The organism is Psychrobacter sp. 1Y4 (assembly GCF_051847555.1).
The window spans coordinates 1-57,064 of sequence record NZ_JBPYDE010000009.1 but is presented as its reverse complement, the minus strand read 5'-3'; the positions used below and the strand labels follow the sequence as shown (position 1 = coordinate 57,064).

The following is a 57,064-nucleotide window of genomic DNA, read 5'->3' as shown; positions in this document are numbered from 1 at the left end:
CATTAAAATGCCGTCTACTCATACTGTGCTAGCGGCAGCAACTGGTTTTTTTGCTCATACGTGTGGAGTAACGCTATGATTCAGGTTGAGTCAATGCTGGAAGTTGCAGACAATAGCGGTGCAAGGCGAGTTCAGTGCATTAAAGTACTGGGTGGATCTCATCGTCGTTATGCATCAGTTGGCGACATTATTAAAGTAACGGTTAAAGAAGCCATTCCTCGTGGTCGTGTTAAAAAAGGCGACGTGATGAATGCAGTAGTTGTACGTACCAAAAAAGGCGTTCGTCGTCCTGATGGTTCAGTTCTACGTTTTGATGACAATGCTGCGGTATTGTTGAACCAAAACAAAGCACCGATTGCAACTCGTATTTTTGGACCGGTAACTCGTGAACTACGTGGTGATCAGTTTATGAAAATTGTATCACTAGCACCAGAAGTATTGTGAGGTAATCCATGTCAAAATTACGTAAAGGCGATACAGTTATCGTGATTGCTGGGAAAGATAAAGGCAAGCAAGGTACTGTACAAGCTGTAAAAAACGATCGTATTAAAGTAGAAGGCATTAACATTGTCACTAAACATCAGAAGCCAAATCAGGCGACTGGCGTTGAAGGTGGCATCGTTAAGCAAGAAGCTTTTTTGCATATTTCAAATGTCGCAATTTTAAATGCGCAAACCCAAAAAGCAGACCGTATTACTTATCAATTCGGCGAAGACGGCAAAAAACAACGCGTCTATCGTTCGAATGGTGAAGTAGTGGCGACTGCGTAAGACACTAAGGGTGTAATGGTAATGGCAAGATTAAAATCTTTATATAACGATAAACTAAAGCAGCAAATCAAAGAAGAGCTTGGTTTAGACAATGTGATGCAAGTGCCTAAAATCACTAAAGTCACACTTAATATGGGCGTTGGTGGCGCATCTCAGGACAAGAAATTGCTTGAAGGTGCTGTCGCTGATATGACTGCAATTGCTGGTCAAAAGCCTGTTGTCACCAAAGCGCGTAAATCAGTTGCTGGCTTTAAAATTCGTGAAGAATGGCCGATTGGCTGTAAAGTAACGCTACGCGGTGAGCAAATGTACGAATTTTTAGATCGTCTGATTGCCATTGCAATTCCTCGTATTCGCGATTTCCGTGGTTTTTCACCTAAAGCCTTTGACGGACGTGGTAACTACTCACTGGGTATTAAAGAACAAATCGTATTCCCAGAAGTAGACTTTGATAAGATTGATCGTATTCGTGGTATGGATGTGACTATCACTACGTCAGCTGGTACTGATGAAGAAGGTCGTGCGTTACTTAAAGCATTCGGCTTCCCATTTAAATAAGGTAAAGACGTTATGGCAAAAAAGAGCATGATTAACCGCGAATTAAAGCGCGAAAAAATGGTTGCTAAATATGCTGAAAAGCGTATTAAGTTAAAAGAAACCATCAGTGATATGACTGCAAGCGACGAAGAACGTATGGATGCGATGTTAGAGCTACAAGCTTTACCGCGCAATTCATCACCAGTTCGTCTGCGCAATCGTTGTGCTATCACCGGTCGTCCTCATGGCTACTTCCGTAAGTTTGGCTTATCACGTAATATGTTACGTGAGCGAGTCATGCAAGGCGATGTGCCTGGTGTTCGTAAAGCAAGCTGGTAAGGGGTAATTACATGAGTATGCAAGATACCGTTGGAGATATGCTAACCCGTATCCGTAACGCACAAATGGCTAATAAAGTATCCGTAGCGATGCCAAGCTCAAAACTACGTAAATCGATTGCTGATTTATTGGTTAATGAAGGTTATGTAGCGAGTGCTGTTGTTACTGAAGAAGACAACAACAAAGCGACACTTACTATTGAACTAAAATACTTCGAAGGCCGCGCTGTCATCGAAACTATTCAACGTTATAGTCGTCCTGGTTTGCGCCAGCATCGCGGCAAAGACGCTATCCCTACTGTTAAGCAAGGTATGGGTGTTGCTATCGTATCAACCAGCCAAGGTATCATGAGCGATCGTGCTGCTCGCGCTGCTGGTATTGGTGGCGAAATCGTTGCGTTTGTTGCATAAAACAACGTGATGAGAAGTCCTACTTGAATCCTATTTGGTTTGATTATCTTGTTAAAGATGATCTAAACCAAGAATAAGTTAGATATCCGAAAATTTTACAAAAATTGGATGATGTTTAGCTGGATCAATTATGCTAAACTAGCAGGCTTTTTAGTCTGTTAGTTTTTTCGCTAATATAAGTTTTAATTTTTCAAGGAATATTCCTATGTCTCGTGTGGCTAAAGCCCCAGTGACGCTACCTAGCGGTGTAAGCGTTACTTTGAACGATCGGCAGGTCGAAGTTAAAGGCAAGAATGGCTCCATGTCTTTACGCCTGCATGAATTGGTCGAGCTGAACCAGGAAGATGATAATATCATTCTCTCACCTACAGTCGATTCAAAAGAAGCTATGATGCATACTGGTACTATGCGCGCCTTACTTAACAATTATGTTATAGGTGTCAATGAAGGGTTCGAGAAACGCCTTCAACTGATCGGTGTCGGTTATCGTGCACAAGCGTCTGGTAGCAAAGTAACCCTTAATGTTGGTTACTCGCATCCAGTAGAATACACGTTACCTGAAGGTGTATCAGCTGAAACCCCAACGCAAACTGAAATTGTTTTGAAATCAAACAATAAGCAGCAGCTTGGTCAAGCAGCCGCCAACATCCGTGGTTTCCGCCCACCAGAGCCTTACAAAGGTAAAGGTATTCGTTATAGCGACGAGCATGTGGTTCGTAAAGAAGCTAAGAAAAAATAAGGTGAGTTGAAATGTTTGATAAAAAAGCAGCTCGTCTGCGTCGAGCTAAAAAAACCCGCGCGCATATCCGTTTTTTAGGCGTTCATCGTCTAACGGTTAACCGCACGCCGAAGCACATATATGCCCAGATTATCTCTCCTAACGGTGGTGAAGTGATTGCTCAGGCATCTACCTTGGACGGCAGTTTGCGCTCGGGCGCAACTGGTAACGCTGATGCAGCGACGTCTGTAGGCCAAATGATCGCAGAACGCGCAAAAGCAGCTGGTATTACTAAAGTTGCCTTTGACCGTAGTGGTTTTAAATATCATGGTCGAGTGAAAGCTTTAGCTGAAGCAGCTCGCGAAAATGGATTGGAGTTTTAATCATGGCGAGAAATGATAAAAATGAACAGACCGATGGTCTAGTAGAACGTTTGGTAACTGTTGATCGCGTTGCAAAAGTTGTTAAAGGTGGTCGTATTTTCTCATTTACTGCATTAACTGTAGTGGGTGATGGTAATGGTCGCGTTGGTTTTGGTCGTGGTAAAGCACGTGAAGTACCGGCTGCCATTCAAAAAGCGCTAGAAGCTGCTAAACGTAATATGATTACTGTTGAGCTTAATGAAGCGACTTTGTATCATCCGATTAAAGCACGTCATGGTGCAAGTAAAGTTTATATGCAGCCTGCATCTGAAGGTACTGGCGTAATCGCTGGTGGTGCAATGCGTGCAGTACTAGAAGTTGCGGGTGTCAAAGATGTTTTGACCAAATGTTATGGTTCTACCAATACTGCTAACGTTGTTCGTGCAACGTTTAACGGTTTACGTGATATGTCAACTCCAGAAAAGATGGCAGCAAAACGTGGTAAATCTGTAGACGAAATCTTGGGTTAACTTAAACTAGGTGAGTTACGATGAAAAAAATGAAAGTCACTCAATTTAAATCGGGTGCCCATCGCCTAAAGAGCCACAAAGCGAGCTTGAAAGGATTGGGTTTACGCCGTATTAACCATACTGTTGAAGTAGAAGATACTCCTTCAACTCGTGGTATGGTCAATCGCGTCAACTACATGGTAAAAGTGGAGGAAGCGTAATGGGACTTAGATTAAATGAATTATCACCTGGTGTTGGTGCAAAGAAAACTGCCCAACGTCGAGGTCGTGGTATCGGTTCAGGTCTTGGTAAGACTGGTGGTCGCGGTGTAAAAGGACAAAAATCACGTTCAGGTTCTAGCATTCGCTCAGGATTTGAAGGTGGTCAGATGCCTTTGTATCGCCGTCTACCAAAATTTGGTTTTACCAGTAAAATGGCAATGACGACTGCTGAAGTCCGTTTGTCTGAACTGAATAAAATCGAAGGTGATGTAGTTAGCCTAGAAACTCTTAAGGCTGCTAACCTTATTCGTCGCGATATGAAGCGTGCTCGTATCATGCTATCAGGCGAAGTTACTAAAGCTTATACCTTTAAAGGTATCAAAGTAACTAAAGGCGCTAAGCAAGCAATCGAAGCTGCTGGTGGTAGCATCGAGGAGTAGTAACGTGTCAAAACAATCAATGTCATCGTCTGGTATACCGCTTAATCCATTTGCTTTCATACGTAAATATGATGAGCTTTGGACACGCTTATTATTCTTAATCGGCGCATTGATTGTTTATCGTTTAGGGTCGCATATTCCAGTACCGGGTATTAATCCGGTTAATTTAGCTGATCTATTCTCGCGTAACGAAAACACCATATTAAGCATGTTTAATATGTTCTCGGGTGGTGCGCTTGAACGTATGTCTATTATGGCACTTGGTATTATGCCATACATTTCGGCGTCAATTATTGTACAGATGATGTCTGCTGTAGTGCCATCGCTTGAAGCGCTTAAGAAAGAAGGTGAAGCAGGACGACGTAAGCTAAATAAGTATACCCGCCAAGGAACACTTGCTTTAGCTTTAGTACAGTCGTTGGGAATGTGTGCTGGCTTAATCAGTCAAAATTTAACATTATCTACTGGTCTTACCTTTTATATTCCTGCAGTTACTTCGTTAGTAGCAGGCGCTATGTTTTTAATGTGGCTCGGTGAGCAGATTACAGAACGTGGTGTAGGTAACGGTATCTCAATGTTGATTTTTGCGAGTATTGTTGCCGGAACTCCTGGAATGATTTCGCAGTCTATTGAACAGGTCAATCAAGGCCAAATGAACTTGATTGTGCTATTTATTTTTGTAGTACTAGGGGTCGCGGTTACTGCTGGTATCGTTTATATCGAACGAGCTCAGCGCCGAGTACCTGTGAACTATGCTCAAAAGCAGCAGCAAGGCCGCAAAATTTATGCTCAGCAGCAATCACATTTGCCACTGAAAATAAACATGGCAGGTGTTATTCCTGCTATTTTTGCTAGCTCATTATTGTTGTTTCCAGCCAGTTTAGGACAGTGGGTAGGTCATTCGACTGATCCTACCTTCACTCAGAAAATTCTACAAAATATGGCATTGGTATTGTCTCCAGGACAACCTTTATATTTAGTTCTTTTCGGTGCGATGATTATATTCTTCTGTTATTTTTATACAGCATTAGTATTTAGTCCACGCGAAGTTGCAGAAAACCTTAAACGTAGTGGTGCGTATATTCCAGGTATTCGACCAGGACAGCAAACACAGCGTTACCTCGATCATGTATTAAATCGATTAACTTTTATCGGTGCGATATACATGACGGTTATTTGTTTAATGCCAATGGTCATCCAATCATCATTTGGAGTACCATTTAATCTTGGCGGTACATCGTTACTGATTATGGTGGTTGTAGTTATGGATTTCATATCGCAAATTCAAGCGCATTTGATGACCCATCAATATCATGATCAGACGTTAATTCAGTCGCCTACTCAATCTTAAAGAGTAGTGTGATATTTCAAGGAGCATGCTATGAAAGTTCAAGCATCAGTTAAAAAGATTTGTGGTAGCTGTAAGGTTGTACGCCGTAAAGGTCGTGTCCATATCATTTGCACAGCAGAACCACGCCACAAGCAGCGTCAAGGTTAATAGATAGTAGTATAGGTGAACATACCTTAACTATAAACAAAATTAATACTTGAATTATAACGGCGGATGCGATATCATCCGCCACTTGCCGTAGTTTATGCTAACTCATTTATTAACCTAATTTATAAATAAACTTGTTATCAAGTTAAAATGTTAATAGTGGCGTAAAAGAATTAGTATTAACAGCAATAAATCTGAGAAATGATGTTTATTTACGAATAAAGCTCGTTTTTCTTTAATGGAGAGAAATCAATGGCTCGTATTGCCGGTGTAAACATTCCGGATAATAAGCATGCTGTTATTTCACTAACTTATATCTTTGGTGTAGGTCGTACCACTGCTCAGAAAATCTTAGAAGCAGTTGGCATTGCCCCTACTACTAAAGTTAATCAGTTAGATGATACACAGTTAGATGCTATCCGTGCACAAGTTGCAAATTACACGACTGAAGGTGATCTTCGTCGTGAAGTGTCAATGAATATCAAGCGTTTGGTAGATCTTGGTTGTTACCGTGGCATTCGCCATCGTCGTAACTTACCTGTTCGCGGTCAAAATACCAAGAACAACGCTCGTACTCGTAAGGGTCCGACACGCCCTCTCAAAAGATAATTAACTTAGGAAGCTAAAAGATGGCTAAAGACACTCGTAGTCGCAAAAAAGTGACTCGTCGTTCAGTATCGGAGGGCGTAGCCCATATCCATGCGTCTTTTAATAACACCATTGTTACGATTACCGATCGTCAAGGTAATGCATTGGCTTGGGCCACTTCAGGTGGACAAGGCTTCCGTGGTTCACGTAAATCTACACCATTTGCAGCGCAGGTTGCAGCTGAAGTCGCTGGTAAAGCGGCTCAAGAATATGGTGTTAAGAATATCGATGTTTTGGTCAAAGGACCAGGACCGGGTCGTGAGTCTGCGGTAAGAGCACTAGGTGCATTGGGCTATAAAGTTAACAGCATCTCTGATGTAACCCCAATCCCACACAATGGTTGCCGTGCGCCGAAAAAGCGCCGCGTCTAATATTAAAGACGAAGCTTTTTATTATAAGAGCTTATAGGAGACATAACAATGGCCCGCTATATTGGACCAAAACTCAAATTATCACGTCGTGAAGGTACAGACTTAGGCCTTAAGTCTGGTGTTAAACCATACGATGTAAAAACAAAGAAAGCTGGACGTCCACCAGGTCAACACGGTGTAAGCCGTAATAAGACTTCAGAATATGCTTTACAGCTGCGTGAAAAGCAGAAAGTTAAACGTATTTATGGTGTATTAGAGCGTCAGTTTGCTAATTACTATAAAGAAGCTGCACGTAAGCGTGGTGCTACTGGTGAAAACCTACTAGCTATGCTAGAAAGTCGTTTAGACAACGTAGTATATCGCATGGGCTTTGGCTCAACTCGCGCTGAAGCACGTCAGCTAGTCAGTCACCGTACTGTTATGGTAAAAAAAGCTGGTCGTGATGAGTTTGTTCGTGTGAACATTCCGTCAATTCAGCTTCAAGATGGTGATGTCATCGCTATCCAAGAGAAGTCTCGCGAACAGTTGCGTATCAAAAACGCTATCGAGTTAGCGACACAACGTGGCATTCCAGAATGGCTAGATGTTGATCACAGTAAATTACAAGGTACTTTTAAACAAGCACCTGATCGCATTGATCTACCTGCTGAAATCAACGAAAGCTTGATCGTTGAGCTATACTCTAAGTAAATGACGTAACGCTCAGCATCATAATAATGATGTTGAGCAGTCAACGTTAATTAAACCAGTTTAATAAATCGAGGTGACATCATGATGCTAAATGCAACTGAGTTTCTAACGCCGAATGCCATTAATGTGGATACGGTTAATGAAACGATTGCGAAAGTCACGCTCGAACCGTTAGAACGTGGCTTTGGGCATACTCTAGGTAATGCTCTGCGTCGCATCTTATTATCTTCATTACCTGGCGCTGCAGTCATTGAAGCTGAGATTGATGGTGTTGACCATGAATACTCAACGCTTGAAGGACTACAAGAAGACGTGCTTGATTTGCTTTTGAACTTGAAGGGCTTAGCAATTACGCTTCATGACCAAAATGAAGTATTCTTGACCTTGGATAAACAAGGTCCAGGCACTATTACTGCTGCAGACATCGCACTACCGCATAACGTAGACATTATCAATCCAGAGTTGGTGTTGGGTACGTTGAGTGATCGTGGTCATCTTAAGATGCGTTTGCGTGTAGTAATGGGTCGTGGATATGAGCCAGCAAATCAGCGCCGTGAAGATGGTGATACTAAAGCAATTGGACGCTTGAAGCTTGATGCAAGCTTTAGTCCTGTGCTACGTGTTGCTTATCAAGTTGAGAACGCTCGCGTAGAGCAGCGTACTGATCTTGATCGTCTTATCGTTGAGCTTGAAACCAATGGCACTATAGATCCAGAAGAAGCAATTCGTAAAGCAGCTACTATTTTACAACAACAGATTTCTATCTTCGTTGATCTAGAAGCTGAAGAAGCGCCTGAGCCTGTGAAAGAAAAAGAAGAGGTTGATCCAGTGCTTTTACGCCCTGTGGATGATCTTGAACTAACGGTTCGCTCAGCCAACTGCTTGAAAGCTGAAAACATTTACTATATCGGTGATTTGGTACAACGTTCAGAGACTGAACTATTAAAAACCCCAAATCTTGGTAAGAAGTCATTAACAGAAATCAAAGACGTACTAGCGTCTAAAGATTTAGAGCTTGGTATGCGTCTAGACAACTGGCCGCCAGCTGATTTACGTGTTGATGATCGCTTTTCTTATCGTAGCCGTTAAACTTTAAGGATATTTGACTATGCGCCATCGTAAGAGTGGAGTCAAGCTGGGTCGTACCGGCAGTCATCGTAAGGCAATGTTTCAGAACATGACTAACTCATTATTTGAGCATGAACTGATTAAAACAACTTTACCAAAAGCAAAAGAATTACGCCGCGTCGCTGAACCATTAATCACTATGGCTAAAGAAGACAGCGTTGCTAATCGCCGTTTAGCATTTAGCCGTATGCGTAGCAAAGCTATGGTAGGCAAACTATTTGGTACGTTAGGTCCTCGTTATCAGACGCGTCCAGGTGGCTATTTGCGTATTGTAAAATGCGGTTACCGTGATGGTGACAATGCACCAATGGCTTATGTAGAATTGGTTGATCGTGACTAATTTTATATGCTGATTAAATTTATAAAAAAGGCTCCAATTGAATTGGAGCCTTTTTTACATCTGTAGATTAGTTAACTATCGTATTAGCTGGTTAAAGTAACAATGACTCGACATCGGCAGCGCCTTGTCTAATAATTTCAGGCTGGCTGCTAGTCATGTCAACGATAGTTGTTAGCTTAGTAGTTTTAATACCTGCATTAATAAGTGCATCAATTTGATTACCTAGCAGCTCTTCAATCTCAAAAGGATCATCTAAGATATCGTCGCGATCAGGTAAGATTAGCGAGCTAGTCAGGATGGGTTCATCCATCGCTTCTAATAACGCTTGAGCAATAGGATTGCTAGGCACTCGAATACCAATGGTTTTTTTCTTAGCATGCGCTAATTTCTTTGGCACATCTTTGGTAGCATTTAAGATGAAAGTAATTGGGGCCGGTGTATGTGCTTTTAGTTGTTTAAATTGTATGTTATCCACCGTCGCATAATTCGCGATTTCGCTCAGATCACGGCAAAGTAAGGTAAATTGATGCTTATCATCAAGTTCGCGTATCATTTTTAACTTTTCTAGCGCGTCTCTTGCTCCTAAGCGACAACCAAAAGCATAACTAGTATCAGTTGGATAGATAATTAATTGATCTTTTCGCAATAGGTCAGCAGCTTGTTCAATAAGGCGTGGCTGCGGATTATCAGGATGAATGTAGAATATTTCCATAGTGGTTCCTTATTTTATAATTATTAATTTTTAGTTGAGAAAACTTTTTCATTAATTAATTAAACATGGTTCAATCGCTAAATATATCAGAATATTTATTCTAATGATAAAGTAGGTTGATATCCTTAACAATAGTACTTAAGTTATCAGTATAGCTTAAAGCGGATATAGGTTTAATGACAAGGCGTTACCAACCGTAGAAAAACGTTAATAAGTAGGGAGGCTAAGTAAGTCACATTAAGTGCTGATTTCAGATGAAGACGTCTTACAAACGCTAAGTAATGCAGCTAATAAAGTCTTAGCATCACGTGGTAAAGTATGAGGTTCGGCGACGTACTCTTTAGCTTGCACATATACATCATAAGCAAATGTACTCCCACTGGTATCAAAGTCAGCAGATAGGTTGTCTTGTGAGACTTGAAACTGTCGCCCACAAGCTAAAGTAAATAAACACTCCAATGCTTGAGGTTTTATTTCTACACGCTCAAATGCTTGTTGCTGAGCAGCTGATCTACCATCTGGGGCATACCAGTAGCCAAAGTCAGATAGACGTCTACGAGCTTCACCAGCCACGCACCAATGACTAATCTCGTGCAAGGCGCTTGCAAAAAACCCATGAGCGAACTCAATACGTGCAAGTTGTTCTCCTTGGATAGGAAAATACTCTGGTTCTTGTTTACCACGTACCAGCTCTACTTTTTGTTCTAAGAACAAAGTGTTGAATAATGAAATTAGCCAATTAGTAAGGTTATATTCAGAGTCTTTAAAAGTATCTGGCGAGCTTATAAAGGTATTATTATCTATTTGATAGCCAGCGTTCATACTAGTTAGCAACTGCCATTTTTGCTGTGAACTTATCAAATAACTTGTAAGCTTATTTCGATAAGTGTTTTCATCAGTTAAATTCTCTAGTGCCATCAGTTTATTTAAAAGAGTGATAGAATCAGCAGTAGTCAATACTGTAGAAAAATCAATGTGTTTAGACTGAGTATTCATAGATAAGCAGATTTATTAAATAAGTAAAAATATATTTTTGAAAAATTTTTTTAATTGGTATCAAAAATCGTAACATACTAGCGCTAGCGTCATATTGGGCTTTCCGTTAGTATGTCATGCAATATTATACACCGTTTTGAACCACGAGGCGCCATATGTCAAGTACTTCAAAGAATCCTGAATCTATTCAAAGTCATGAAAATAGCACAGTTACATCTGCAAATATGCCAGAGCAAATCTCTTTAGATAAATGGGCAGATAGCGGGTTTGATTGGCAGGGTGAGGTTGCGCCTGCAAGGTTTGAACGTTTAGCTAAACTTTTAACAGATGAGCGTGAACAACCAAAATTGAGCTTGGATGCTAATTTATACCGTCATAATAATGTTTTACATTTCGCTTTTAAATTGACAGGAAAAATATGGTTGACCTGTCAGCGTTGTTTACAACCTGTTGAAACTGATCTTACAGATAACTACGACATTGCTTTGCTTGATGATGAAGATCAAGTACGTTTGATTGATAATGAGCAAGACTATTTACTGCTAGATGAGATTATTACTGAGCAAACGTCAGAGCGTTTTTTACCTTTTAAAAAATTGATAGAAGATGAGATTTTATTAAAGACACCATTGGCACCAAAACATGACGATTGTGAAATGGTGGTTGAACAGTTTGGTGATATACCTGAAGAAGAAGAGAGTGAAAACCCTTTTGCAGCGCTAGCTGCGCTAAAAGGTAAATTATAGTAATTATTATATAAGAACATCAGGTAGTATAAAGCACCAACCATATTAACTAAGTTATCTTGATTATTTTCTTATCAACAATATTTTTATCGTCTTTATGTACAAGAGTGAAAGTCAGTACTTTATTATTTGTCTAAACATGCGTATAATGTCCGGTTTATTGCATTCTGGCAACGTACTATATGTGATTAAAGATTAACCAAATTATCCATAGATTTTATATTTAGTTAGTGTTTGATGCATATCGTAAAATATTTGATGATGCGTAAGACTTAGGTTGTTGTGATTATATAGCCTCTGTCAGTATCGATTAAAGCTGAATTCTAAGCTTGTCCCTTTAAGTATAGGAGCTATATCATGGCTGTTCAAAAGAGTCGTAAAAGCCGTTCTCGTCGTGACATGCGCCGTTCACACCACCATATGAGCGTGGCTGAGCTAAGCGTAGATGCGACCACTGGTGAAAAACATCGTCGTCATCATATGACTAAAGATGGTTTTTATCGTGGCCGTCAATTGTTTAAAGTTAGTCAAGAAGCTTAAATCATTGTCTGTTTGGTAGTTGATATACGGTGGTGGTAATATTTCCAACTATTTACTGCTACTTAGTACATACATTATCAAACAATATGTATTGAGCTTACAAAAACCAAGTTATTTTGCTATCGCATATAGGGTAGCTGGATAGCTTGGTTTTTTATTATGCGTGATTTTTGAGTCTATGCCCGTTAGCAAGCGCTTATAACGATGGTTTGATAGCCATAAAAGTTTCGTTGATAGTATTTTTAATGATTCATTCAGTTTGTTTTATTGTGATTTCATGACTCGCTATAATAATTATGCAGAGCAGTGTATAGTTTGTAATAATTCGCTGTGATAAGCGACATATTAGAATTTTATTTTATAATTATCCTCAGTCTATTTTAAGAATATTTTCAATTACTTAAGGAATATTGGCTATGGCATCTGCACCTGATACAGTAACAACCTCAACCCATCGTATTGCAGTAATCTTTCCTGGACAAGGAGCACAGGCAGTCAATATGACTGCTGAGCTTGCAGAAATATACCCACAAATACAAGATACTTTTGCTGAAGCTAGCAAGGCTTTAGGCGAAGATTTATGGGCAATATGTCAAAATGAAGAACAATTAAATCAGACTCAGTATACTCAGCCTGCACTATTAACAGCGAGTATTGCTATCTGGCGCATCCTGCAAGATAAGCTAAATAAAGCACCTCTTTATTTAGCAGGTCATTCGTTAGGTGAGTATAGTGCTCTTTGTGCTGCCGGTGTTATATCGTTAACTGATGCTGTGCAACTGGTACATAAGCGTGGCAAACTGATGCAGGAGGCTGTAGCTGATATTGATACAGCAATGGCAGCAGTATTGGGGCTTGAGGATAATCGTGTTGAAACGTTATGCGAGCAAGCGACTGAACATGTTGATGGTGCTGTTGTGGGTGCTGCTAATTTTAACAGTCCCGGTCAAGTTGTCATATCTGGTAATGCCGCTGGAGTAACAGCTGTGATTGATAAGGTACAAAATACGGGTAAAAAAGCGATTCCTCTAAAGGTTAGTGTGCCATCACACTGTGCATTGATGGAGCCAGCGAGCCAAACGTTGGCAGAAGAGTTGGCTGCTATTAAATTTGATCAAGCCAATATTCCTGTTATCCAAAATCGTCATGCTCGTATTGAGACTAGCGTTCAAAGTATCAAACAAGCGTTAACAGAGCAACTTAGCGAGCCTGTATTATGGTCAAAGACCATGCAAGAGCTGGCAGACAAACAAATAAATATATTAATTGAGTGCGGTAGTGGTAACGTGCTAAGTAATTTGGCCAAGCGTCAAACGCAGCCAATTGCAAGTTATCCAATAGACAAGCCTGCTCGTATGGAAAAACTGATGGAGGTATTATCATGAGTCGAACGATTGTATTAGTTAGTGGAGCAAGTCGCGGTATTGGTAAAGCAGTTGCTAAACGTTTTGCGAAAGAAGGACATTTTGTCATTGGCACAGCGACTACAGAAAAAGGTGCTGCTCTTATCGACGATTATTTGCATGATTCCGGTGGTATTGGTCGGGTTCTAGATGTCCGTGATGGCGCACAAATCGATAAATTGTTTGAAGAGATCGAAAGTGTGTATGGCGCTGTACAGGTATTAGTAAATAACGCAGGTATTACTCAAGATGGTTTGCTAATGCGTATGAAAGACGAAGATTGGGACAGTGTGATTGATACCAATTTAACGTCAGTTTATCGTATGAGTAAACGTGCAGTGCGCGGTATGATGAAAGCTCGTCGTGGGCGTATTATTAATATCAGTTCAGTGGTTGCAAAGATGGGTAATGCTGGACAATCCAATTATGCGGCGACGAAAGCGGGCGTAGAGGGCTTTAGTCGTACTTTGGCGCGTGAGATTGGCTCTCGTCAAGTAACGATCAACTGTGTGGCTCCTGGGCTGATTGAAACTGATATGACGGATGAGCTTGACGAACGCTTGCTAAACTCTATGTTGGACGCTGTGCCTATTGGACGTTTAGGACAGCCAGAAGATATTGCCGCAGCAACATTATTCTTAGCTAGTGATGAAGCGAGTTATATTACGGGCGCCGTTATACCTGTTAACGGCGGCATGTATATGTAATGTGATAAATAGGACAAAAGCGTCATTTACACTCATATAATAAAAACCTGCGTGAACGAGTGTAAACTGTATTTAATGGTGTTATAATGACGCATATTTTTATGTTTCAGACCTATATCATAAAGGGTTTCATAAAACATTAAATAAATCGAAATGGGTAAAACTGTGTTAGAGTCTTATCTCTGAGATAAAATACCGTATTCGATAAGACATTATCAGCTCAAAAAATAGCTAGATGATAGTTTTTAAAATTAATAGATAAAGGAGCAGTTTATATGAGTAATGATACTGAGTTAAGAGTAAAATCTGCAGTAGCAGAGCAGTTAGGCATGAACGTTGAAGATATCAGCAACGATGCTTCTTTCATGGAAGATCTAGGTGCAGATTCATTAGACTTGGTTGAACTTGTGATGTCTTTTGAAAGTGATTTTGGTATTACTATTCCTGACGAAGATTCAGCAGAATTGACTACTGTACAAAAAGCAATCGATTACGTCCAAGCTCAACTATAAGCTACTGCTGCTTTATAGTCTATTTATAATATGACTACAGCAAATTTTGCTAAACCGTTTATCTTTATTGATAAGCGGTTTTTTTAAACCTTTAAAAAGTTAACAGTCATGGTTCTTTTGTAATATAAGCAATTTTTCTTACATCATTAGCATTTATATTGTTTAAACAACACCAGTAATATTATTAACACAATCTACCTGTAAGTAACATTATCCAACATACTTTTACTATCTCTCGCTTTTTTGCCTTTCTGGCTTTGTTATACTGACTGGAATGACAGCAATCAAAATCAGTCTGTTATGAATTATAATTCTAGAATATGAAAGACAACCAACAATAAAATTTCAAGGAGTAAATATATGGGTATGTTCAGTTTTGCAAAAGATATTGGTGATAAAATTTTCAATCGTGATGATGATAAGCACGATGCAAAATCAGAGACTAAAGCAGATGCTAATACGCCAGTGAAAAATACAGAACCTTCTGCTCAGTCGGTTGCTAATATCTTGTTGCGCCGTATTCAGCAGCAAAATCTCAATATTGACAATCTAAAAGTTAAATATAACGGTTCAACTGATACTGCTGAAATCAGTGGTGATGCTAAAACGCAAGCAGATCGTGAAAAAGCTATCATCGCTATTGGTAACGTACAAAACGTAGCAAAAGTTATTGATAACATCGATATTGAAGAAGATGCTCCTGAATCTACCATGTATACTGTGAAGTCTGGCGATAGCTTGTCTAAGATTGCTGAGGAAGTATATGGTTCATCTGGTGACTATATGAAAATATTCGAAGCTAATAAGCCTATGTTATCTGATCCAGACAAAATATACCCAGGTCAAGTTTTGCGTATTCCTAAGCCGTAATTGTTAAGTTATAATTCAAACAAATAAAACGCCTCTTGTATTAAGAGGCGTTTTTTATTTTCGTTTGTTTATTAATATTCTGCTACTTGTTACTACTTTTTAGTTTTTCCTCTTGCTCTGCTATAGCCCAATAGATATGCTCATCAAGCATCTCGCTACATCCTAGTCTGTACTGTAGATGATCGATGACATCTAAACTAGGATTCGCGTTACCCAGTCCAATAGCAATGTTACGTAAAAAACTAATATATCCTGTTCGCCTAATTGGGCTACCTTTCGTGTATTCTAAAAAGTCAGATTCTTGCCACTGCCACAGCTCAATTAAACCGATATTATCAAAATGATGTCTAGGGGCAAAGTCGTCTACTGATGTCAGATTGGCATAACGGTTCCAGGGACAGATAAGCTGGCAGTCATCACAGCCAAATACTCGATTGCCTATGGCCCGGCGGTACTTTATGTCAATTGCGCCTTTGTGTTCGATGGTTAGATATGAGATGCAAGCAGCTGCATTGAGCTTATAAGGTGCGACAATCGCTTGCGTAGGACAGATATCAATACATGCGCTACAACTGCCACAATGCGCGTCAACGGGCTTATCATCGGGTAGGTTAAGACTAATAAACAACTCACCCAATACAAAAAACGAGCCTGCAGATTTATTCAGTAGTAAGGTATGCTTGCCTGTCCAACCAAGACCGACTGCATCGGCTATTGGTCGCTCAAAAATAGGGGCAGAATCACTAAATGGTCGAAAGATAAAATCTGACTCAGCTCCAATGTTTAAATGTTGCCATTCGGGGAGTTTATTTTCAATACTAAGTGCCAACTGCTTTAAGCGGTTACGCATTGTTTTATGATAATCACGCCCTCGCGCATAGCGTGCAATAATGCCTTGATTGGGATAATCATTATCGCTAACAGTGCGCGGCACAGGTGCCTGGGTTAGATAATCCATACGAACGCTGATAATGGTTTGTGCACCTGCAACAAGCTTAGCAGGGTGCGCTCTTAAATCATGATTGTTATGCATAAACTGCAACTGTCCTTCATACCCTTTATCTAACCACTGCTGTAGCTGCTCAATTTGTTGAGCAAATAAAGGATGATGGACGGATAAGAACCCACAGTCAGCGAACCCTAAAGCTTGGGCCTCAGACTTAATCCATTGTTTTACCTCTACTGCAGTAGCAAATACAGGAGTATTGGTAACTTCAATACCACCGCTCGTTTGCTGATTAGAGGAATGCACTGAATGCTGTTTGATGGACGATTTATTGTTCATATTAGAGGGTACTAGTTTGTGAATTTATACATCGATAGTGATGTTGTAGCGGCTATGATAGGCCAGTTTATTGCCAATGCAATCATAAAAATTAAATATTGGGTGGTTAGTATTAATACATAAAGCTAGATATGTTTTTGTTATATTTATAACCTAGCAGTTTATAAACTCATAAAATAAGAAAAAGGAATATTATGCAATCATCAATACAATCAGCAGCACAGTGCCCGTACTCGTCATTGCCTATCGCTTTATACGCTAGCGAACAAGTTTATGCTATAGAACAAGCATGGTTTGCACAAGGATACAATAGCTTTGGTTTGATGCAACAAGCTGCTTGGCAAATGGCACAACGTATTATACCGTTTTATGAACGAGTCAAGGCGCAAACGAAGCGCTACGCCAGACATCATCATTATATGACTCGTCAGCCTAGTGCGTGTGTTTGGGTAGGGCAAGGTAATAATGGCGGAGATGGTTGGTTAATTGCTCATTATCTACAGCAAGCGGGCTGGCAAGTACAAGTGATAACAGTCGGCGTAGAAATGGATAATCGGGCAGATAACAGTCAAAAGAGCCAAGAAACAGTCAACGATGCAACAAAGGCTCAGCGTAAGGCTTTAAGCATGAACTGTCCTTACCAACGCTTTGAGGATATGCAATGTTATCAAAATAAAAATGATCAATTGGATATGGCCTTGCAGGCTGATATCTATATCGATGCATTATTTGGTATTGGTTTAGATCGTGCGCCAAAAGGTTTGTATGAACAAGCAATTATAACATTTAATAACGCTGCTCAGCAGATTGGCGCTTTAGTAGTCGCTGTTGATATTCCAAGTGGTCTTGTCGCTTCTACTGGTCAAGTATTTGAAAAATTAGCCATACAGGCAGACATTACCTTATGTCTAATTGCGCGTAAGTTTGGTCTGCATACCAAAGATGGTATGGATTTTAGTGGAGAAGTAATTGATATACCGTTGATACCTTATGCATCTATTGAACCTATTGCAGTATTGCTTAAAGATGCCCAACATCTAACGCCGCGTCGTCATAACAGTTATAAAGGTAGTTATGGTCATGTTTTAGTGGTTGGAGGCAATCGTCTTGATGGCTCTCAAGGCATGGGCGGTGCAGCGATTCTGACTTCCTCTAGCGCGATGGCCACTGGCGCTGGCAAGATAACTGTTGCCTGTCATCAAGCATTTCATGGTGCATTATTGAGCTCATTACCTGACGCAATGACGATTGACTTGCATGATCAAGAGAGCGTTGAGCGTTTAATTAAAAGTGCAAGCGTCGTTGCTATCGGCATGGGGCTTGGCCGCGATGAAAAAGCAAAAATACTATTCACCCGTTACCTGAAAGCTGCAATAGCGCACAACAGATCGTTAATCATTGATGCCGATGGTCTTTATCATTTGGCAGCGTTACAAAGGGATAAAAATGAGCTAATTACTCAATTGCGAGAATATAGTAAGACGCACAATGTTTGCTTGACCCCGCATAGTGGCGAAGCTGCTAAATTGTTAGATAAAAAGATTAGTGCGATAGAAAATGACAGATCGTCAGCCATACATCAATGCGCTAATATCTATGGTGGCAATTGGGTATTAAAGGGCGCAGGCTCACTTATTTTAGCTCAAGGACAGTTATATGTTTGCGGTGTTGGGAATGCTGGCATGGCAACAGCTGGTATGGGTGATATATTATCTGGCGTCGTTGCAGGATTATTGGCTCAACAAGATTTAGATGACGAGCAGAATAACCCGTGTCAAGCGGTAGTGATTCATGCATTAGCAGGCGATATGTTGGTCCATCAAAGCTCATATGATGCTACGACATATGATCGCATAAGTAGCAATCAGTTATTGATTGGGCAGCGCGGCTTACAAGCACAAGATATGCCAGCAGCCATACGTCATATTATGCAAAAGCTGACTTGCTAAGTCTATTTAAGTCAACTTAAAAAATACCGCGTCACTGAGATAAAATTTTTGCATCATTAAGATTTATAGGTACAGCAAGCAAAGAATTGTACTAGCCACGCACTATAATGCTATATATTCATCTCGTTTAGTATCGACTATAGTATGACTGCACCGAAAGCGTTTTTGGTACGGGGCTATAATAACTACTAAAGATATATTTAAGTCTGTGTACCTTGACAATACTGTCCAATCGCTTGTTGTACACGCTCTCGCTTAAGTTCAATCTCGCGGCCATCTAGATACTGGCGTTTACCGTTTGCATCCATCTCATATATACGGCCACCGACATTTAAATTGGTTAAATTGTTACGTAACGATTGACAGCGCTGGGCGTTTGCCTGCGCTTCTTGATCTTTAATACGCGCCTCAAGTTGCGCGACTCGTTGCTGTTCTGCATTTGGCGTATCATTGCTTTGATTGGCATCCGTTTTACCTGCCATCTGTCCTGCATCAGATTGTCTACCATCACTGCGGAACTCAATTACCTCGATATTCCGTGCATTTTGCGGTGCATGTTGACTATATTTGACCTCACCATGCGTACCAAGAGACTTGTAAACTTGGATAGCATGACTTGCACTCATAGGCAGGGCAAATACACAAGTGGTGATAACACCAACCAATAGTTTGTTGACTGTATGAATCATGGGTGAATATGCCATGCTAGCAATCCTTTTGATGAATAAAAGCATTCATGTATAAGCGTAAATGAATTATTGTATAACTTACAATGAGCATACAATGTATGTCGATTCTAACAAAAAATAATGACAAATGTATATTATTTAATAACTAATAGTTAAGGATGGGTTTCACAAGTTTTTCTTGACAATAGGACTTAAACCGTCGAATATAAGGTTAGTTGATTGGTCAGTGAGCGGCTTTTATGATATTGCCGTAGCACTTGGGGATAATTACTGGTTACTGCTTATCAGCAGTCTCTGCAGTTTTATGCTCTTTGTGACAGTAGCACAGTGTAGTAAAAATCATGACTGTCATAGTCTTTATTTTTAACTGTACTTACTGTCTCCGGACTCATCGGTCTACAATGACTAAGATAAACTTATTATTTTAAATGCTAAAAGTTAACTGCTGTATATATACCCTATGATATTGTCATGTGTAATACAAAGTGCAGCCGTCTTATCGGTATGTTACTTTTATTAAGATCACTTATGTTGTCATTGGTTTGGATATTCAACGGTTTAATATTCTTACATTTCTTACCAATAATAAGCTTCTATTAAAAATGCTTTAATCTGCATTTCGTCACGTATATCGATAAACTCCTATCAAAAACCGACCATATAAATTGCTATGTTTGGCTAACTTGCTGTCTTATTGTACAGTTATGTTCTGACATAGTGATCACATATTATTGATAAGGTGATGACAGTGACGCAAACCACGCAAAGTCCAAACATGACCGGCCATACTCAAACGGGTAATGCCGCCAAACACTTCGACGAAAAACAACAACGTATTGCTGAGGGTAGCGCTCAGCCTGTGATGCTATCTGGTGCAGAAATGTTGGTGCAATCACTAACAGATGAAGGGGTCGAATATATTTTTGGCTACCCAGGTGGTGCAGTTTTACATATATACGATGCGCTGTTTCAACAGGACAATATTGAACATATCTTAGTCCGTCATGAGCAAGCAGCAGGTCATATGGCAGATGCTTATTCGCGGACAACTGGCAATACTGGCGTTGTGTTAGCGACATCAGGGCCTGGTGCTACGAATACAGTGACTGCTATTGCCACAGCGTTTATGGACTCAGTGCCGATGGTCGTGATTTCAGGTCAAGTACCAAGCAGTTTAATCGGTGAAGATGCCTTCCAAGAAACGGATATGGTTGGTGTTTCAAGGCCGATCGTTAAACATAGCTTTCAAGTTCGTCATGCCAGCGAAATACCTTCAATCGTCAAGAAAGCTTTTTATATCGCTCAGTCAGGGCGTCCAGGTCCTGTCGTTATTGATGTGCCCAAAGACATGACTGCCCCTAGCGAAAAGTACGCTTACCAATATCCAAAGGATGTGTTCATAAGATCTTATCAGCCATCTGTTAAGGGTCATAGCGGTCAGATAAAAAGAGCTGTTGAGACTTTACTTGCTGCAAAGCGTCCCGTTGTTTATGCAGGTGGCGGCGTTATTTGGAGTAAGGCTCATGAAGAGTTAAAGGATATTGCTCATCGCTTGAACTTGCCTGTGACCAACACTTTGATGGGTCTTGGTACCTTCCCTGGTTCTGATCGTCAGTTCTTAGGAATGCTTGGTATGCATGGTACTTATGAGGCCAATATGACTATGCATCATGCAGATGTCATTTTAGCAGTTGGGGCACGTTTTGATGACCGCGTAACCAACAACGTCAAGAAGTTTTGTCCAAATGCGACAATCATCCATATAGATATTGATCCGGCGTCTATCTCAAAAACTATCTTTGCGCATATTCCTATCGTTGGTGATGTAAAGTCTGTACTTAGCGATATGTTATCTATTATTGGGGAAGATAAAGAGTTAGAACAACATGCATTATTAGATTGGTGGTCGCAGATCAACGAATGGCGCAAGCGTCATGGTCTACGTTATGACACTGATACTAAAAATGGTATCAAGCCGCAAAATGTGGTACAGACTTTGTGCAAAATCACCGAAGGTAATGCAATTATCACCAGTGATGTCGGTCAGCATCAAATGTTTGCTGCGCTTTATTACACCTATAATGAGCCACGTCAATGGCTTAACTCAGGGGGTCTGGGTACTATGGGCGTTGGTTTGCCATATGCCATGGCAGCAAAGCTTGTAAGACCAGAGCGCGATGTCGTCTGTATTACAGGTGAGGGCTCAATTCAGATGAACATTCAAGAGCTATCAACGTGTCTGCAGTATGATCTACCAGTTAAGATTTTAAACCTTAATAACGCGCAGTTGGGTATGGTTAAGCAGTGGCAGGATATGTTGTATGAGGGTCGTCATGCTCATTCTTATATGAATTCATTACCTGACTTCGTTAAATTGGCCGAAAGTTATGGTCATGTTGGTATCAAAATTACTGACCCTGAAAAAATGGAAGAGCAATTGGCTGAAGCAATGGCCATGAAAGACAAGCTTGTATTCATCGATGTCTATGTCGATCGTAACGAGCATGTATATCCGATGCAAGTCGCAGGTCAAACAATGCGTGATATGTGGTTATCAAAAGGGGAGCGTACCTAATGCAACAACATCTGATTTCGGTATTAATAGAAAACGAAGCGGGATCGTTGTCGCGGTTGGTTGGCTTGTTTTCTCAACGTGGGTACAATATTGAGACTCTAAACGTTGCACCAACAGAAGATCCATCCATTTCACGCTTGACAGTAACGACGATTACTTCACCAGAAAAAATAGAGCAAATTACCAAGCAGTTGCATAAGCTGGTTGAAGTAATTAAAGTATTGAATCTATCTGAAAATGTACACGTTGAACGTGAGCTCATGCTGATTAAGGTTCGTGCCACTGGTAGTGTGCGTGAAGAAATTAAACGCAGCGCTGACATATTCCGTGCTCAAATCGTCGATGTGAATGCAAACCTATATACCATCCAAATCGTGGGTGATACCGCTAAGCTTGATGGGTTTATTGATACTATCGGTCGTGAGCGTGTGCTTGAAGTGGTGCGTTCAGGTGTCATTGGTATTGCCCGCGGCGAGAAAACCTTAAGCGTCTAATATTACTCTGTTTTAAATCATTTTATTACTAGGCTTATATTGTTTACTATTTTAAAAAATAATTATGATATAAGTATTTACAACCCATGGCTTCCCATAATTGAGGAAAAGGACTCTACCTATGAACGTTTTTTATGATAAAGATTGTGATCTATCCATCATCCAAGGCAAAAAAGTGGCTATTATTGGTTATGGCTCACAAGGACATGCCCATGCTTTGAACTTACAAGAATCTGGGGTAGACGTAACAGTTGGTCTACGTGCCAATTCTGGTTCGTGGAGAAAGGCTGAAAACGCTGGTCTAAAAGTCTCTGAAGTAGAAGAGGCAGTAAAGGCCGCAGACGTTATCATGATTTTGACACCAGATGAGTTTCAAAAGCAGCTTTATAATGATGTGATTGAGCCAAATATCAAAGAAGGCGCCACGCTTGCTTTTGCCCATGGTTTCGCCATTCACTACAACCAAGTGGTACCGCGTAGCGATCTTGATGTCATCATGGTCGCACCAAAAGCACCAGGTCATACGGTACGTTCTGAGTTCGTTAAAGGTGGCGGCATCCCTGATCTTATCGCTATTTACCAAGATGCATCGGGTCAAGCCAAGCAGTTGGCACTATCTTATGCCGCTGGTGTTGGTGGCGGGCGCTCAGGTATTATCGAAACAACCTTTAAAGATGAGACTGAAACTGACTTGTTTGGTGAGCAAGCAGTATTATGTGGCGGTGCTGTTGAACTGGTCAAAATGGGCTTTGAAACCCTGACAGAAGCCGGTTACGCGCCAGAAATGGCTTATTTTGAGTGCTTACATGAACTTAAGCTTATCGTCGACCTCATGTATGAAGGCGGTATCGCTGACATGAACTATTCGATCAGTAACAACGCAGAGTATGGCGAGTATGTGACTGGTACTGAAGTTATTAATGAGCAATCACGCGAAGCCATGCGTAATGCGTTAAAACGTATCCAGTCTGGTGAATACGCCAAAATGTTCATCTCTGAAGGTGCCACCAACTATCCGTCTATGACGGCCCGTCGTCGTAACAACGCTGAGCACGAGATTGAAAAGACAGGTGCTAAGCTACGTGGTATGATGCCTTGGATTGGTGGTAATAAAATCATCGACAAAGACAAGAACTAAATAGTTATCTGCTAAGCTATTATTAAAACCCATGTTATCGATAGATAGCATGGGTTTTTTGACCTCATATCATCGTCATAGGAGCATTAAAATTACTACTTTTGATTAGAGTAAGCAAACAAGTACTGCAATTAAAATAAAAGGTTGTCCTACTAATTTTGGAAGTAATAAAAAATAGCGCTTGAAAACTTACAATCAACACCCAATGTAAACAACCGATATACCACTTATGCAAAAGTTAATGTTTATAAAACAATAAGCTTGGATCTAAGGGTCTTTGAGCGTTTTTCTTTATTTTTATTTATACTATAGGTTATATGCTGTGCAAATATCTTTTCCAGACTGGCTAACGCCGCAATTCGCATATATTTTTTTCAGCGCTGTCGTTGCCGTTCTGATTTGGATAGAAGGGGAGATGCTTAAACGTAGCAGCGGTAAGCTGCCAAAATCTCTGTTCTTTCAATTTAGCTCATTATTAGACACTTCATGGTTTTTCGTTTCTGTAGTCATGATATATGTGATTGATTTATCACCATTGGCAACGACTGTGCCAGCAGCATATGGTCTTTATACAGTCTTTGGTTGGATCTATGGAACACGTTTACTTAAACTTCGCGGTATTCCAGACTCTCCTGAGGATTTGGTAATACCTTCTAAGTATATTGCTTATAGTCAATCATTCGCTTTAATATTCTTTGGGTTGTGTTTATTTATCTTAGCACTTCCTTGGTTGCCCATATTTGAGTCTTAAGTGTGTTATTAAACTGGCTATATTTGGTTACACAAGTTTACTAAATGAACAACTATACCTTTACAAAAACTCGCAATTTAACATCCTGACCACAATAAAAGCTGCTATACTAAACCTGTACTTAGGGAGTTGTAGACGAAAATAGTCACATATCGTTAAGATATAACGCTGGTTTTAGTCTTAGTATTTGCTTAAAATTCAACTAAGTATTTGTCAATTAATCGGTGAAGACAAAAGTCTCATCAACAGTTAAAGAGTTAGGAAAATTTATGTCAGATAAAGTTGAAGGCACTGTAAAGTGGTTTAATGAAGCTAAAGGTTTTGGTTTTATCGCTCAAGACAACGGCGGACAAGACGTATTCGCTCACTACAGCGCTATCCAAGGTAACGGTTTTAAAACTCTAGCCGAAGGTCAAAAAGTGTCTTTCATCTTAGGTGATGGTAAGAAAGGACCACAAGCTGAGCAAATCGAAGCACTTTAATCTTATTGATGTTAAGTTTGATCAATACTTTTCATTTTTAAAGATAAAATAAAAGCTGAGATTAGTTTGTTGTATAACAACAAAAATATTGTTTAGACTCTATAAAAAAGCAACCTCTAATCAGGTTGCTTTTTTTATTGAAAAAATAACTTTGTAGACAAACTATTGAGTAATAATTAACAAACGATTGATTATAAATAAGAAGGTGCAGTAAGGTGATAATATGAAATGGGAAAACTGGTTTTCGATTGATTGGCAACAGGTAGTTGGCATCTCTTTATCCGCAGTAGGCTTTTATATTGGCCTTATGATGTTCACACGCTTGATGGGACTACGTAGCTTCTCCAAGCTATCGAGTCACGATTTTGCCATGACTGTAGCCATTGGTAGTATCCTGGCATCGACAGTATTATCTGACACGCCATCATTACTCCAAGGATTGTGTGCAGTTGGTGCATTATTTGTCATTCAAGGTTTGGTCTCGATGATAAGACGAAAAATCAAACCTTTAAAAGCACTGATAGATAATCAACCTATAATCTTAATGGCGCATGGTGAATATTTTTGGGACAACTTAAAAGAAGCTAACTTGAGCACTAGTGATGTCCAACAGGTATTACGTAAAAATAGTATTAAATCAAAATCAGAGGTTTTTGTCGTGATCATGGAAACAACTGGTGATATGAGCGTCATTAAAAATAACGATGTAACACCAGATTGGTCATTATTTAATGATATACGTGACAGCGAGCTGCTAATTGACGCTACTAAAAATTCTATGAAAAAAGATACTTTGAACAAAGCATAGTTAAATATGTAATAATAAATTTTGAACGATAAAATCATGAATATATTATGTCATCTGACATGTTTTATATAAATAGTGACAAATTTATGACGCATTATTCACGGCGTTGTCTTGACCTTACTAAGATGCTCACGCAAGATAGTTAGGTCTAATAAGTCAAGCTCAACAGATAATCGTTGACAAACGTAGCTACAAGATTTAAGTAATATTTTGCATCAAGTAAATCAATAGTTTTTGATTTATATTTTCAATTCATAACATTAATAAACGAGGAACGTATGAAAGCATTAGTCGCGGTCAAGCGTGTCATTGATTACAACGTAAAAGTTCGTGTAAAAGCTGATAACTCTGGTGTGGATTTATCGAATACCAAAATGTCTATCAACCCGTTTGATGAGATTGCAGTTGAAGAAGCGGTTCGTCTAAAAGAAGCTGGCGTCATTGACGAGATCATCGTCGCTTCTATTGGACCAAAAGAAGCACAAGAGCAAATTCGTGCAGCGTTAGCATTGGGCGCGGATCGTGGAGTCTTAGTCAAAACTGATGATAAACCATATCCGCTACAAGTCGCTAAAATTCTAAAAAGCATTGCTGAACAAGAAAGCACGGATATTATTTTGTTAGGTAAGCAAGCGATTGATGATGACAATAATCAGACAGGCCAGATGCTTGCAGCCTTAATGGGTATTGGTCAAGGTACGTTTGCTTCTGAAGTAAAAGTCGAAGGTGATAGCGTAAATGTGACTCGTGAAGTTGATGGTGGCTTACAGACAGTGGCGCTATCTCTACCTGCAGTGATTACAACTGATTTACGTTTAAACGAACCACGCTATGCAAAACTGCCAAATATCATGAAAGCTAAGAAAAAGCCTCTTGATGAGAAAACGCCAGCAGATTTTAGTGTTGAGATGACGTCTAAGCAAGAAATCGTTAAAGTTATGCCACCTGCTGAGCGTAAAGCTGGTATTACGGTAGCCTCAGTTGATGAGTTGGTCGATAAGCTAAAAAATGAAGCGAAAGTAATCTAAGACTTCGCTGACGCATTTATAGAGTGTTAGTACTGTAAATGCCGTATTTAAAAGCTATCTGACGACATGAACAAATAAATAAAGGACAAAAAAATGGCAATTTTGGTATATGCAGAACACGACAATGCCAGTCTAAAAAAGGCGACTCTAAGTACTATTGCAGCTGCTAAGCAAATGGGTGATGATATTCATGTATTGGTTGCTGGCAGTGGTAATCAAGCGGCGGCTGACGAAGCAGCAAAAGCTGAAGGCGTAAGCAAAGTGCTATTGGCAGATAACGCAGCTTACGAACATCAAATGGCAGAAAATATATCGTTATTGGTTGCAGATATTGCTGCAGACTATAGCCATATTATTGCACCAGCAACGACCACTGGCAAAAACTTTATGCCACGTACAGCAGCTTTACTGGATGTCAGTATGTTGTCAGAGATTTCTGCTGTTATAGATGCTCAAACTTTTGAGCGTCCTATTTACGCTGGTAATGCGACTGCTACGGTCAAGACGACGGAAAATAAAATCGTATTGACCGTACGTACAACGGCTTTTGATCCAGTGGCTGCTGAAGGCGGTTCTGCTACTGTTGAGACAATCGATAATGTACAAGATGCTGGCAAAGCAAGCTTTGTCAATGAAGAAATGGCCGCTTCTGATCGCCCTGAGTTGACATCGGCCTCAATCGTTGTATCAGGCGGACGTGCCTTAGCGAATGGTGAGAACTTCACCAAATATATCGAGCCATTAGCAGATAAGCTAGGCGCTGCGGTTGGTGCATCGCGTGCTGCGGTTGATGCAGGTTATGTCCCCAACGATATGCAGGTCGGTCAAACGGGTAAAATTGTCGCGCCAGATTTATATATCGCGGCTGGTATCTCAGGTGCTATCCAGCATTTGGCAGGTATGAAGGATTCAAAAGTTATTGTCGCCATTAACAATGACCCAGAATCTCCAATCGCAAGTGTTGCCGATTACTTCTTAGAAGCTGATCTATTTGACGCGATACCTGAGCTCACTAGTAAGGTCTAAGTTCGATAGATGATCTATAAAAGACAATCTAAAAATCCCGCTATCATCGATAGCGGGATTTTTTTAAGTTTAAACACCAAGCTAATATAACTATTCTATATTAACTGTATATGAGTTTAACTATAACGGCGCTGACGTAGCGTTTCATAAAGACAGAGCGAACCTGCGACCGCAACGTTAAGGCTCTCTTGTCCATTGGGCTGCGGTAAGGCGATAGGAGTTGCACATTGCATTAGCTCATCACAGACGCCTTGACCTTCATGGCCCATGATCCAAGCAGTCGGAGCGGTAAGGTTATGTTCGTAAATCAAAGTATCAGTATGTGAGCTGGTTGCCAATAAAGGGGTTTTTACACACTTTAGGATATTTTGAACACTCAAACCTTCATAAATAGTGAGCGCAAACTGCGCGCCCATTCCCGCCCGTAATGTCTTGGGTGACCATGTTTGGGCCGTGCCGCTAGTACAGAGTACTGTTTCTATCCCAACTGCGGCTGCGGTACGTAGTAGCGTACCGACGTTACCACTATCTTGTACATCATTTAAAATCAAGCAGTCGTAATCTATCACCGTTAAGCTTGGCACAGGTACGTTTATGACTCCCATAATATCGATACCTGTACCGAGACTTCGAATGCCCTCATAAAGTGCATCGGACAACGTCAAAACACCTGTGTGGGTAGGCAGACGTGTCAGAACTTGCTGAACCTCAGGATGCTGGTGAGCTGATTGTGCGAGTAGTATTTGAACAAATGGATAATCACTGCGTAGAGCTGCGTCAATAAGATGCACACCTTCAAGTACAGTCTGCCCTTGTTTTTTACGTTGACGAGCTTGAGACAACAGCGCTTTTACGAGTTTTACTGAAGGGTTTTTATCTGAAGTTATCAGCTCGGTAGAGTCTATTGACATAATTGACCGCTTAAAAAAGGTAAAGTTAACAACATTAAGAACAAGCCAGTCCAAAATACTTTTTAATATAGGACTGGTCATGCTTGGTGGATAGGATTACATTATAAATAAGTAATGATAATGCGTACTATTTATTGTCATACTTGATATGTAAGTCTTTGATATAGTCAACCTCGTTTTTACTACCAAGGACGACAGGGACTCGCTGGTGGATGTCGGTTGGGGATATATCTAAAATACGATTGGTGGCGTCAGTCGCACTGCCGCCTGCGCGTTCGATGAGTAAACTCATAGGATTGGCTTCGTACATTAAACGTAACTTGCCAGCTTTGTTTGGATACTTTGTATCAAAAGGATACGTGAATAACCCACCGCGGCATAGTATACGATGCACATCGCCAACCATAGCGGCTACCCAGCGCATATTAAAATCACGACCACGTACGCCTGTATCACCAGCGGTTAGCTCATCAATATACTGCTGCATAGGAGCACGCCAATAACGATAGTTTGAGCTGTTAATAGCATATTCATTAGTATCTGCGTCGATCTGTACATTGTCTTTTACTAGTATGTAGTCGTTACTATCTGGATCTAAGCTAAACATCACTACATTATCCGCTACCGTCAGTGCCAGCATGGTCGATGTGCCATATAGTAGGTAACCTGCTGCCAGCTGTGCGTTGCCCGCTTGTAAAAAGTCGCTATTTTCACTCGTTTGGCCCTGGCGCTGGTAGGGGAGTATAGAGAAAATAGTGCCTACCGCCATATTGATATCGATGTTTGATGAGCCATCAAGTGGGTCAAATAATACGAGTAAGTTACCATCTGCATTGGCAGGGGTTGCATCATCTAGCTCTTCTGACGCCACACCTGCACAGTGTTTGTTTTGTGCTAAAGCATCTAATAATAAATCATTGGCCAATACATCCAGTTTTTTTTGTTCTTCACCTTGGACATTTTGATTGCCTGCTTCGCCCAAAATGTCTGCTAACGCTCCTTTTCTGAGCAGTTGTGAAATGGTTTTACCAACTTCTGTGACAGTAGTGATAACATCGCTTACGGCAGAGTCAGTTTTTTGTGCTTTTAAATATTGGGCTAAAGTCGTCATAGTAGTTCCTAATAAATGGAAGAAGTCGTCTAAGATAAAAAATCATAAGGTTTAGAAATACGCTAGATTAAGCTTATGACTTAGAATATGTTCAGCTAAAACTTTGGTTGAATAAGTAAATATGCAAATAGCAGGCACGTTATCTTTGTCCTGCATGCAAAATCAGCTACACTATGTCTATTATTATTGATAATTTAGTCAGACTTGCTGCTTATTATCGTAGATAGTGGGTTATTTATGAAAGCGAGTAAGATGACATAGGCTACTGCGATAAAGTGTAGCAAATAAGTGCCAAAATGTCCTCGTGTCTGTACACATGGTCATAGTCGTGAACGAAAAAATCGTTATGATTGACTTGATATAAACCCATAATAAAGACTTGCCATTATGCCAACTTCCAAAAAAAACACACCTACAAATACTGTATCACCATCCAAATACGCCACATTTGACCATGATACTGTCCATCAGAGACTCAACACTTCCCTTAGTCGTCCACAGTTAAACCAAGATGGAAGTTTGCGTCACTTTTTGGGCGTAGAAGGGCTAAATAAATCACAACTACAAGCCATCATTGCTAAAGCTGAAACTTTCTTTGATGAAAATGGTCAACTAATCAATCGGCCTGAGCTTGAAGGCTGCACAGTCATGAATCTGTTTTTTGAGCCTTCGACCCGTACCCGCACTACTTTTGAGGTGGCAGAAAAGCGTCTTGGAGCCAATGTGCTAAACATTGATATTGCGCGCTCTAGTACAAAAAAAGGCGAAAGTCTACGCGATACTCTATGGAATTTGCAGGCAATGACAGCTGATATTTTTGTAGTCAGGCATTCTGCATCAGGGGCTGCGCATTTTATGGCGACTGAGGTGACACCAGATATCGCTATTATCAATGGCGGTGATGGCTGGCATGCGCACCCGACCCAAGGGATGCTAGATATGCTGACCATTCATCGCGCCGCGCCGCGCCCGTTTGAGGCGCTATCAGTTGCTATCATCGGTGATATTAAGCATTCAAGAGTCGCGCGCTCCGATATCAATGCGCTGCAAACTTTAGGTGTCAAAGATATTCGCGTCTGCGCGCCACGTACGCTATTACCTAAGGGAATTGAGCGTTACGGTGTGCGTGTGTATGAAAATATGAATGAGTGCGTCACAGACTGTGATGTCATCATGGGATTAAGAATACAAAATGAGCGCATTGGCTCGCCGCTACTGGCCTCATCAAGTGAATATTACAAACATTATGGTATTACGCCTGAACGGGTAGCGCTAGCAAAACCTGACGCTCTAATTATGCACCCAGGTCCGATGAATCGAGGTATTGAGATTGCCTCAAGTGTAGCCGATGGTCCACAGTCTGTTATTTTAGAGCAAGTAAGTAATGGTGTAGCGATTCGTATGGCTGTGTTATCACTTGCCATGGAAGGCCAACGCGCTCATCAAACAGCAAGAAACTCATAAAAGACACCTAACCAATGACGTTAACAGCTGATATTTTGTAATGTAAACTTTAGACGTTTGATGAATCGATTCTATTTATTTAATTATTGATATGGTAACAAGCTCATGACTGACCCCATTACTACTGATGCACAGATGATAAATTTACTTCCTAACGTCTTTAAGAAATCGTTACCGAATGAGACGATGAATAAACTTACAAACCTTGAGACTGGTCGTGAGACTTGGTTATTACCTCCATTAGTAGACTTGTGCGCACGCCTACGCGAACCCGGACAGCAGCAACATGGGACATTATCCTCTGAAGGTCGAGCTGCCCGTGGCAATGGTTTTTTGCATGTAGTGATTCCACCTGATACCAACCCTATCTTAGAAAATGGCTCACTACTCAAAGGTTTGCGTGAACGTGCACTTGAAGATGGTGGTATTTATTTGCATGTACTTGGCGCATTGACAGCAGGTCTAGAAGGGACGCGTCCCTCTAATATCGCAGGTCTTAAAAAAGGAGGCTGTATTGCTGTTTCCAACGCGCGCAGGCCTTTTGATAATGATTTGGTATTGTTACGGACGTTAGAATATGCCGCAACCTTTGGTATGAAAGTGTTTTTTTATCCTGATGAGCCAAGTTTATCCGGCAATGGGGTTGCACACGAAGGCTACATTGCTTCTTATCACGGTCTGCAAGGTATTCCTTGGATCGCTGAGACCGTCGCCCTGTCTACCCAGTTATTGATGGTAGAGGAGACGGGTATTGCAGCTCATTTTAGTCAATTGTCCTGTAAGTCTTCAGTAGAGCTGATGCGCTGGGCAAAAGACAAAGGACTGCCAGTAACGTGTGATGTGGCGATGCATCAGCTATATTTGACAGATGACAATCTAGAAGGCTTTAATGCCCAAGCTTATGTATTACCGCCATTACGTAGTAACACTGATCAACAAGCACTGCTACGTGGCCTCAAAGATGGGACTATCGATGCCATTTGCAGTCATCATGAACCCCTAAATTCTACAGCCAAAAAAGCACCTTTCGCTGAGAGTACACCTGGTATCTCAAATTTCGACACCTTTATGGCTTTAGCCTGTCAATTAGTACGGGATAAGGTATTAACAGTAGAGCAGCTAGTAGATAAGATTTGCATCAACCCTGCGCAAATTGCTGGAATAAGTACCAAATATGAGAGCTTGGGCGGTGCAATCTTAGTCGATCCTAATCTTGAGTGGCAGGTGACAGTAGATACCATGTTATCGAACGGCAAAAACACCCCGTTTTTTAACCAGCATCTGCAAGGCCGAGTCGTGGAGACCTTCTTTGGTTAATTCGTCCCAGCATAATGACAATTCACGACCTTCTATAGCAAGTGAAAGTCATCAGTTATTAGGTGATGACGATAGTTTGTCGAACAAAGCGACCAAAGACAGCGAATCTAGCGAATCGATTAAAGCGGTTGCAGTATACGAGATTGTCAAAGGGGCGGGCGCGCTGATAGGGGCTTTTGCGTTATGGCTTTGGCATACTAATCTTGAGCGCTGGCTGGCCCAAGCATCGGATTCATGGCAACAACGCTTTGGCAGCCTGTTGTCACCACAAATTGACAGTATCGTCCAAATTGCCCAGCAAGCAAGTAAAAACTGGTCACTTTTTTTGTTGTTTATCTTTGCTTATGTCAGTCTGCGTTTTATTGAAGCTTATGGGTTATGGCAAGATAAAACATGGGCGTACTGGTTTAGCGTTATCGGTTATGGAATATTCATTCCTATTGAGATTTACTACTTAATAGTGAGCCCATTTGATTGGTTCAAACTGGGAATCTTACTACTAAATATTATTATTGTCGTTGTGGTCTATCGTAATATGAAACGTAAAGGTTTGATATAACCTTGATAGCAAACCTTATCATAGAGCAGCTGTGCTGTTGAGAGATTGGCACTAGGAAACCAGTATGACGTCATGGCTATATATCTCGCTGACTACTTCGATAGTTATATAGCGTTAATTGTATGGTTTAGATAAGCTGATTAGCTAAATTAATCGCTATTTATGCATAACAGGCTGAATCCTCTTAGCGACTTTACCAATGCTTAACCCTTGTACCAAGATAGAGAAGACGACGACAGCATAGGTAAGCGCCAGTAAAATGTCACGCTCCATCCCTGAGGGTAGCTGTAGTACTAAAGCCACCGAAATGCCGCCGCGTAACCCGCCCCAGGTCAATACTTTCCATGCCCCCTCAGGCAGTTGTAGCTGTCGACTAAAGGTTTTAGTAGTCATGCCGACGACGATAAGGCGAGCAAGTAAGGCAATCATGATACTCAAACCTCCAGCAATAAATAGATTGCCCGAGTAGGCAATAATGACCACCTCAAGACCGATCAGTACAAATAAAATGGCATTCAAAATCTCATCTATCAGCTCCCAAAACAGATCGATATAATGGCGAGTCTTATCGCTCATCGCAAGCTCACGACCACGGTTGCCGACCATTAACCCCATCATCACCATAGCAAGTGGTCCAGATAAATGCCAATGACTGGCCAATGCATAACCGCCTATTACCCCTGCCAGCGTCAACAGTACTTCCTCTTGATAACTATCAATGCTTTTGAGTAAATAGTACAAAATAGCGCCAAGTACCAAGCCAAAAATAATACCGCCGCCAGCCTCAACGGCTAGAGTATGTGCCACATAATTAACCGTGGGAATATCACCACTAGATAGGATACCGAGCAATAGGACAAATATGACAACGCCGATACCGTCGTTGAATAGTGACTCGCCAGCGATGACTGTCTCGATACTCTTTGGTGCTCCCGCTGATGCTAATATTCCCATAACCGCAATAGGATCTGTAGGCGATATCAGAGCACCAAACAATAGGCACCAAATGAAAGGCAGCCCAAAACCGAGGAGTGGTAGCATAAAGTAAAGGGCAGTAGCGATCAGCACGGCTGATACTAGCGTACCAATACATGCAAGAATACCTATAGGAAGTTTATAACGCTTCAAATCACCAATATTGACGTGCAAAGCCCCGGCAAACAGGAGCATAGATAGCATGCCATCAAGTAAGACTTCAGTGAAATCTAGTTGATCTAATAAACTCACCTCATAGTCAATAAGCTGATCGAAGCCCAAAAATCCTAAAAAAATCGCTATCATGGATAAGACAATAGAGATAACCATGACCCCGATTGTAGTTGGCAAGCCAATAAAGCGATGATTGACGTAAGCCAATATCGCCGTTACTGATAAGAAAATAGCGCTAATCTCAAGTATGGTCAGGCTGGTTGCAGATGCCATAAAAGCAGTCTCGATGAGTATAAAAGTTGTTGAAAGGATAACAGGTATTTAGCAGATAGATAGTGCTAGTATTGCTTAATACCTATAGCAAAATTTAGACGTATATATTGAGTTACGGACTACTTATTTACCTTGATTGTGTCTGTAAATCTTTATAAATATGCATATCAAACTTACTGATATATTCAAAATGTTGATGTTGCGCATTGTCGTCATGAATAAACTGCCGTGCTTGTTGGCACATGGCTATCAGGTCCTCTGCCAGCTCCTTATAACTTAGATTCGCTTGACCTGCGTGTTCAATCAAAGTCAGCTCGCGCAATAAAGTCTGACGCTGTGCGCTATTGACTCGAGCATAGTTTAAGTCAGTCACTGCCTGACAAAGCGCCTTTAATACCATTAGGTCAGCAATAGCATATCGACGTATCTCACCTAAGGAGGTTTCGATAAAGTCAGATATCTTTGGTGTTCTGGTGATAAGCGCCAGTATTGCGACACGCGGCTGATTAACCGTAATATTAGACTCATCTTTGTCTTTTGGTGGCGTATAAAAATGATAAGGGCTAGGTGGCTGCCGACGTAACATTAGGCTTAAACAAATGGTCAAAGACTGTACACAGTTGACAGCTGTTTTAGGATCATTAATCCCAGGAGACAATGCCCGCACAGCGATCTCAGTGACTTGCCCCAAACTTGATGCTATATCATTGGTATAAGCGGACTGACGCTCAAAGTGCAGACAAGCGGCAAAGCGTTGCCAAAATATGCCATCGGGTGCCTGTGGAGATACTGCAAGCTGAGAGGTTTTGGTCTTTTTTAGGTTGCTAATATGTGCTGTTGGGCGCCGATAAAAATGCCCTATAACGTTTTTATCAGTGACAAAATCGCCAAGATTGGTATGCAATTGCACCACACCGCCATAATCTTGTGCCAATGTAATAAGTGATTCAAAGTAGATTTGTTGTAAGTAGCCTGAAGTTGGTGCATAGATAGGTGTAGCGGCCCAAGAATGATATTGTTCAACATCATCGCTATTTATGACATTATACTGATGCTCCATCTCGCAGTTGTCGCTATACCAGTAATGAATGTTTTTAATAGCATCATTACATGCTCCTTGAATCACGCGTGACGCTTGAATAGCATGGACCATATGTTGGACAAAGTAGACCAAAAGTAAGGCACAGACAACAGCCATTACGATAGCAAAAGTAACAGATAGCTGTGGCACACCAAAGTTGACGTCATGCTTGTGAATGGCCTTTAAGACCAGCAAGCTATAGCTGAACGTACCGATAAAGGCGCCAAGTACAAACTGGTTTGAGGTGTCTGTAAGAAAGTTACGTAAGAGCCGTGGGCCAAATTGTGATGAGGCCATAGACAGGACGGCAATGGTAATCGAAAAAGTAGTACCAGCCACACCTAAGACAGCTCCTGCGATCGTCGTCATGATAGCTCTTGCAGAAGAGTCATCACCAGTAAACGCAAAACTAATATCTTTAACAGTTGCGCGATCAAACTGTTGATCGATAGCAATAAATAAAGGGGCTAAAAGTATGCCTGTCAGTACACAAGCAGTCGGGATAAACCAGTAAGAACCGATGAGCTGCTGCCATAGATTTCTTAATCGATCAGGTAGATCGGTTAGAGTCTGTAGTGACCATAACTGGATAAATTTTTTGAGTGCGTCAAGACTGGTCGACAGTATGCGTGTGGGCAGGTTGTTTTTGTCATTTTTGGTCACTGCCATAGGCTCCAAAGGGTTGAGAGTATATTTTGACTCATGTCTTCTAGCGAAGGTTATTTTATAATATCGTCTGATAAGGTTAAAGTTAAGGTTATAGCATTTACCTGTTTACTTTTGGATTATCCGCTTCAGTAATGATATTGCCCTGGTGATTGATGCGGTCGTTATTTTTATCTTTATCGTCTGCAATCTGGTCATTTGGAATCAAAATCTCATTGCGATTGTTATCACATATGACGTCACTGTCTTTATCATAGGCTGCTGCTTCAAAATGCGGTGTGTCTTGCTCGCGCCTATGTTTATTGTGCTGTGTATTGCGCTTACTAGATTTCCCAAAAGGCTCTATTTTGTTATCTGCAGAGGTTTTTTTACGTGGCTGACTGTGAGAGAAAATAGCAGACAACGGTAAGTCAAGTTGTTCTTGAGCGAAGGCTTCAGTATTGTTAAAGCGGCGTACCAGCAGGCTTAGCCATGGTTGTTGGCTATTATTTTCCATCTCATCAAGCTCGTCCTTTATAGGTAACGGATAGGGCAGGGTACGATAAAAATCCCATAGCGTCATTTTGCTAAGATCTTTTTTGAGAACGTATTCATCATCTTCAGTCACGGTAATAAGTTTACAGTCTTTTAGATAATTGATGTAGGTATACCATTTAGGCAGCTCTTTACGACCCAATACATTTCGTAGCTCCTGCTCGCTAACAGCATCACCTTTTAAGTGGCTAAGGTAGACTAGATTTAACATATCAAGCAAACTTAACAGCGGGTGTCGCGGATAGACCTCCTCAGTCTCAAAAATAGTTAACGTATAGCTAATCTCAACACCTAGTAAAATCAAGTTCCATGACAGATAAATCCATAATAAAAAGATTGGTAAGGCGGCAAACGCACCGTATATGGCTTCGTAACTGGTAAAGTTGCCCATTACCGTACCAAAGATATGCTTTAGTAATTCAAATACTATTGCAACGAATATACCAGCTATGGCCGCGTTTTTTACGGGTACACGTGCTTTGGGGATGAACCAATACATACCAATAAAGCCTGCGATCGTGACACCAATGGAAACTATTTGTACCCAAAACGACCAGTCGATACCGTAACCGCCTATTTGACGGTTTAAAAAGCTTAAACTTTGTACCGTACTAGAAGCAATAAATGCAGTACCCAATACTAACGGTCCCATGGTGACAATGGTCCAATAGCGCAGCATACTCTTAATACCACCAGAGCGATCCTCTACTCGCCAAATTTGATTAAAGGCACGTTCGATAGTCGTCAAAGTGACAATAGTTGTGACAAATAAAATCATTGCCCCGATGGCCGTCAAGTTAGACGATTTTTCAGCGAAACTGTTGATATACTCACTGACTTGCATACTTGATTTCGGTAGCAAATTGCTATAAATCACTTCATAAATCTGTGCTCTAACTGTAGCAAGCGCTGGAACTGACGATAGGATCATCAGTAGGACGGTCAACATAGGCACAATCGATAGCATGGTGGTGTAAGTAAGTGAAGCTGCTTTTTGTTGGCAGTTGTCTTCAAAAAAATGCCGCGTCAAAAATCGCGAAAACTGAAACCAGCGTTGATGTGTAAACGGGATTTTTTTCAGTAAGTTTTCCATATCGACCATTTAGCAAGGGTAAGAGTGACAGTAGTGTAACAAAAATGTGCCATCAGCATCTGCCAATTAATTGTGTCAAAATACATAATAGCACTCGTTACATGGCTATCACTATAAGGTATAGCAGTCTTTATTTGCATGTCAGTGAATGAGTCGGGCATAATGTGCACATCTATCAATGACGTTAATCTCTTGGTGCAAAGCTTATATGACACCTAAGCTATTATGACACTCAAGCTATGGCATCTCTTAACATTAATGATTTTATAAGGAAGTGTTGCTCATGAGTCAAACCAACCCTTATGTTTTGGTACTATATTATTCTAGTCACGGTACGACTAAGACCTTGGCGTATGCTATCGCTCAAGGTATCGAAGACGCAGGCATGACAGCGCGTATCCGTACAGTACCGATCGTGGCACCTGAGACCACATCGAGCAAACCCGCTATTCCTGACGAAGGTGATCTTTATTGCACGATGGATGACTTAAAAGACTGTAGCGGTCTGGCGCTTGGTAGTCCGACGCATTTTGGTAATATGGCCGCGCCCATGAAATACTTTTGGGACAATACTGTTACGCTATGGCTGGCTGGTAATCTGCAAAACAAACCCGCTTCAGTATTTACAGCGACCGGTTCGATGCATGGTGGCCAAGAAACGACCTTATTGACAATGATGTTACCACTACTGCATCACGGTATGATGATAGTCGGTGTGCCTTATGCTGAGCCTGCACTCAATCGTACTCATCGCGGCGGTACGCCTTATGGCGCTAGTCACGTGAGCGGTGCATTGCATGACCAGCCTGTAAATGATGATGAGCGCGAGCTAGGTGTCGCTCAAGGTCGACGTTTGGCTATTAGTGCTAAAGCATTAGCACAAGCTAATTGGACCCGCTAAGCTGTTTTTATATCGTGCAGCACAATGCTATTAAACTAGGAAACAGACGTATCTAATGGCTACTAACCGTCCAGATAATAACACTCAGGCAAAACCAGCAGCAAAAAAAGCCAGTAAACCTGTCAAACCTATTACGCCCATTCGTCAGCGTTTGATGTTGACGTGGCTTATTTGGCTAGCTTATAGAATGCTTGCACTGCCCATTCTTATTAGTGTGTTTAACGTCAGTAACCCCGATATCGTGGGCGGTATTGCATGGCAGACATTATGGCTTTTGCCAGCCTTTATATTGACGCCATGGATTGTGCGTGGTCGTTCACCTTATGCGTTGTTGATAAGTAGTATGTTCACTTTAGTCTATTTGGGCGCAAGTGGGGTCGTGCTGTTTACTCGCATCTATGGTAGTAGCTGGTCTGAGATAGCGGTATATTTGCTTGATTTTGTGCTATTGCTGGCGATCAACGTTTGGTTATTTATTCTATTAAAGCGTTTGCCTTCAATGAATAACGTCGTCAAACAGCCACGCTCTCGCTAGATTGGTTTTTACCTCTGTTATTGATATAAAAAAGCTTAGATAATAAAAAGCGGCGCTCTTATCCAGAGCGCCGCTTTCTATTATGGTCTTGCTTATTTAAGCCATGTATCTACTTTAGCTAATATCGACTCTACATAACGTAATCATCAGCTAAATGAGTAATAGCTCAGAATCTAGTTGGCTTTCGTTAATTCTAAATCCATTTTTTTGCCATCGTTGACTTGGCTTACTTTGACAGGTAAATAATCTAAGCTCGGTGCCAACCAAAAACTGGTTGAACGACTATTGTCGTCATGAATACGGTCAACACGAACGGTATCAAAAGTCCCCGCTGGTACGGTGATTTTGGTATTACCAGACTTCTTAAATGGCGTCTTTTCTACTTTATTTTTTTTGGCCATATAGTAGTTACCAGAAAAATCACCATTCAATAGGTCTTGACGAATTTGCACTTCAAGGCTCAAATCATCAAAAGCTTGCTGCGCCATATTCATAGTCGTGGTTTTGCCTTTATAAGTACTGGTGACTTCTTTACTACTAGGATTAAAGCTTAGCTTATGCGTACGTCCAAGACCTAGCAACTTATAGGTAGTGCTCGCTTTAGTTGGGCTGACACTATTGCCATTGATGGTAAAGGTACTGTCTTGCGCGGCACTAGCGACGCCAGCTACGCGAGCTTTCACTTTATAATTCCAAGTATTACCAGAATTTTTTAAGGTGCGGTTGGCAGTGCCTTTATATTTATTTTCAACTGTGAAGCTATAATCGGCACTTGATGGTTGTATGGTTTTTGCGTTGGCAAGAGTAGGGGCGGTCATACTTAAAGCTCCGATAATAGCGATACTAGCACCTGTAGTTAAGGCGGTTAGAAATTTCGATTTATTATGTCTAAGGTTTTGATTGTCAGTTATTGCTAACTTTTTATTTATTGATAAAACACTCATGAATACTCCTTAGTAGATAGAAGACAGAGATGTCATCTTTTCTTATAACTATTATTATGTTCTCAACGCTTATAATGGTCATATGTTGTTACATTTTCAAGAGCGTTAACATATAGCAGTGTTCAGCTCTTGTAGCCTATGTTGCCGAAATTCCTTGAGCCGACGTCACAAGTAACGCTTTGTGAGTAAGGTTACTCGCTAGCATGAATTTATAAATTGTTTACACTCATATTCTTGTAAATTTTTCAAATTTACACTTGAAGCCATCTTCTATTGCCCCCACTTTTTGATACAAGCTCAACGCTTATCTATGAGACATTACTGTTAATCGTATTTCTTATGGATACTGGTCTTGAGACTATTCATTCAAATAAACCCTTTAACGTAAACAATCAACTTTTGGAGTCATATCGATGAACATTCGTCCTTTACATGACCGTATCGTCGTCCGCCGTATAGAAGAAGAAACAAAAACTGCTGGTGGTATTTTGTTACCTGGTTCAGCACAAGAAAAACCGTCACAAGGTGAAGTGCTAGCAACTGGTAATGGTCAGGTTCGTGACAACGGCGAAACTCGTGCGTTAGATGTAAAAGCTGGCGACAAAATTTTGTTCGGTCAATATGCTGGTCAAACGGTAAAAGTTGACGGCGAAGAACTACTTATTATGAAAGAGTCTGATGTATTGGGTGTGCTAGAAGGTTAATTCTTTTAGGTAATATTAAGCACTCAGCACATTACTATATCGACTTATTCGATCGTATTTTTATACTTATAATAATGGAGTAAATTAACATGGCAAAAGATGTAAAATTCGGCATTGATGCTCGTAAGCAAATGATGGACGGTGTTAACGTTCTAGCAAACGCTGTAAAAGTCACGCTAGGCCCTAAAGGTCGTAACGTGGTTATCGACAAGTCATTTGGCGCACCAACCATCACTAAAGATGGTGTATCAGTTGCCAAAGAGATTGAGCTTGAGAACAAATTTGAAAACATGGGCGCACAGCTCGTTCGTGAAGTTGCTAGCCGCACTAATGACGTCGCTGGTGATGGTACGACTACCGCAACAGTATTGGCTCAATCAATCCTGCAAGAAGGCATGAAATCAGTTGCCGCTGGCATGAACCCAATGGATCTTAAGCGCGGTATCGACAAAGCAGTACGCGAAGCGGTTAAAGAAATCCATAAGCTATCGACCCCAGCCGACGATCATAAAGCGATTGCTCAGGTTGGTTCTATTTCTGCGAACTCAGACACCAAGATCGGTGAATTGATTTCTCAAGCGATGGAAAAAGTCGGTAAGCAAGGCGTTATCACTGTTGAAGAAGGTTCAAGCTTTGAGGATACTTTAGAAGTTGTTGAAGGTATGCAGTTTGACCGTGGTTATATCAGCCCATACTTTGCGAACAAGCAAGACAGCTTAACGGCCGAGTTTGAAAACCCATATATCCTATTGGTTGACAAAAAAATCAGCAACATTCGTGAAATCGTGCCACTACTTGAGCAAGTGATGCAGCAGAGCAAACCGTTGCTAATCATCGCTGAAGACGTAGAAAACGAAGCATTGGCTACGCTAGTTGTCAACAATATGCGTGGTGGTTTGAAGACTTGTGCGGTTAAAGCACCAGGTTTCGGCGATCGTCGTAAAGCAATGCTAGAAGATATCGCGACACTAACTGGCGGTACGGTTATCTCTGAAGAGATTGGCTTGAGCCTTGAGACTGCGACCCTAGAGCAACTGGGTACTGCGAAGAAAGTTACTGTCGGTAAAGAAAACACGGTTATCGTTGATGGTGCTGGTCAAAAAGCTGACATCGAAGCGCGCGTTGAGTCTATCAACCGTCAAATCGAAGAGTCTACCTCTGACTACGATAAAGAAAAGCTACAAGAGCGTGTTGCAAAACTGGCTGGCGGCGTAGCCGTTATCAAAGTTGGCGCGGCTACTGAAACAGAAATGAAAGAGAAAAAAGACCGCGTTGACGATGCGCTACATGCGACTCGTGCAGCGGTTGAAGAAGGCGTTGTCCCTGGTGGTGGTGTTGCCTTAGTTCGTGCAATGAATGCATTGTCTGAGCTACGTGGCGATAACGACGACCAAAACGCAGGTATGAACATCTTACGTCGCGCGATGGAGGCACCATTACGTCAAATCGTTACTAACTCTGGCGAAGAAGCCTCAGTTGTGGTTAACGAAGTGAAAAGTGGTAGCGGTAACTATGGTTACAACGCAGCGACTGGCGAGTATGGCGATATGCTAGAGATGGGTATCCTTGACCCAGCGAAAGTTGCTCGTTCAGCATTAGAAAACGCTGCATCTGTTGCAGGCCTCATGCTCACGACCGAAGTCATGATTACTGATTTACCGCAAGGTGATGACGGTATGGCTGCTATGGGCGGTGCTGGTGGAATGGGCGGTATGGGTGGAATGGGCGGCATGATGTAATTTTACTTCTGCTACAAGGCGATTTCTCTTTGTCAGACGCGCTCAATGTACAATAGGTACTATTTTCGCTCGTCTTTCTCGACAAATCGCTTTTCGCTAGAAGTATGACTTTATCATAACGTACTTATTAAACCTAATTCAAATGAAAACCCCGATAGGCTGAGCTTATCGGGGTTTTTTTATACAAGTTTAGTATGTTTTAGCATGATGATTACGAATCCGCTTCATCTCTTCTAAACGTCCATGTCTTATCATCAGACAGCTCATCGACATAATAATATCCCGCCAAGTCAAAATTCTTTAACTCCTCAGCCTTGGTCAATTTATTGTCAGCAGCATATTTCACCATCAATCCACGGGCTTTTTTGGCGTAAAAGCTAATTACCTTATATTGACCGTTTTTTTCATCTTCAAATCTTGGTGTAATGATTTCAGCATTTAGCGCCTTTTTCTTGACCGATTTAAAATATTCATTAGAAGCGAGGTTAACCAGTACTTTGTCATCGTTATCTGCCAAGTGTGCATTGATAACATCAGTCACTTCCTCGCCCCAAAATTCATATAGGTTGTCACCTCGCGCGTTTTTCAGCTTAGTGCCCATCTCTAAGCGATACGGCTGAATCAAATCAAGTGGTTTCAGCACACCATAAAGACCTGACAAAATACCTAAGTGCTCATTAACATAAACGGCCGTTTCTTTATCCATATTATACATATCAAGACCAGTATAGACATCTCCATCAAACAAATAACTCGCTGGTTTGGCATTCTGATCATCAAACGGCTGATTTTTACTCCAGCTCCATTGTTGATTGCGCTCAGCATTGAGCTGCGCCAAATCGTCAGAGATGCTCATCATCTCTTGCAAATCAATCGGTTCTTTCGATTTTAGTATTTTCATGAGTTCTTGCGCGTGTTCGATAAGCTCAGGCTGACTGTAATAATTGCATAGGTTTACGGGAATATCATCTTTTTCATTCAAAGATTTGGCAGGGGAAAGTACAAAATACATAGTCATTCCTTATAGTTTATGAGGTCGAAAAAAATAAAAATTTCAAATATAGCAATAAAGATTATATAAATGGTATAAATACATAACTTTTTATTTACTTATGGGTCATCATTAGACAATGAAAGTTAGCAAACGATGTCTCTATAATAAAAACACATGATGGAAAGCAGCTGGTCATTTATTATATTGATAATATTGGTTGAACTATTTAATGTAAGCGTTGACCAAAATTTTCGCTCTATGCATCTCATCATGCAAATAATCTGTGTATAGGTCAGTAATATATTTAGAGTAAGGAGACGGTATGAAAATCGGTGTCATCAGTGCAGATATCACACACGAAAACCGCGTAGCGCTCACCCCAGATGCGGTCAAAAAGCTAATTAAACTTGGGTTTGAAGTCGTCATCCAGTCAGGTGCAGGTCAAGCAGCGTATTATGCTGATAATTTGTACCAAGCGGCTGGTGCCGATATTGCAAATAGTAGTGCTGAGGTAGTTAACCAGTCTCAAATTATTACCACAGTTAATGACTTACCTTCTATAACTACTGACAGCTTAAAATCTGGTCAGATTGTCATTGGTATGCTCGATCCTTACCGTAATACTCAGCTGGATGCTTATGCTGCTAAAGGAGCAACGGCATTTGCGATGGAACTATTACCACGTACCTTATCACGCGCACAGAATATGGATGTCTTGTCGTCGCAAGCCAACCTTGCAGGCTATAAAGCGGTATTGCTAGCCGCCAATGAGTATTCACGTCCTTTTCCGATGTTTATGACCTCAGCGGGGACAGTCAAGCCCGCTAAAGTTGTCATCTTAGGTGTAGGGGTTGCAGGTTTGCAAGCGATTGCGACGGCCAAGCGCTTAGGTGCCGTCGTTGAAGCCAGTGATCTGCGTCCTGCAGCTAAAGAGCAGGTTGAATCACTCGGCGGTAAGTGGCTTGAGGTACCGATGAGTGAGGACGAAGCGCAAAAAGCTAAAGCAACTGGTGGCTATGCATGGACACCTTCAGAGCAGTATATCAAAGATCAAGCAGCTGTCGTGGATAAAGCATTAAGCAACGCTGATATCGTGATTACTACAGCGCAGATTCCTGGTCGTCAGGCACCGCGCTTAGTACACGGAGCCACACTTGCCAAAATGAAGGCGGGCTCAGTGCTGATTGATATGGCTGCTGGAACAGGCGGTAACGTAGAAGGCAGTGTGCCAGATGAAACCATTACTACGGACAATGGGGTGCGTATCGTCGGTGCGGCCAACATTCCATCGATGCTGGCCGCTCAATCTTCAGATTTGTATGCTAATAACTTGATTAACTTTATCACAACCTTGATAGCTCCAGCTGCTACAGATGACGATGCAACAAACAAACTGGCACTGAACTTAGATATGGAAGATGAGATTCAAGGTGCGCTAGCAGTGACTCACGCGGGTCAGGTACGCCTCGCTAAGCGCTAAGTCTTGATGGTTTGTCGCCATCCACTTGTCAGTAATGAATAAATTTTAGGAGGATAAGATGATTGCCACTGTTTTAGCCGCAGCGCCTGCCGGTGCAGCCATGAGTAGCACACCGTTTGTCGCCATTTTTACCGTATTTGTACTCGCTATTTTTGTGGGATATTACGTCGTTTGGGGTGTTACCCCAGCGCTACATACACCGTTGATGGCGGTGACGAATGCTTTATCAAGTATTGTCATTGTCGGCGCGATGCTACAGACGGTCACAATTGATGGCTCGGTATTTACGCCAACCAGCTTGCTTGGTGCCTTTGCAGTATTTCTAGCCAGTATCAATATCTTTGGTGGCTTTGCCGTGACTGAACGTATGCTGGCAATGTTTAAACCGAAAGTAAAAAAAGCACCTGCTGTTGACGTCAATGCAACTGAAAATGGAGGCGACGCATGAATGATTTTTCAGCAATGATTGCGGCAAATGCAGATTGGTTCTACCTGGTCGGCGCTATCCTCTTTGTATTAACCCTGCGTGGTTTATCTAGCCCAAAAACGGCCATTCGCGGTAACCGCTTTGGTATGGTAGCAATGGCAATTGCGGTCGCAACGACCTTCTTTTTGGCAGAAGGCCCTGTGCTTTGGCTAATTATCGGCGCCATGGTTTTAGGTGCCCTTGTCGGAATGTGGAAAGCGAAAACAGTTGCCATGACCCAAATGCCAGAAACGGTCGCTTTGATGCATTCGTTCGTTGGCTTAGCAGCAGTCGCGATTGCTTTGGCAACGGTATTGCATACTGAACAGCAGCATGGTGCAGTTGCTCGTGTAGAGCTGTTTATCGGTTGTTTTATCGGTGCGATTACCTTTTCAGCGTCGGTCTTTGCTTTCGGTAAATTGGCGGCAAAGAGTTGGGCAAAGACACTGGCTGGCGGCTGGGTAAAACCTGTACAAGCGCTATTATTCATTGCTATGATTGGCTTTGGCGGCGTGTACTTCGTCACGGACTCTTTGCCTGCGTTTTATGCCATGGCAGTGATTGCGGTTATCTTTGGCTGGATGTGGATTGCACCAATCGGTGGCGGTGATATGCCAGTCGTTGTGTCACTATTAAACTCATTCTCAGGTTGGGCGGCAGCAGGTATTGGTTTCACCCTTGGCAACTCAATGCTGATTATCGCAGGCTCGCTCGTTGGTTCATCAGGCGCGATTTTATCTTATATTATGTGTAAGGCCATGAACCGCTCATTACTGAACGTCTTATTTGGTGGTATAGCTAGTGCAGCGGTCGCTGGCGGCGCTGATGATAGCGCGCCAAAGAACTACAAAGCAGGTTCGGCAGAAGATGCAGGGTTTCTCATGGCCAATGCCAGCAACGTGGTGATTGTACCGGGTTATGGTATGGCGCAGGGCCGCGCACAGAACGCTGTTAAAGAGATGTATGAATTGCTTAAAGAAGAAGGCGTTAACGTACGCTTTGCCATTCACCCAGTCGCGGGTCGTATGCCAGGTCATATGAACGTATTATTGGCAGAAGCGGACGTCCCTTATGATGATATTTTAGAGATGGACGAGATTAATTCCGACTTTGCCAGTACCGATGTGGTCTTGGTCATCGGGGCTAACGACGTGGTCAATCCGTCTGCAAAAGACGATCCATCTTCACCCATCTTTGGTATGCCAATTTTAGAAGTTACCAAAGCTCAAACGATTATGGTTATCAAGCGTTCGATGAGTACTGGTTACGCTGGCCTTGATAATAGCTTGTTCTATATGGACAAAACCATGATGATCTTTGGTGATGCGAAGAAGATGGTAGAGGAGATGGTACGTAGTATCAATGGCGGTGGTCATTAACCTTTAACAATATATGTCTATCGAAGAAGTCACTGAGGTGGCTTTTTTGCGTTATGGTATGACGCCTTTATCTCAGATATAAAAGATAACCAATTATAAAACACAGTATAGTAGTTTCAATTTGAAAGTGTTATAGCGCTACTGGGATGCTTGCTTTTAGATATTAGTCGCGCAGCATCGAGCGATAGCAGCACGCAAGGAAAATTTATACCAGTAGTGCATTTAAATTGATGACAGTTTTATTTTCAACTGACTATATAAACATCAAGAGAGTTTTTTATGAATATGTTGATTCGCTTCTTTATTATGACAAGCTTACTCAAAAAACAACTTAAGCTGCAAAATGCTAGTGAAAAATTAACCACTGAAATGTTGAGCGCGCCAATTGCTCGTCAGTATCGAGTATTGCCACATGACATGGGCTTTCGCGATCATCTGCCAAATTACCGTTACCTGTCTTTTATTGAGCTCAATATCACCCGTTGGCTAATGACCTGTGTTCATCAAAAAGGTATCAAACCCTTAAATTGGGTTATCGCTATGCAAGAGATGGTTTATCTCAAAGAGATTAAATTCTTAGATAAGATGACAGTGAGTAGTGAGCTTGTTGGCTGGGATAAGAAATATATTTACTTTGAAACTCGCTTCTTTGTCAAAAGTCAGCTAATGGGCGTTGGTATGACTAAATTTTTACTAAAAGATAAATACGGTAATAAGTGTACGCCTGATATGTTAGATATGGCGGATGAGCAATTGAGCGACGTGATTACCAGTTGGAATAAGCATCAAGTGGCTGTTAAATCTGAGAGTCGTTAAAACCAAGCCTATCTATACAGTAGAGGCTGAAGTTTGTTAGGATAGTTCATAATACTGGTATAGTCTAATTACTTTAAAAGTGTCGTAGCGCTGCTGGGATGAATTTTACGCAGCATCGAAAGATAACAGCACGCAAGTAAAATTTATACCAGTGGCGCGTTCAAATTTATAATCATTTTATTTTGAACCTACTATACAAGGCTTAATTAACAATAAAGAGGCACCATTATGACCCCACAAAAACTAAAATGGACAGACAGTTTAGACATTGCTATTGAGCTTTATGAAAAATTCCCAGAGACTGACCCGCAGTACATACGATTTACTGATTTGCATCGCTGGGTGACTGAGCTTGAAGGCTTTGATGATGATCCACAAAAGTCAAACGAAGGTATCCTGGAAGCGATTCAAATGAATTGGATAGATGAAGCAGATTAGACCTTTCTTTATGTGACAAGCTTTCATGATCTTTTTCATTCATTAGGAAACAATATGACTTCTCAAGTAACAGAGTTAGCTGATGCAATCGTTTGCAAAGGTATTAGCACTCGCACCACGAATAACGCAGAAATCAGCCATGATACGGCTAAATTAGGACGTTTATGGCAAAAGTTCTACCAAAACCATGTCAGCCATTTGGCTGAAGGTGAAGATATTTACGGGGTGTATCAGAACTACGAGAGCGAAGATTTGGTCGGCGCTTTTGATGTAGTCGCTAGTTGGAAGGTAGAGAGTGCACAAGCAGCAGGCGAAGGCAGTGACGAAGAACATAATGTTTTAAGTGCTGAAAATATTCTTAGTGCCGCTCATGCTAGCGATGTGGTGACAGTTACTATTCCTGCCGGTAAATATTTAGTATTTTCTGAAGAAGGTAGAATGCCGAATACCGTGATGAACGCTTGGGAGAAAGCTTGGGAGTACTTCCATAATCCAGATTGCGCGCATACTCGCACTTATAAGGTCGATTTTGAGCATTATATTGGTGGTAATTTAGAGTATGGGCAGGTGGACTTATATATTGGGATTGAGTAAAGCCAGTAAATGACCTTGTCTGTCAGTAAAAATTAGATAATTTAAAAGGTTTAATTTATAGTTGATAAAGAACAATGATAAAAAAAGCGCTATTTTAAATCAGATAGCGCTTTTTTACGTTAGAGGGGTAAAATCAATCTAACAACAAATTCTCTAGAATGCCTTCATATATCTGCGCCAATCTGCCCAAGTCATCCACCTCAACCTTTTCATCAACTTGATGAATCGTAGCATTGCGCACGCCAAGCTCAACGACTTGTGCACCCGTTGGCGCAATAAAGCGTCCGTCAGAAGTACCGCCTGAAGTCGATAAAGTTGCCTGTGTGCCCGTCACCGACTTAATGGCTTGCTGGCAGGCAGAGACGAGTTTACCTTCAGGTGTCAAAAACGGCTGACCAGATAATTTCCAATGAATATCATAACTGGCCTTGCTATCAGCAAAATGCTTATCAAAGATAGCATGGGTTTTTGCTTTTAGTTCATTTTCAGTTGTTTCCGTTGAAAAGCGGAAGTTAAAAACGACTTCAAGCGTCTCAGGGATGACATTGGTTGCGCCAGTGCCACTATTGATATTAGAGATTTGTAGAGAGGTGGCGGGGAAGTAGTCATTGCCACTGTCCCAAGTTGCCGTCGTGAGTTCTGCTAACGCGGAGGTAGCCGCATGAATAGGGTTACAAGCCAAATGCGGATAGGCCACGTGACCTTGCTTACCGGTGACCGTCAGCACGGCACCCAACGAGCCGCGGCGACCGTTTTTGATAATATCGCCTAGGGTATCAGTACTCGAGGGCTCACCAACAAGACAATAGGTAATTTTTTCATTACGTGCTTCTAGAGTTTCTATGACTTTAACGGTGCCATTGATAGAGGGGCCTTCTTCATCTGAGGTAATTAAAAAGGCGATAGAGCCATTATGCTCAGGATGGTTGGCAACGAAACGCTCAGCTGCGATGGTAAAAGCAGCAATGCCGGTTTTCATATCAGCGGCACCGCGCGCCCAGAGATAGCCATTTTCGATGGTTGGGGTAAAGGGCGGGTAGGTCCAATTATTGACATCGCCTGTTGGCACCACATCGGTATGACCGGCAAAGCAAATCACTGGTTCAGTCGTGCCACGGCGTGCCCAAAGGTTTTTGACTTCCGCGTGCTCGCCAGTCTTATCTCTATCGCCAAAATACGTAAACTCACAATCAAAGCCTGCCTGTCTTAAGCGTTCCGATAAAATATCTTGGCAACCGTCGTCGTCTGGCGTCACTGAAGGACGTTCTAATAGTTCAATGCTTAGATCAAGAGTGGCTTGCTGATGAGTTTGCGTTAAAGTATTTTTATTATTAGACATGATAGACCTTTCAGAATTGAGCGTAGGCTGGGTTTTTAACCCAGCATTCTGCATTTGCGAAGTTTAAAAGCTGGGTTAAAAACCCAGCCTACAATAAATAGCTTATTTAACCCTCTTCAACAAAAGGCACTAAACCATCTCGGCGCATCCACGTCGCGATAGAATAGCGCTGCCGATGAGCGATTTGTACTTGATGTTGCAGGTCGCTGTCAAATATGACCAGACGATTGGCAACAGGCATGACATTATGATGTATACCATGTTTGTCAACAATTTCTAACGCGCCGCCATCATTGGCTGCCCATTCGTCGTTTAAATAAAACACGGCTGAGATAACGCGCTCATTGCGGCCGGCAGGGTTGTCACTATGCCATTTATAACCGAAACCTACCGGATAGCAGGCATAATGTGCTTCACTGTGGCGAATACCTGCAAACAAGCTTTGATTGAATAAAGTGGCAAGCGCATTGATACTTTGTAGATAAAAGTAGCCAGCAAAGAAATTTTTAGTGATCCAGCGAATACGGTCACCGCGAATATCACTAATCCGAACACCAGCGGTCAGCTCAGCATCACGATAGTCAACAAAACCACTCTCTGCTTGCAAAGCCTGTAGTGCCAAATGATCAAACACGCCATCTACCACTATCCAGCCATCAGTTACAAACTTATCTAACTGTCTATCGGTCAGCTTATCCGCCCAATTGACAGCAAAGTTTGTCATCTGCAAAACATCTTGGGTAAGCAGTTTATCGCTGGTTTTATCAGTACACGGTGCAAGCTGCGGCGGATTATCAGGACCTATCGGATGATTGACCACAAGCTTTGTCACATTTAGGTTGCTAATAATCTTAGTCATCTCACCTCGTTATTGTCAATTAGCTGGCATTCAAAGCCCTTTTATTAAAAGTGCTTACCAAAACCACATTATCTTTTATGCTTCCTATGCTACCATAGATGCAATTTTTCTTATTTAAACTTTTGAGATTATGAACTATAAACATGCCTACCACGCTGGTAACTTTGCTGATGTGGTCAAACACATTTTATTGGTACAACTGCTTAATCAACTGGGCCAAAAAAACAAACCTTTTTATGTGCTTGACGCTTATGGCGGTCGCGGACTGTATTCACTTAGTAGTGAAGAAGCGCGTAAGACAGGAGAAGCCAAGGGCGGTATCCAAGCTCTACTAAAAACGGACATTGAAAAGGCCCCAACTGCTGTTAAAGAATATGTGGAAGGTATCAAGCAAGCCAAATTCACTTATGATAGTAAAGTCTATCCAGGGTCGCCATGGTGGGTTGCTCACCATGTTGAAAAAAACCCAGACGCAGGCGTGCGCGGTGAAGCTTTTGAAGCTAAAGCTTCTGAATATGATGCGTTGAACTATCAATTACATAAGTTACCAATTGGTATCCATCATCGTGATGCGTTTGAAGGTATTACAGCGGTTATCCCACCAGCCGAGCGCCGCGGACTTATTTTCCTTGATCCTCCCTATGAGCAAGAACACAAAGACTTTACACGCCTTATCAACTTGCTTGTTACTGCTTATAACAAATGGCCACAAGGTACTTATGCGTTGTGGTTCCCCATTAAAAACATTGAAGCGGTAGAGCTGTTCTACAAAAAGCTAAAACGTACTGAAATGCGTCGTCAGCTAGTTTGTGAGCTAAATATTTATCCAAATGATGTCGCCGTTGGTCTCAATGGTACGGGGCTGCTCGTTATCAATCCGCCATGGCAGTTTGATAATCATGCACGTGAAATATTACGATTTTTACAGCCTGCTTTAAAAGTAGCTGATGCGCCAAATCTGACGCCTGATAGTGCAACCAATGTACGCTGGTTAGTTGGCGAATAAGGATATCAATATGACGACTGAGCAATCGCCTCACAATAGTTTAAATGACAGCGCCGCAACTCAGCCACCCTTTGTTGATGAGCATGAATTCAATATTCGCTTGGCGGATAATGATAATTACGATGGGCTGACTTTCGAGGTGATTGAGACAGAAGTTGCAGAAGGTAAGCCTGTGGTCAGTCGCGGTGTTTATTTAGCGCCCAACTTGATCACCACTTTATCGCTATTATCTGGTTTTTACTCGATTTTAGCCAGTACTCAAGGCGAGTTTTATAAAGCATCTTTAGCCATCTTTTTATCCGCTATTCTTGACGGTGCTGATGGGCGGGTTGCACGTATGCTCAATGCACAAAGCCCCTTTGGCGAGCAGTACGACTCCCTTGCCGATATGTTGGCTTTTGGCATTGCACCGGCTATTTTAATTTATAGCTTTGCCTTAGAGCCTTTGGGTCGCATTGGCCTAGGATGTGCGTTCGTTTTCACGGCTTGTGGTGCATTCCGTTTAGCACGTTTTAACGTGCAGGTTGGTATTGTAGATAAGAAGTACTTTGTTGGTTTAGCAAGTCCGCTTGCCGCTATATTAGTAACGTCTGCTGTTATGGTTGCTGTCGATCATAATGAATGGGTGGGACAACATGATACTGCTGTTATGTTCTTATTTGCCGCTTGGGTAGTTATTTGCGGTTTATTGATGGTCAGTAACGTCAAATACTATAGTTTTAAAGAATTTGATAAAAAGAAAGTACCTTTTGTGGTGCTTATCATTGGTGTATTAGTCATGAGCATTGTGCTCTATGACATACCTGTTGGTATCTTAGCCATCGGTATTATCTATGCGTTATCAGGTATAGTCACTACTGTAAAAACTAATTTTAAACACTAAAGTTTGTGTCAGTCATATCTTAGTTTTGGTAGTTATGATGCATTTTCAGACTTCAAGTAATAAAGACAGTTGATATTAAACCAATTCTAAATATATATTATAAGAGCCGCTTATTAATAAATAAGCGGCTTTTTTTGTCTGCTATCAAATCATTGCTCTCTTCATACAAACCATTGCTCCCTTCATAACTTGAATGTTGGCATATATAGTGCATGTAAACACAATATGTCAATATGTATATTTAATGTTTATTTTTATATTTAGAACGTATAAAAATATTTCTGAAGAAGGTGAGAGGTTTATCTCTTAAAGTTTTAAAAAAATTTCTTAACCTTCTATTAGATATGAGGCTCATACAATGACCCAGCTAACTGCTTCCTTGTTTAACTATTTTTCAACACTAACTTCTATACCTATTAGTGATAGTTCAACTATCAGACTATTTGTATAGCCATCATATTAGTTGCTTCGATAGCGACTTTATATATACAGGATACTCTCATGTTAAACCATGTTTACCGCGTTGTTTTTAATCGTTCTACGGGTTGCTATACAGCCGTTAGTGAAATTAGCAAGTCGGGTGGAAAATCCAGCAAAGGGTCAGGTCATGTTAGTACAGTGGGAGCAATGCCAACTGCATCATTCGGAAAATTGCTACGTCAAAGCGCTATAAGTATTGCTATTGCTAGCGTATTTGGACTGACGGCGATGAGTAGTCAGGCAGAAGTGTGTTTGACAGAAAATTTCATGCCAAGTAATAGTGTTGCATCACCTGAATCTATTGCTTGCGGATTTTCAAACGAAGCATCAGGTATCCGTAGCACTGCAATAGGTTATGACAATACTGCTTCAGGTTTTTCTAGCTCAGCTGTCGGTACTATAAATACCGCTTCAAATACTTATAGCTCAGCTGTCGGTGCTATAAATACCGCTTCTGGTGAAAGTAGTTCAGCGATAGGTGCTTATAATAGCGCGTTAGGTGATTCAAGTTCGGCTATAGGTTCGGAAAATTACGTCGAAGGTTTTAGAAGCTCAGCATTTGGTAACGAAAATAGAATAACAGAAGGTTTTGGATTGGCAGCAGGTCGTCTTAATCAGGTCGAAGGCTATATTGGTACAGCGGTAGGCTATAGCAACAAGGCAATTGGTCAAGCTAGCTCCGCAATAGGTAACGAAAATACAGCATCTGGAGTTCGTAGCTTGGCGATAGGTAGCGACAACTCAACCGTTGAGGAGCGTAGTACCGCAGTAGGGAGCCAAAACGTAGCTTCTAAGTTGCGTAGTTCGGCGCTAGGTTCCAATAATACCGCCTCGGGAGAACGTAGCTCAGCAGTGGGATATGGTAATACTGCATCAAGTAATGATAGTTCAGCAGTAGGGTCGAATAATAGATCAAATGGTATAGAAAGCTCGACGTTTGGACGAAACAATACAATAGCAGAGACTGGGGCATATAGCATTGCTACAGGCTATTCAAATACAACTTCAGGTGTTGCAGGCTCAGCAGTCGGTTATAGAAATACTACCTCAGGTAATAATAGCTCAGCATTGGGTTTTACTAACATCGCATCAGGTATTGCAAGCGCTGCGGTTGGTCATACCAATGAAGCAAGTGGCGAACGTAGTTCAGCACTGGGTTACGATAATACTGTTTCAGGAGATGATAGCTCAGCGATCGGCGCTTATAACGAAGCATCAGCTCAGAATAGTACTGCTATGGGAAGTTATAACGCTGCCCAAGCTGAAGTTAGTTTAGCAATAGGTAGCTATAACACGGCTTCAGGCTTCGCTAGCTCATCAATAGGTGTCGGTAACAATACTTTAGGCATCGCTAGCTCATCAGTAGGTGTCGGTAATGAAGCTTCAGGTAACGTTAGCTCCGCACTAGGTGGTTTTAGTAGAGCTATGGCTAGCGGGTCTACTGCATTAGGTAGCGGTGCTGATTTTGTAGTAGTCGCTGTCGAGGGTGCTATTGAGCAAGCAGAATTTACTGCAGCTACTACTCCTATCCAGACTGATAATGATGGACGACGTTTTAAAGATGACGATAATGGCGGTCAGATCTTTGAGTTTGCACAGAGTGATTATGAAGCTCTAGGCATCGGCGCAAAGGCGAGCGGCATCCGCGCGACAGCTATCGGTAATACATCAGTAGCAAGTGGTCGTGACAGCGTAGCAATGGGTACAGGATCAACGGCTGATATTCGTAACAGCGTTGCTCTAGGCGCACAAAGCAAAACATCAGTTAATGCGGGGATAACAGGTTATTCAGCTAATGGCGATACCAATCCTATTTGGCAATCTACTCTTGGTGCCGTTAGTGTTGGTGATACGAGCAATGCTAACTCTAGCCAATGGCAGACCCGTCAAATTACAGGCGTTGCTGCTGGAACATCTGATACTGATGCCGTCAACATTGCTCAATTAAAAAAGGTAGAAACAACGGGTTTGTCTCATTTCAGCAGCATAGCAACCGCTCTAGGTGGGGATGCGCAGTTCAGTAATACAGGAGTATTCCAAGCGCCTACGTATCGAATAAGCAGTGCAGAATACAGCAATGTAGGCGCCGCGTTCTCTGCAGTTGATGGCAAGCTGACGGATTTGCAAACACAGATAAATACGATTGAGCTAACACCTGGACCTAAAGGTGATCAGGGTGATAAAGGAGAAGTTGGCCCACAAGGTCCAGCAGGTCAAAACGGAACAGACGGTTTAAATGGTGCTGATGGCCAGGATGGCACTAATGGCGTAGATGGTATCAACGGTCAAGATGGCGCCGATGGTGCTCAAGGTCCAGTTGGTTCACAAGGTCCAGTAGGTCAAAACGGTACTGATGGCTTAAATGGTAAAGACGGTATTAACGGTGTTGACGGTTTAAATGGTATGAACGGTGCTAAGGGAGACAAAGGTGATTCAGGTATCAGCGAAGAAGCTAAAGTTGAATTAGAAAGCAGAATCGAAGATAGCCAAGCTCGCTTCTTTAGCGTTAATGGTTCTAGTGACAGCGAAGATACAGGTAATTATAACGGCAATGGCGCTACTGCTGTCGGTGCGATAGCAATCGGAGTCAACGCTCAGTCTAAAGGTAAGGACAGTATCGCTATGGGCACTAATACTACAGTGACTGGCGATCAATCTACCAGCGTGGGTAATGGCAACATCGTTTCAGGTGATCGCTCAGGTGCGTTTGGAGATCCTAATATTATCGGTGGCAACGCCAATTACGCGGTTGGTAACGACAACGTCATTGGTGATACTACCAGTAATTCCGTGGTACTGGGTAGCAATGCTACCGTTGGCGCTACAGCGGTAACAGTTGGTCCCAATAGTACACCAACCTTTACGAACGCGACTAACGCTTCAAACTCTGTCGCTATCGGTGAGTCAGTGAACGTTCAAGCCACAGACGCAGTAACTATCGGTGCTAATAGCAGCGTAACTCATAGCAATGCTGTTGCATTAGGAGCAAACTCACAATCAACAGCGGACAATACGGTATCGGTAGGTAATACAAACACTCAACGCCGAATCACCAATGTCGCCGCTGGTGTCAATCCAAATGATGCAGTGAATGTCTCTCAGCTCAACCAAAATCGTGCTGAAGCAATGGGCTATACAGATAGAAGAATAGATGATCTCGAAGGAGAGACTCATTCAGCAGTTGCAGGTGCACTCGCATTCGGTGCTCTACGTTATCCTAATGTTTCTGGCAAAGTTAGCGTAGGTCTTGGTGGAGGTACGTGGGAAGGTGAAACAGGATATGCTCTAGGCGTAGGCTACACCACATCAAACGGACTTTTCTCTATCAGTAGTGCTTTCGGTGGTAGCGGCAGTCAACAAGGTGGAAACGTCGGAGTAAGCTATACCTTCGATTAAAGCCAGTCTTTAATTAAGCATGCATATATTTGAGCCTATCATCTAAAAGATGGTAGGCTTTATCAGTTGATGTAGTTAATCAATAGTATTGAAAGAATAAAAAATAGCTTTTTAAATCAAGCTGCTGATAAATATAGAATTACTTTTTTATAATTGATTATATGAAAATAAACTTTTAATTCCCCTTGACCCCCTATTAAAAGCGCGTATAATGCCACCCAGTCGAAAGGGAAGGGTGATTGGAGAGTGGTTTACCACTGA

General features: G+C 41.5%; 61 protein-coding genes. 48 read left to right on the top strand and 13 right to left on the bottom strand.

Translation table 11 applies throughout. The annotated features are described in order from the left end of the window. The first annotated feature begins 75 nt into the window (after positions 1-75). From rplN to rplQ, 17 genes are all read left to right on the top strand, one after another. Positions 76-444 (top strand): 50S ribosomal protein L14, encoded by a 369-nt coding sequence (gene rplN, locus ACS8FC_RS09350; RefSeq protein ID WP_010196702.1) that lies wholly within the window; start codon positions 76-78, stop codon positions 442-444. An 8-nt stretch (positions 445-452) separates the two neighbouring features. Continuing rightward, positions 453-770, top strand: coding sequence for a 50S ribosomal protein L24 (gene rplX / locus ACS8FC_RS09345; protein ID WP_201605171.1), 318 nt, complete (start codon positions 453-455; stop codon positions 768-770). 21 nt (positions 771-791) lie between these two features. After that, positions 792-1,328 (top strand): 50S ribosomal protein L5, encoded by a 537-nt coding sequence (gene rplE / locus ACS8FC_RS09340; protein ID WP_299221458.1) that lies wholly within the window; start codon positions 792-794, stop codon positions 1,326-1,328. A 12-nt stretch (positions 1,329-1,340) separates the two neighbouring features. Next, complete coding sequence (gene rpsN / locus ACS8FC_RS09335; protein ID WP_068034613.1) at positions 1,341-1,646, top strand: 30S ribosomal protein S14; 306 nt, start codon at positions 1,341-1,343, stop codon at positions 1,644-1,646. Positions 1,647-1,657: 11 nt separating this feature from the next. Then, positions 1,658-2,056, top strand: coding sequence for a 30S ribosomal protein S8 (gene rpsH / locus ACS8FC_RS09330; RefSeq protein ID WP_058368271.1), 399 nt, complete (start codon positions 1,658-1,660; stop codon positions 2,054-2,056). 205 nt (positions 2,057-2,261) lie between these two features. Next, positions 2,262-2,795: a 50S ribosomal protein L6 gene (gene rplF, locus ACS8FC_RS09325; protein WP_299221449.1), complete on the top strand. Its 534-nt coding sequence runs from the start codon at positions 2,262-2,264 to the stop codon at positions 2,793-2,795. An 11-nt stretch (positions 2,796-2,806) separates the two neighbouring features. Further along, on the top strand, positions 2,807-3,157 hold the full coding sequence (gene rplR / locus ACS8FC_RS09320; RefSeq protein WP_068034619.1) for a 50S ribosomal protein L18: 351 nt from the start codon (positions 2,807-2,809) through the stop codon (positions 3,155-3,157). A gap of 2 nt (positions 3,158-3,159) precedes the next feature. Next, on the top strand, positions 3,160-3,666 hold the full coding sequence (rpsE, locus tag ACS8FC_RS09315; protein WP_299221442.1) for a 30S ribosomal protein S5: 507 nt from the start codon (positions 3,160-3,162) through the stop codon (positions 3,664-3,666). A 20-nt stretch (positions 3,667-3,686) separates the two neighbouring features. Continuing rightward, positions 3,687-3,866, top strand: a complete 180-nt coding sequence (gene rpmD, locus ACS8FC_RS09310; protein ID WP_010196714.1) for a 50S ribosomal protein L30 — start codon at positions 3,687-3,689, stop codon at positions 3,864-3,866. After that, complete coding sequence (gene rplO, locus ACS8FC_RS09305; RefSeq protein WP_299221439.1) at positions 3,866-4,306, top strand: 50S ribosomal protein L15; 441 nt, start codon at positions 3,866-3,868, stop codon at positions 4,304-4,306. The genes rpmD and rplO overlap by 1 nt, the downstream gene beginning before the upstream one ends. Positions 4,307-4,325: 19 nt before the next feature. Beyond that, positions 4,326-5,657 (top strand): preprotein translocase subunit SecY, encoded by a 1,332-nt coding sequence (gene secY, locus ACS8FC_RS09300; RefSeq protein WP_299221673.1) that lies wholly within the window; start codon positions 4,326-4,328, stop codon positions 5,655-5,657. A gap of 30 nt (positions 5,658-5,687) precedes the next feature. Further along, entirely contained in the window at positions 5,688-5,804 is a 117-nt protein-coding gene (gene rpmJ / locus ACS8FC_RS09295) for a 50S ribosomal protein L36 (RefSeq protein WP_010196721.1), read from the top strand. Between the two features lie 252 nt (positions 5,805-6,056). Continuing rightward, on the top strand, positions 6,057-6,413 hold the full coding sequence (rpsM, locus tag ACS8FC_RS09290; protein WP_299221435.1) for a 30S ribosomal protein S13: 357 nt from the start codon (positions 6,057-6,059) through the stop codon (positions 6,411-6,413). Between the two features lie 20 nt (positions 6,414-6,433). Then, a complete protein-coding gene (gene rpsK, locus ACS8FC_RS09285; protein ID WP_058368279.1) occupies positions 6,434-6,823 on the top strand; it encodes a 30S ribosomal protein S11 in 390 nt (129 codons plus the stop codon). Positions 6,824-6,871: 48 nt separating this feature from the next. After that, positions 6,872-7,513: a 30S ribosomal protein S4 gene (gene rpsD, locus ACS8FC_RS09280; protein ID WP_010196731.1), complete on the top strand. Its 642-nt coding sequence runs from the start codon at positions 6,872-6,874 to the stop codon at positions 7,511-7,513. An 81-nt stretch (positions 7,514-7,594) separates the two neighbouring features. Then, positions 7,595-8,602: a DNA-directed RNA polymerase subunit alpha gene (locus ACS8FC_RS09275; protein ID WP_087040762.1), complete on the top strand. Its 1,008-nt coding sequence runs from the start codon at positions 7,595-7,597 to the stop codon at positions 8,600-8,602. Positions 8,603-8,621: 19 nt separating this feature from the next. After that, positions 8,622-8,981, top strand: a complete 360-nt coding sequence (gene rplQ / locus ACS8FC_RS09270; protein WP_021813387.1) for a 50S ribosomal protein L17 — start codon at positions 8,622-8,624, stop codon at positions 8,979-8,981. A gap of 91 nt (positions 8,982-9,072) precedes the next feature. Here the strand turns inward: rplQ and ACS8FC_RS09265 are convergent, their stop codons facing one another. Then, complete coding sequence (locus ACS8FC_RS09265) at positions 9,073-9,693, bottom strand: L-threonylcarbamoyladenylate synthase (RefSeq protein WP_439296548.1); 621 nt, start codon at positions 9,691-9,693, stop codon at positions 9,073-9,075. Positions 9,694-9,930: 237 nt separating this feature from the next. Then, a complete protein-coding gene (locus tag ACS8FC_RS09260) occupies positions 9,931-10,689 on the bottom strand; it encodes an elongation factor P hydroxylase (protein WP_439296547.1) in 759 nt (252 codons plus the stop codon). Between the two features lie 155 nt (positions 10,690-10,844). Here ACS8FC_RS09260 and ACS8FC_RS09255 point away from each other — a divergent pair, with 155 nt between their 5' ends. The 6 genes from ACS8FC_RS09255 to lysM all read left to right on the top strand — a co-directional run bounded on the left by ACS8FC_RS09255 (position 10,845) and on the right by lysM (position 15,467). Further along, positions 10,845-11,435 carry a YceD family protein gene (locus ACS8FC_RS09255; RefSeq protein ID WP_439296546.1) on the top strand — a complete coding sequence of 197 codons (591 nt, stop codon included), beginning with the start codon at positions 10,845-10,847 and terminating at the stop codon, positions 11,433-11,435. Between the two features lie 357 nt (positions 11,436-11,792). After that, complete coding sequence (gene rpmF, locus ACS8FC_RS09250) at positions 11,793-11,975, top strand: 50S ribosomal protein L32 (protein WP_058368285.1); 183 nt, start codon at positions 11,793-11,795, stop codon at positions 11,973-11,975. A gap of 416 nt (positions 11,976-12,391) precedes the next feature. Further along, on the top strand, positions 12,392-13,360 hold the full coding sequence (gene fabD, locus ACS8FC_RS09245) for an ACP S-malonyltransferase (protein ID WP_439296545.1): 969 nt from the start codon (positions 12,392-12,394) through the stop codon (positions 13,358-13,360). Then, positions 13,351-14,085: a 3-oxoacyl-ACP reductase FabG gene (gene fabG / locus ACS8FC_RS09240; protein ID WP_439296601.1), complete on the top strand. Its 735-nt coding sequence runs from the start codon at positions 13,351-13,353 to the stop codon at positions 14,083-14,085. The genes fabD and fabG overlap by 10 nt, the downstream gene beginning before the upstream one ends. Positions 14,086-14,360: 275 nt before the next feature. After that, positions 14,361-14,597, top strand: coding sequence for an acyl carrier protein (gene acpP, locus ACS8FC_RS09235; RefSeq protein ID WP_058368288.1), 237 nt, complete (start codon positions 14,361-14,363; stop codon positions 14,595-14,597). Between the two features lie 360 nt (positions 14,598-14,957). Next, a complete protein-coding gene (gene lysM / locus ACS8FC_RS09230; RefSeq protein ID WP_299221412.1) occupies positions 14,958-15,467 on the top strand; it encodes a peptidoglycan-binding protein LysM in 510 nt (169 codons plus the stop codon). Positions 15,468-15,549: 82 nt separating this feature from the next. Here lysM and queG read toward each other — a convergent pair whose 3' ends face one another. Further along, positions 15,550-16,752 carry a tRNA epoxyqueuosine(34) reductase QueG gene (gene queG, locus ACS8FC_RS09225; RefSeq protein ID WP_439296544.1) on the bottom strand — a complete coding sequence of 401 codons (1,203 nt, stop codon included), beginning with the start codon at positions 16,750-16,752 and terminating at the stop codon, positions 15,550-15,552. A gap of 194 nt (positions 16,753-16,946) precedes the next feature. On the opposite strand from queG, the gene ACS8FC_RS09220 reads away from it, so the two are divergent. Continuing rightward, positions 16,947-18,701 (top strand): NAD(P)H-hydrate dehydratase, encoded by a 1,755-nt coding sequence (locus tag ACS8FC_RS09220; protein WP_439263282.1) that lies wholly within the window; start codon positions 16,947-16,949, stop codon positions 18,699-18,701. Between the two features lie 200 nt (positions 18,702-18,901). On the opposite strand, the gene ACS8FC_RS09215 is transcribed toward ACS8FC_RS09220, so the two are convergent. Next, positions 18,902-19,405, bottom strand: a complete 504-nt coding sequence (locus tag ACS8FC_RS09215; protein ID WP_439296543.1) for a DUF4124 domain-containing protein — start codon at positions 19,403-19,405, stop codon at positions 18,902-18,904. An 847-nt stretch (positions 19,406-20,252) separates the two neighbouring features. On the opposite strand from ACS8FC_RS09215, the gene ACS8FC_RS09210 reads away from it, so the two are divergent. The 8 genes from ACS8FC_RS09210 to ACS8FC_RS09175 all read left to right on the top strand — a co-directional run bounded on the left by ACS8FC_RS09210 (position 20,253) and on the right by ACS8FC_RS09175 (position 27,692). Continuing rightward, positions 20,253-21,965 carry an acetolactate synthase 3 large subunit gene (locus tag ACS8FC_RS09210; protein WP_439263337.1) on the top strand — a complete coding sequence of 571 codons (1,713 nt, stop codon included), beginning with the start codon at positions 20,253-20,255 and terminating at the stop codon, positions 21,963-21,965. Next, positions 21,965-22,459, top strand: coding sequence for an acetolactate synthase small subunit (ilvN, locus tag ACS8FC_RS09205; RefSeq protein WP_299221401.1), 495 nt, complete (start codon positions 21,965-21,967; stop codon positions 22,457-22,459). The genes ACS8FC_RS09210 and ilvN overlap by 1 nt, the downstream gene beginning before the upstream one ends. A gap of 121 nt (positions 22,460-22,580) precedes the next feature. Then, positions 22,581-23,597, top strand: a complete 1,017-nt coding sequence (gene ilvC, locus ACS8FC_RS09200; protein WP_299221398.1) for a ketol-acid reductoisomerase — start codon at positions 22,581-22,583, stop codon at positions 23,595-23,597. Between the two features lie 322 nt (positions 23,598-23,919). Further along, positions 23,920-24,348, top strand: coding sequence for a hypothetical protein (locus tag ACS8FC_RS09195; RefSeq protein ID WP_439263287.1), 429 nt, complete (start codon positions 23,920-23,922; stop codon positions 24,346-24,348). Between the two features lie 269 nt (positions 24,349-24,617). Next, positions 24,618-24,830 (top strand): cold-shock protein, encoded by a 213-nt coding sequence (locus ACS8FC_RS09190; protein ID WP_058368296.1) that lies wholly within the window; start codon positions 24,618-24,620, stop codon positions 24,828-24,830. 223 nt (positions 24,831-25,053) lie between these two features. Next, positions 25,054-25,638, top strand: a complete 585-nt coding sequence (locus ACS8FC_RS09185; protein WP_439263289.1) for a DUF421 domain-containing protein — start codon at positions 25,054-25,056, stop codon at positions 25,636-25,638. 278 nt (positions 25,639-25,916) lie between these two features. After that, positions 25,917-26,666 carry an electron transfer flavoprotein subunit beta/FixA family protein gene (locus ACS8FC_RS09180; RefSeq protein WP_439263291.1) on the top strand — a complete coding sequence of 250 codons (750 nt, stop codon included), beginning with the start codon at positions 25,917-25,919 and terminating at the stop codon, positions 26,664-26,666. Positions 26,667-26,759: 93 nt separating this feature from the next. Further along, positions 26,760-27,692 (top strand): electron transfer flavoprotein subunit alpha/FixB family protein, encoded by a 933-nt coding sequence (locus ACS8FC_RS09175; RefSeq protein ID WP_439263292.1) that lies wholly within the window; start codon positions 26,760-26,762, stop codon positions 27,690-27,692. A gap of 116 nt (positions 27,693-27,808) precedes the next feature. Here ACS8FC_RS09175 and ACS8FC_RS09170 read toward each other — a convergent pair whose 3' ends face one another. Together ACS8FC_RS09170 and ACS8FC_RS09165 are read right to left on the bottom strand one after the other, a co-directional pair. Continuing rightward, positions 27,809-28,603, bottom strand: coding sequence for a TrmH family RNA methyltransferase (locus ACS8FC_RS09170; protein WP_439296542.1), 795 nt, complete (start codon positions 28,601-28,603; stop codon positions 27,809-27,811). A 127-nt stretch (positions 28,604-28,730) separates the two neighbouring features. Next, a complete protein-coding gene (locus ACS8FC_RS09165) occupies positions 28,731-29,714 on the bottom strand; it encodes a class 1 fructose-bisphosphatase (protein ID WP_439296541.1) in 984 nt (327 codons plus the stop codon). Positions 29,715-30,101: 387 nt separating this feature from the next. On the opposite strand from ACS8FC_RS09165, the gene ACS8FC_RS09160 reads away from it, so the two are divergent. From ACS8FC_RS09160 to ACS8FC_RS09150, 3 genes are all read left to right on the top strand, one after another. Next, the gene (locus ACS8FC_RS09160) at positions 30,102-31,178 is read left to right on the top strand and encodes an aspartate carbamoyltransferase catalytic subunit (RefSeq protein ID WP_439296540.1); all 1,077 of its coding nucleotides are present in this window, start codon (positions 30,102-30,104) and stop codon (positions 31,176-31,178) included. A gap of 135 nt (positions 31,179-31,313) precedes the next feature. Continuing rightward, positions 31,314-32,495: a dihydroorotase gene (locus ACS8FC_RS09155; protein WP_439263338.1), complete on the top strand. Its 1,182-nt coding sequence runs from the start codon at positions 31,314-31,316 to the stop codon at positions 32,493-32,495. Further along, on the top strand, positions 32,488-33,054 hold the full coding sequence (locus tag ACS8FC_RS09150; RefSeq protein ID WP_439263300.1) for a DUF2127 domain-containing protein: 567 nt from the start codon (positions 32,488-32,490) through the stop codon (positions 33,052-33,054). The genes ACS8FC_RS09155 and ACS8FC_RS09150 overlap by 8 nt, the downstream gene beginning before the upstream one ends. 156 nt (positions 33,055-33,210) lie before the next feature. Here ACS8FC_RS09150 and ACS8FC_RS09145 read toward each other — a convergent pair whose 3' ends face one another. From ACS8FC_RS09145 to ACS8FC_RS09135, 3 genes are all read right to left on the bottom strand, one after another. After that, positions 33,211-34,476, bottom strand: a complete 1,266-nt coding sequence (locus ACS8FC_RS09145) for a cation:proton antiporter (protein WP_439296539.1) — start codon at positions 34,474-34,476, stop codon at positions 33,211-33,213. Positions 34,477-34,603: 127 nt separating this feature from the next. Beyond that, positions 34,604-36,226 carry a DUF2254 domain-containing protein gene (locus ACS8FC_RS09140; protein WP_439263302.1) on the bottom strand — a complete coding sequence of 541 codons (1,623 nt, stop codon included), beginning with the start codon at positions 36,224-36,226 and terminating at the stop codon, positions 34,604-34,606. Positions 36,227-36,323: 97 nt separating this feature from the next. Then, positions 36,324-37,850 (bottom strand): YihY family inner membrane protein, encoded by a 1,527-nt coding sequence (locus ACS8FC_RS09135; protein ID WP_439263304.1) that lies wholly within the window; start codon positions 37,848-37,850, stop codon positions 36,324-36,326. 283 nt (positions 37,851-38,133) lie between these two features. Here ACS8FC_RS09135 and wrbA point away from each other — a divergent pair, with 283 nt between their 5' ends. Together wrbA and ACS8FC_RS09125 are read left to right on the top strand one after the other, a co-directional pair. Next, entirely contained in the window at positions 38,134-38,751 is a 618-nt protein-coding gene (gene wrbA, locus ACS8FC_RS09130) for an NAD(P)H:quinone oxidoreductase (RefSeq protein WP_439263306.1), read from the top strand. Positions 38,752-38,806: 55 nt separating this feature from the next. After that, the gene (locus tag ACS8FC_RS09125; RefSeq protein WP_439263308.1) at positions 38,807-39,286 is read left to right on the top strand and encodes a hypothetical protein; all 480 of its coding nucleotides are present in this window, start codon (positions 38,807-38,809) and stop codon (positions 39,284-39,286) included. Positions 39,287-39,459: 173 nt separating this feature from the next. Here the strand turns inward: ACS8FC_RS09125 and ACS8FC_RS09120 are convergent, their stop codons facing one another. Next, the gene (locus ACS8FC_RS09120) at positions 39,460-40,230 is read right to left on the bottom strand and encodes a DUF3108 domain-containing protein (RefSeq protein WP_439296538.1); all 771 of its coding nucleotides are present in this window, start codon (positions 40,228-40,230) and stop codon (positions 39,460-39,462) included. Positions 40,231-40,643: 413 nt separating this feature from the next. On the opposite strand from ACS8FC_RS09120, the gene ACS8FC_RS09115 reads away from it, so the two are divergent. Beyond that, complete coding sequence (locus ACS8FC_RS09115; RefSeq protein ID WP_439296537.1) at positions 40,644-40,934, top strand: co-chaperone GroES; 291 nt, start codon at positions 40,644-40,646, stop codon at positions 40,932-40,934. A gap of 89 nt (positions 40,935-41,023) precedes the next feature. After that, entirely contained in the window at positions 41,024-42,673 is a 1,650-nt protein-coding gene (gene groL, locus ACS8FC_RS09110) for a chaperonin GroEL (RefSeq protein ID WP_439296536.1), read from the top strand. Between the two features lie 211 nt (positions 42,674-42,884). Here the strand turns inward: groL and yaaA are convergent, their stop codons facing one another. After that, positions 42,885-43,685: a peroxide stress protein YaaA gene (gene yaaA, locus ACS8FC_RS09105; protein ID WP_439296535.1), complete on the bottom strand. Its 801-nt coding sequence runs from the start codon at positions 43,683-43,685 to the stop codon at positions 42,885-42,887. 304 nt (positions 43,686-43,989) lie between these two features. Here yaaA and ACS8FC_RS09100 point away from each other — a divergent pair, with 304 nt between their 5' ends. From ACS8FC_RS09100 to ACS8FC_RS09075, 6 genes are all read left to right on the top strand, one after another. Next, entirely contained in the window at positions 43,990-45,147 is a 1,158-nt protein-coding gene (locus tag ACS8FC_RS09100) for a Re/Si-specific NAD(P)(+) transhydrogenase subunit alpha (RefSeq protein ID WP_439296534.1), read from the top strand. Positions 45,148-45,247: 100 nt separating this feature from the next. Beyond that, entirely contained in the window at positions 45,248-45,595 is a 348-nt protein-coding gene (locus ACS8FC_RS09095) for a proton-translocating transhydrogenase family protein (protein ID WP_439296600.1), read from the top strand. Continuing rightward, on the top strand, positions 45,592-46,992 hold the full coding sequence (locus tag ACS8FC_RS09090; protein ID WP_439296533.1) for an NAD(P)(+) transhydrogenase (Re/Si-specific) subunit beta: 1,401 nt from the start codon (positions 45,592-45,594) through the stop codon (positions 46,990-46,992). The genes ACS8FC_RS09095 and ACS8FC_RS09090 overlap by 4 nt, the downstream gene beginning before the upstream one ends. Before the next feature lie 279 nt (positions 46,993-47,271). After that, positions 47,272-47,808, top strand: coding sequence for an acyl-CoA thioesterase (locus tag ACS8FC_RS09085; RefSeq protein ID WP_439296532.1), 537 nt, complete (start codon positions 47,272-47,274; stop codon positions 47,806-47,808). 228 nt (positions 47,809-48,036) lie between these two features. Further along, positions 48,037-48,246: a Fe-S cluster assembly protein IscX gene (iscX, locus tag ACS8FC_RS09080; RefSeq protein ID WP_021812734.1), complete on the top strand. Its 210-nt coding sequence runs from the start codon at positions 48,037-48,039 to the stop codon at positions 48,244-48,246. A gap of 54 nt (positions 48,247-48,300) precedes the next feature. Beyond that, the gene (locus ACS8FC_RS09075; RefSeq protein WP_439263321.1) at positions 48,301-48,840 is read left to right on the top strand and encodes a GyrI-like domain-containing protein; all 540 of its coding nucleotides are present in this window, start codon (positions 48,301-48,303) and stop codon (positions 48,838-48,840) included. A 133-nt stretch (positions 48,841-48,973) separates the two neighbouring features. On the opposite strand, the gene dapE is transcribed toward ACS8FC_RS09075, so the two are convergent. Then, on the bottom strand, positions 48,974-50,179 hold the full coding sequence (gene dapE, locus ACS8FC_RS09070) for a succinyl-diaminopimelate desuccinylase (RefSeq protein WP_439296531.1): 1,206 nt from the start codon (positions 50,177-50,179) through the stop codon (positions 48,974-48,976). 106 nt (positions 50,180-50,285) lie between these two features. Next, entirely contained in the window at positions 50,286-51,038 is a 753-nt protein-coding gene (locus ACS8FC_RS09065) for a 2OG-Fe(II) oxygenase (protein WP_439296530.1), read from the bottom strand. A 130-nt stretch (positions 51,039-51,168) separates the two neighbouring features. Here ACS8FC_RS09065 and ACS8FC_RS09060 point away from each other — a divergent pair, with 130 nt between their 5' ends. From ACS8FC_RS09060 to ACS8FC_RS09050, 3 genes are all read left to right on the top strand, one after another. Next, positions 51,169-52,044, top strand: coding sequence for a 23S rRNA (adenine(2030)-N(6))-methyltransferase RlmJ (locus ACS8FC_RS09060; RefSeq protein ID WP_439263327.1), 876 nt, complete (start codon positions 51,169-51,171; stop codon positions 52,042-52,044). A 10-nt stretch (positions 52,045-52,054) separates the two neighbouring features. Further along, positions 52,055-52,927, top strand: coding sequence for a CDP-diacylglycerol--serine O-phosphatidyltransferase (gene pssA, locus ACS8FC_RS09055; protein WP_439296529.1), 873 nt, complete (start codon positions 52,055-52,057; stop codon positions 52,925-52,927). 501 nt (positions 52,928-53,428) lie between these two features. Next, a complete protein-coding gene (locus tag ACS8FC_RS09050) occupies positions 53,429-56,803 on the top strand; it encodes an ESPR-type extended signal peptide-containing protein (protein WP_439296528.1) in 3,375 nt (1,124 codons plus the stop codon). The last annotated feature ends 261 nt before the right edge of the window (positions 56,804-57,064 follow it).

Coding starts and splice junctions, on each gene's coding strand:
- rplN (WP_010196702.1), top strand. CDS start 76: ATGATTCAGGTTGAGTCAATGCTGGAAGTTGCAGACAATAGCGGTGCA.
- rplX (WP_201605171.1), top strand. CDS start 453: ATGTCAAAATTACGTAAAGGCGATACAGTTATCGTGATTGCTGGGAAA.
- rplE (WP_299221458.1), top strand. CDS start 792: ATGGCAAGATTAAAATCTTTATATAACGATAAACTAAAGCAGCAAATC.
- rpsN (WP_068034613.1), top strand. CDS start 1,341: ATGGCAAAAAAGAGCATGATTAACCGCGAATTAAAGCGCGAAAAAATG.
- rpsH (WP_058368271.1), top strand. CDS start 1,658: ATGAGTATGCAAGATACCGTTGGAGATATGCTAACCCGTATCCGTAAC.
- rplF (WP_299221449.1), top strand. CDS start 2,262: ATGTCTCGTGTGGCTAAAGCCCCAGTGACGCTACCTAGCGGTGTAAGC.
- rplR (WP_068034619.1), top strand. CDS start 2,807: ATGTTTGATAAAAAAGCAGCTCGTCTGCGTCGAGCTAAAAAAACCCGC.
- rpsE (WP_299221442.1), top strand. CDS start 3,160: ATGGCGAGAAATGATAAAAATGAACAGACCGATGGTCTAGTAGAACGT.
- rpmD (WP_010196714.1), top strand. CDS start 3,687: ATGAAAAAAATGAAAGTCACTCAATTTAAATCGGGTGCCCATCGCCTA.
- rplO (WP_299221439.1), top strand. CDS start 3,866: ATGGGACTTAGATTAAATGAATTATCACCTGGTGTTGGTGCAAAGAAA.
- secY (WP_299221673.1), top strand. CDS start 4,326: ATGTCATCGTCTGGTATACCGCTTAATCCATTTGCTTTCATACGTAAA.
- rpmJ (WP_010196721.1), top strand. CDS start 5,688: ATGAAAGTTCAAGCATCAGTTAAAAAGATTTGTGGTAGCTGTAAGGTT.
- rpsM (WP_299221435.1), top strand. CDS start 6,057: ATGGCTCGTATTGCCGGTGTAAACATTCCGGATAATAAGCATGCTGTT.
- rpsK (WP_058368279.1), top strand. CDS start 6,434: ATGGCTAAAGACACTCGTAGTCGCAAAAAAGTGACTCGTCGTTCAGTA.
- rpsD (WP_010196731.1), top strand. CDS start 6,872: ATGGCCCGCTATATTGGACCAAAACTCAAATTATCACGTCGTGAAGGT.
- ACS8FC_RS09275 (WP_087040762.1), top strand. CDS start 7,595: ATGATGCTAAATGCAACTGAGTTTCTAACGCCGAATGCCATTAATGTG.
- rplQ (WP_021813387.1), top strand. CDS start 8,622: ATGCGCCATCGTAAGAGTGGAGTCAAGCTGGGTCGTACCGGCAGTCAT.
- ACS8FC_RS09265 (WP_439296548.1), bottom strand. CDS start 9,693: ATGGAAATATTCTACATTCATCCTGATAATCCGCAGCCACGCCTTATT.
- ACS8FC_RS09260 (WP_439296547.1), bottom strand. CDS start 10,689: ATGAATACTCAGTCTAAACACATTGATTTTTCTACAGTATTGACTACT.
- ACS8FC_RS09255 (WP_439296546.1), top strand. CDS start 10,845: ATGTCAAGTACTTCAAAGAATCCTGAATCTATTCAAAGTCATGAAAAT.
- rpmF (WP_058368285.1), top strand. CDS start 11,793: ATGGCTGTTCAAAAGAGTCGTAAAAGCCGTTCTCGTCGTGACATGCGC.
- fabD (WP_439296545.1), top strand. CDS start 12,392: ATGGCATCTGCACCTGATACAGTAACAACCTCAACCCATCGTATTGCA.
- acpP (WP_058368288.1), top strand. CDS start 14,361: ATGAGTAATGATACTGAGTTAAGAGTAAAATCTGCAGTAGCAGAGCAG.
- lysM (WP_299221412.1), top strand. CDS start 14,958: ATGGGTATGTTCAGTTTTGCAAAAGATATTGGTGATAAAATTTTCAAT.
- queG (WP_439296544.1), bottom strand. CDS start 16,752: ATGAACAATAAATCGTCCATCAAACAGCATTCAGTGCATTCCTCTAAT.
- ACS8FC_RS09220 (WP_439263282.1), top strand. CDS start 16,947: ATGCAATCATCAATACAATCAGCAGCACAGTGCCCGTACTCGTCATTG.
- ACS8FC_RS09215 (WP_439296543.1), bottom strand. CDS start 19,405: ATGGCATATTCACCCATGATTCATACAGTCAACAAACTATTGGTTGGT.
- ACS8FC_RS09210 (WP_439263337.1), top strand. CDS start 20,253: ATGCTATCTGGTGCAGAAATGTTGGTGCAATCACTAACAGATGAAGGG.
- ilvN (WP_299221401.1), top strand. CDS start 21,965: ATGCAACAACATCTGATTTCGGTATTAATAGAAAACGAAGCGGGATCG.
- ilvC (WP_299221398.1), top strand. CDS start 22,581: ATGAACGTTTTTTATGATAAAGATTGTGATCTATCCATCATCCAAGGC.
- ACS8FC_RS09190 (WP_058368296.1), top strand. CDS start 24,618: ATGTCAGATAAAGTTGAAGGCACTGTAAAGTGGTTTAATGAAGCTAAA.
- ACS8FC_RS09185 (WP_439263289.1), top strand. CDS start 25,054: ATGAAATGGGAAAACTGGTTTTCGATTGATTGGCAACAGGTAGTTGGC.
- ACS8FC_RS09180 (WP_439263291.1), top strand. CDS start 25,917: ATGAAAGCATTAGTCGCGGTCAAGCGTGTCATTGATTACAACGTAAAA.
- ACS8FC_RS09175 (WP_439263292.1), top strand. CDS start 26,760: ATGGCAATTTTGGTATATGCAGAACACGACAATGCCAGTCTAAAAAAG.
- ACS8FC_RS09170 (WP_439296542.1), bottom strand. CDS start 28,603: ATGTCAATAGACTCTACCGAGCTGATAACTTCAGATAAAAACCCTTCA.
- ACS8FC_RS09165 (WP_439296541.1), bottom strand. CDS start 29,714: ATGACGACTTTAGCCCAATATTTAAAAGCACAAAAAACTGACTCTGCC.
- ACS8FC_RS09160 (WP_439296540.1), top strand. CDS start 30,102: ATGCCAACTTCCAAAAAAAACACACCTACAAATACTGTATCACCATCC.
- ACS8FC_RS09155 (WP_439263338.1), top strand. CDS start 31,314: ATGATAAATTTACTTCCTAACGTCTTTAAGAAATCGTTACCGAATGAG.
- ACS8FC_RS09145 (WP_439296539.1), bottom strand. CDS start 34,476: ATGGCATCTGCAACCAGCCTGACCATACTTGAGATTAGCGCTATTTTC.
- ACS8FC_RS09140 (WP_439263302.1), bottom strand. CDS start 36,226: ATGGCAGTGACCAAAAATGACAAAAACAACCTGCCCACACGCATACTG.
- ACS8FC_RS09135 (WP_439263304.1), bottom strand. CDS start 37,850: ATGGAAAACTTACTGAAAAAAATCCCGTTTACACATCAACGCTGGTTT.
- wrbA (WP_439263306.1), top strand. CDS start 38,134: ATGAGTCAAACCAACCCTTATGTTTTGGTACTATATTATTCTAGTCAC.
- ACS8FC_RS09125 (WP_439263308.1), top strand. CDS start 38,807: ATGGCTACTAACCGTCCAGATAATAACACTCAGGCAAAACCAGCAGCA.
- ACS8FC_RS09120 (WP_439296538.1), bottom strand. CDS start 40,230: ATGAGTGTTTTATCAATAAATAAAAAGTTAGCAATAACTGACAATCAA.
- ACS8FC_RS09115 (WP_439296537.1), top strand. CDS start 40,644: ATGAACATTCGTCCTTTACATGACCGTATCGTCGTCCGCCGTATAGAA.
- groL (WP_439296536.1), top strand. CDS start 41,024: ATGGCAAAAGATGTAAAATTCGGCATTGATGCTCGTAAGCAAATGATG.
- yaaA (WP_439296535.1), bottom strand. CDS start 43,685: ATGTATTTTGTACTTTCCCCTGCCAAATCTTTGAATGAAAAAGATGAT.
- ACS8FC_RS09100 (WP_439296534.1), top strand. CDS start 43,990: ATGAAAATCGGTGTCATCAGTGCAGATATCACACACGAAAACCGCGTA.
- ACS8FC_RS09095 (WP_439296600.1), top strand. CDS start 45,248: ATGAGTAGCACACCGTTTGTCGCCATTTTTACCGTATTTGTACTCGCT.
- ACS8FC_RS09090 (WP_439296533.1), top strand. CDS start 45,592: ATGAATGATTTTTCAGCAATGATTGCGGCAAATGCAGATTGGTTCTAC.
- ACS8FC_RS09085 (WP_439296532.1), top strand. CDS start 47,272: ATGAATATGTTGATTCGCTTCTTTATTATGACAAGCTTACTCAAAAAA.
- iscX (WP_021812734.1), top strand. CDS start 48,037: ATGACCCCACAAAAACTAAAATGGACAGACAGTTTAGACATTGCTATT.
- ACS8FC_RS09075 (WP_439263321.1), top strand. CDS start 48,301: ATGACTTCTCAAGTAACAGAGTTAGCTGATGCAATCGTTTGCAAAGGT.
- dapE (WP_439296531.1), bottom strand. CDS start 50,179: ATGTCTAATAATAAAAATACTTTAACGCAAACTCATCAGCAAGCCACT.
- ACS8FC_RS09065 (WP_439296530.1), bottom strand. CDS start 51,038: ATGACTAAGATTATTAGCAACCTAAATGTGACAAAGCTTGTGGTCAAT.
- ACS8FC_RS09060 (WP_439263327.1), top strand. CDS start 51,169: ATGAACTATAAACATGCCTACCACGCTGGTAACTTTGCTGATGTGGTC.
- pssA (WP_439296529.1), top strand. CDS start 52,055: ATGACGACTGAGCAATCGCCTCACAATAGTTTAAATGACAGCGCCGCA.
- ACS8FC_RS09050 (WP_439296528.1), top strand. CDS start 53,429: ATGTTAAACCATGTTTACCGCGTTGTTTTTAATCGTTCTACGGGTTGC.